This is a genomic window from Haloechinothrix halophila YIM 93223 (assembly GCF_000504245.1).
GTDB lineage: Bacteria > Actinomycetota > Actinomycetes > Mycobacteriales > Pseudonocardiaceae > Haloechinothrix_A > Haloechinothrix_A halophila.
Window position 1 is genome coordinate 1,739,276 of the sequence record NZ_KI632509.1, and the last position, 56,384, is coordinate 1,795,659.

General features: G+C 65.6%; 56 protein-coding genes and 2 tRNA genes (2 of these 58 running past the window's edge). 35 read left to right on the forward strand and 23 right to left on the reverse strand.

The window, feature by feature from the left end; genetic code table 11:
• From AMYHA_RS07995 to AMYHA_RS08035, 10 genes are all read left to right on the forward strand, one after another.
• Window positions 1–1,232 carry the 3' portion of a bifunctional homocysteine S-methyltransferase/methylenetetrahydrofolate reductase gene (locus AMYHA_RS07995; protein ID WP_034269557.1) on the forward strand. It extends 631 nt beyond the left edge of the window, so the window shows 1,232 of its 1,863 coding nt (coding positions 632–1,863); the start codon falls outside the window, past its left edge; its stop codon occupies window positions 1,230–1,232.
• A 193-nt stretch (window positions 1,233–1,425) separates the two neighbouring features.
• Window positions 1,426–2,346 carry a formyltetrahydrofolate deformylase gene (gene purU / locus AMYHA_RS08000; protein WP_330759511.1) on the forward strand — a complete coding sequence of 307 codons (921 nt, stop codon included), beginning with the start codon at window positions 1,426–1,428 and terminating at the stop codon, window positions 2,344–2,346.
• A 105-nt stretch (window positions 2,347–2,451) separates the two neighbouring features.
• Window positions 2,452–3,699 (forward strand): methionine adenosyltransferase, encoded by a 1,248-nt coding sequence (gene metK, locus AMYHA_RS08005; RefSeq protein WP_034269560.1) that lies wholly within the window; start codon window positions 2,452–2,454, stop codon window positions 3,697–3,699.
• Window positions 3,700–3,829: 130 nt separating this feature from the next.
• A complete protein-coding gene (locus AMYHA_RS28360; RefSeq protein ID WP_407919904.1) occupies window positions 3,830–4,264 on the forward strand; it encodes a methylenetetrahydrofolate reductase C-terminal domain-containing protein in 435 nt (144 codons plus the stop codon).
• Window positions 4,264–5,226, forward strand: coding sequence for a methylenetetrahydrofolate reductase (locus AMYHA_RS08010; RefSeq protein WP_196776861.1), 963 nt, complete (start codon window positions 4,264–4,266; stop codon window positions 5,224–5,226). Before AMYHA_RS28360 ends, AMYHA_RS08010 begins: the two co-directional genes overlap by 1 nt.
• Window positions 5,216–6,676 (forward strand): hypothetical protein, encoded by a 1,461-nt coding sequence (locus tag AMYHA_RS08015; RefSeq protein WP_157361930.1) that lies wholly within the window; start codon window positions 5,216–5,218, stop codon window positions 6,674–6,676. The genes AMYHA_RS08010 and AMYHA_RS08015 overlap by 11 nt, the downstream gene beginning before the upstream one ends.
• 1 nt (window position 6,677) lies before the next feature.
• A complete protein-coding gene (locus AMYHA_RS08020; RefSeq protein WP_034269564.1) occupies window positions 6,678–7,793 on the forward strand; it encodes a uroporphyrinogen decarboxylase/cobalamine-independent methonine synthase family protein in 1,116 nt (371 codons plus the stop codon).
• Window positions 7,790–8,788, forward strand: a complete 999-nt coding sequence (locus AMYHA_RS08025; RefSeq protein ID WP_034269567.1) for a carbohydrate kinase family protein — start codon at window positions 7,790–7,792, stop codon at window positions 8,786–8,788. The genes AMYHA_RS08020 and AMYHA_RS08025 overlap by 4 nt, the downstream gene beginning before the upstream one ends.
• A gap of 22 nt (window positions 8,789–8,810) precedes the next feature.
• Window positions 8,811–10,244 (forward strand): adenosylhomocysteinase, encoded by a 1,434-nt coding sequence (gene ahcY / locus AMYHA_RS08030; protein ID WP_034269570.1) that lies wholly within the window; start codon window positions 8,811–8,813, stop codon window positions 10,242–10,244.
• A gap of 37 nt (window positions 10,245–10,281) precedes the next feature.
• Complete coding sequence (locus AMYHA_RS08035; protein WP_034269573.1) at window positions 10,282–10,596, forward strand: hypothetical protein; 315 nt, start codon at window positions 10,282–10,284, stop codon at window positions 10,594–10,596.
• Window positions 10,597–10,663: 67 nt separating this feature from the next.
• Here AMYHA_RS08035 and AMYHA_RS08040 read toward each other — a convergent pair whose 3' ends face one another.
• Window positions 10,664–11,620 (reverse strand): LLM class flavin-dependent oxidoreductase, encoded by a 957-nt coding sequence (locus tag AMYHA_RS08040; protein WP_231104656.1) that lies wholly within the window; start codon window positions 11,618–11,620, stop codon window positions 10,664–10,666.
• A 295-nt stretch (window positions 11,621–11,915) separates the two neighbouring features.
• Between AMYHA_RS08040 and AMYHA_RS08045 the strand changes: the two genes are divergently transcribed.
• The 3 genes from AMYHA_RS08045 (at window position 11,916) to AMYHA_RS08055 (ending at window position 17,063) form a co-directional block, all read left to right on the forward strand.
• Window positions 11,916–13,076, forward strand: coding sequence for a cobalamin-independent methionine synthase II family protein (locus AMYHA_RS08045; protein ID WP_034269577.1), 1,161 nt, complete (start codon window positions 11,916–11,918; stop codon window positions 13,074–13,076).
• Between the two features lie 193 nt (window positions 13,077–13,269).
• Window positions 13,270–14,631, forward strand: coding sequence for an L-serine ammonia-lyase (locus tag AMYHA_RS08050; protein WP_034269579.1), 1,362 nt, complete (start codon window positions 13,270–13,272; stop codon window positions 14,629–14,631).
• Window positions 14,625–17,063 (forward strand): bifunctional FO biosynthesis protein CofGH, encoded by a 2,439-nt coding sequence (locus tag AMYHA_RS08055; protein WP_269189739.1) that lies wholly within the window; start codon window positions 14,625–14,627, stop codon window positions 17,061–17,063. Before AMYHA_RS08050 ends, AMYHA_RS08055 begins: the two co-directional genes overlap by 7 nt.
• A 170-nt stretch (window positions 17,064–17,233) precedes the next feature.
• Here AMYHA_RS08055 and AMYHA_RS08060 read toward each other — a convergent pair whose 3' ends face one another.
• Genes AMYHA_RS08060 through AMYHA_RS08070 form a run of 3 tightly spaced genes read right to left on the reverse strand, consistent with a single transcriptional unit; the run spans window position 17,234 to window position 20,855 of the window.
• Window positions 17,234–18,112 carry an FAD binding domain-containing protein gene (locus tag AMYHA_RS08060; protein WP_034269582.1) on the reverse strand — a complete coding sequence of 293 codons (879 nt, stop codon included), beginning with the start codon at window positions 18,110–18,112 and terminating at the stop codon, window positions 17,234–17,236.
• Window positions 18,113–18,138: 26 nt separating this feature from the next.
• On the reverse strand, window positions 18,139–19,248 hold the full coding sequence (locus AMYHA_RS08065) for a DUF917 domain-containing protein (protein ID WP_034269585.1): 1,110 nt from the start codon (window positions 19,246–19,248) through the stop codon (window positions 18,139–18,141).
• A 53-nt stretch (window positions 19,249–19,301) separates the two neighbouring features.
• Window positions 19,302–20,855 carry a hydantoinase/oxoprolinase family protein gene (locus AMYHA_RS08070; protein ID WP_034269588.1) on the reverse strand — a complete coding sequence of 518 codons (1,554 nt, stop codon included), beginning with the start codon at window positions 20,853–20,855 and terminating at the stop codon, window positions 19,302–19,304.
• Between the two features lie 547 nt (window positions 20,856–21,402).
• Here AMYHA_RS08070 and fgd point away from each other — a divergent pair.
• Both fgd and cofC read left to right on the forward strand, forming a co-directional pair.
• Window positions 21,403–22,407, forward strand: a complete 1,005-nt coding sequence (gene fgd / locus AMYHA_RS08075; protein WP_034276356.1) for a glucose-6-phosphate dehydrogenase (coenzyme-F420) — start codon at window positions 21,403–21,405, stop codon at window positions 22,405–22,407.
• 20 nt (window positions 22,408–22,427) lie between these two features.
• The gene (gene cofC, locus AMYHA_RS26910; RefSeq protein ID WP_169732908.1) at window positions 22,428–23,174 is read left to right on the forward strand and encodes a 2-phospho-L-lactate guanylyltransferase; all 747 of its coding nucleotides are present in this window, start codon (window positions 22,428–22,430) and stop codon (window positions 23,172–23,174) included.
• 34 nt (window positions 23,175–23,208) lie between these two features.
• Here the strand turns inward: cofC and AMYHA_RS08080 are convergent, their stop codons facing one another.
• Together AMYHA_RS08080 and AMYHA_RS08085 are read right to left on the reverse strand one after the other, a co-directional pair.
• Window positions 23,209–24,177, reverse strand: a complete 969-nt coding sequence (locus AMYHA_RS08080; protein WP_051399668.1) for an adenylate/guanylate cyclase domain-containing protein — start codon at window positions 24,175–24,177, stop codon at window positions 23,209–23,211.
• Window positions 24,174–25,055, reverse strand: coding sequence for a DeoR/GlpR family DNA-binding transcription regulator (locus AMYHA_RS08085; protein ID WP_231104657.1), 882 nt, complete (start codon window positions 25,053–25,055; stop codon window positions 24,174–24,176). Before AMYHA_RS08085 ends, AMYHA_RS08080 begins: the two co-directional genes overlap by 4 nt.
• An 87-nt stretch (window positions 25,056–25,142) precedes the next feature.
• On the opposite strand from AMYHA_RS08085, the gene tal reads away from it, so the two are divergent.
• From tal to tkt, 3 genes are all read left to right on the forward strand, one after another.
• A complete protein-coding gene (gene tal, locus AMYHA_RS08090; RefSeq protein WP_034269590.1) occupies window positions 25,143–26,252 on the forward strand; it encodes a transaldolase in 1,110 nt (369 codons plus the stop codon).
• A 1-nt stretch (window position 26,253) separates the two neighbouring features.
• The gene (gene gnd, locus AMYHA_RS08095) at window positions 26,254–27,273 is read left to right on the forward strand and encodes a phosphogluconate dehydrogenase (NAD(+)-dependent, decarboxylating) (protein WP_034269592.1); all 1,020 of its coding nucleotides are present in this window, start codon (window positions 26,254–26,256) and stop codon (window positions 27,271–27,273) included.
• 82 nt (window positions 27,274–27,355) lie between these two features.
• Entirely contained in the window at window positions 27,356–29,464 is a 2,109-nt protein-coding gene (gene tkt / locus AMYHA_RS08100; protein ID WP_034269595.1) for a transketolase, read from the forward strand.
• Between the two features lie 20 nt (window positions 29,465–29,484).
• On the opposite strand, the gene AMYHA_RS08105 is transcribed toward tkt, so the two are convergent.
• The 4 genes from AMYHA_RS08105 to AMYHA_RS08125 form a co-directional block, all read right to left on the reverse strand.
• Window positions 29,485–30,450 (reverse strand): lysylphosphatidylglycerol synthase transmembrane domain-containing protein, encoded by a 966-nt coding sequence (locus tag AMYHA_RS08105; protein ID WP_169732909.1) that lies wholly within the window; start codon window positions 30,448–30,450, stop codon window positions 29,485–29,487.
• Between the two features lie 1,477 nt (window positions 30,451–31,927).
• Window positions 31,928–32,326: a hypothetical protein gene (locus tag AMYHA_RS08115; protein ID WP_157361934.1), complete on the reverse strand. Its 399-nt coding sequence runs from the start codon at window positions 32,324–32,326 to the stop codon at window positions 31,928–31,930.
• Between the two features lie 5 nt (window positions 32,327–32,331).
• Window positions 32,332–32,598 carry a hypothetical protein gene (locus tag AMYHA_RS08120; RefSeq protein WP_034269603.1) on the reverse strand — a complete coding sequence of 89 codons (267 nt, stop codon included), beginning with the start codon at window positions 32,596–32,598 and terminating at the stop codon, window positions 32,332–32,334.
• 361 nt (window positions 32,599–32,959) lie between these two features.
• Window positions 32,960–33,032: transfer RNA gene (locus AMYHA_RS08125), tRNA-Arg, on the reverse strand.
• A 188-nt stretch (window positions 33,033–33,220) separates the two neighbouring features.
• Here AMYHA_RS08125 and AMYHA_RS08130 point away from each other — a divergent pair.
• The 6 genes from AMYHA_RS08130 (at window position 33,221) to AMYHA_RS08155 (ending at window position 38,768) form a co-directional block, all read left to right on the forward strand.
• On the forward strand, window positions 33,221–33,559 hold the full coding sequence (locus AMYHA_RS08130; RefSeq protein WP_157361936.1) for a hypothetical protein: 339 nt from the start codon (window positions 33,221–33,223) through the stop codon (window positions 33,557–33,559).
• A gap of 166 nt (window positions 33,560–33,725) precedes the next feature.
• Window positions 33,726–34,379, forward strand: a complete 654-nt coding sequence (locus tag AMYHA_RS08135; RefSeq protein ID WP_034269610.1) for a response regulator — start codon at window positions 33,726–33,728, stop codon at window positions 34,377–34,379.
• Window positions 34,376–34,981, forward strand: a complete 606-nt coding sequence (locus tag AMYHA_RS08140) for a trimeric intracellular cation channel family protein (protein WP_034269613.1) — start codon at window positions 34,376–34,378, stop codon at window positions 34,979–34,981. The genes AMYHA_RS08135 and AMYHA_RS08140 overlap by 4 nt, the downstream gene beginning before the upstream one ends.
• Before the next feature lie 46 nt (window positions 34,982–35,027).
• Window positions 35,028–35,717 carry a response regulator transcription factor gene (locus AMYHA_RS08145; RefSeq protein ID WP_034269615.1) on the forward strand — a complete coding sequence of 230 codons (690 nt, stop codon included), beginning with the start codon at window positions 35,028–35,030 and terminating at the stop codon, window positions 35,715–35,717.
• Entirely contained in the window at window positions 35,718–37,109 is a 1,392-nt protein-coding gene (locus AMYHA_RS08150) for a sensor histidine kinase (RefSeq protein WP_034269618.1), read from the forward strand.
• 120 nt (window positions 37,110–37,229) lie between these two features.
• A complete protein-coding gene (locus tag AMYHA_RS08155) occupies window positions 37,230–38,768 on the forward strand; it encodes a trypsin-like peptidase domain-containing protein (RefSeq protein ID WP_034269621.1) in 1,539 nt (512 codons plus the stop codon).
• A gap of 166 nt (window positions 38,769–38,934) precedes the next feature.
• Here the strand turns inward: AMYHA_RS08155 and AMYHA_RS08160 are convergent, their stop codons facing one another.
• Window positions 38,935–39,774: a TIGR04282 family arsenosugar biosynthesis glycosyltransferase gene (locus AMYHA_RS08160; RefSeq protein WP_034269623.1), complete on the reverse strand. Its 840-nt coding sequence runs from the start codon at window positions 39,772–39,774 to the stop codon at window positions 38,935–38,937.
• Between the two features lie 38 nt (window positions 39,775–39,812).
• A complete protein-coding gene (locus tag AMYHA_RS08165; protein ID WP_034269625.1) occupies window positions 39,813–40,490 on the reverse strand; it encodes a glycosyltransferase family 2 protein in 678 nt (225 codons plus the stop codon).
• Window positions 40,491–40,585: 95 nt separating this feature from the next.
• Here AMYHA_RS08165 and AMYHA_RS08170 point away from each other — a divergent pair, with 95 nt between their 5' ends.
• Genes AMYHA_RS08170 through AMYHA_RS08180 form a run of 3 tightly spaced genes read left to right on the forward strand, consistent with a single transcriptional unit; the run spans window position 40,586 to window position 43,731 of the window.
• Window positions 40,586–41,971: a hypothetical protein gene (locus tag AMYHA_RS08170; RefSeq protein WP_034269628.1), complete on the forward strand. Its 1,386-nt coding sequence runs from the start codon at window positions 40,586–40,588 to the stop codon at window positions 41,969–41,971.
• A gap of 12 nt (window positions 41,972–41,983) precedes the next feature.
• On the forward strand, window positions 41,984–42,688 hold the full coding sequence (locus AMYHA_RS08175; RefSeq protein ID WP_034269631.1) for a response regulator transcription factor: 705 nt from the start codon (window positions 41,984–41,986) through the stop codon (window positions 42,686–42,688).
• Entirely contained in the window at window positions 42,685–43,731 is a 1,047-nt protein-coding gene (locus tag AMYHA_RS08180; RefSeq protein ID WP_034269634.1) for a sensor histidine kinase, read from the forward strand. Before AMYHA_RS08175 ends, AMYHA_RS08180 begins: the two co-directional genes overlap by 4 nt.
• A 72-nt stretch (window positions 43,732–43,803) precedes the next feature.
• Here the strand turns inward: AMYHA_RS08180 and AMYHA_RS08185 are convergent, their stop codons facing one another.
• Window positions 43,804–44,874 carry an NAD-dependent epimerase/dehydratase family protein gene (locus AMYHA_RS08185; protein WP_034269636.1) on the reverse strand — a complete coding sequence of 357 codons (1,071 nt, stop codon included), beginning with the start codon at window positions 44,872–44,874 and terminating at the stop codon, window positions 43,804–43,806.
• A gap of 212 nt (window positions 44,875–45,086) precedes the next feature.
• On the opposite strand from AMYHA_RS08185, the gene AMYHA_RS08190 reads away from it, so the two are divergent.
• Entirely contained in the window at window positions 45,087–45,593 is a 507-nt protein-coding gene (locus AMYHA_RS08190; RefSeq protein ID WP_034269639.1) for a MogA/MoaB family molybdenum cofactor biosynthesis protein, read from the forward strand.
• 122 nt (window positions 45,594–45,715) lie between these two features.
• On the opposite strand, the gene AMYHA_RS08195 is transcribed toward AMYHA_RS08190, so the two are convergent.
• The gene (locus tag AMYHA_RS08195; protein ID WP_034269642.1) at window positions 45,716–45,988 is read right to left on the reverse strand and encodes an Rv0909 family putative TA system antitoxin; all 273 of its coding nucleotides are present in this window, start codon (window positions 45,986–45,988) and stop codon (window positions 45,716–45,718) included.
• Window positions 45,989–46,115: 127 nt separating this feature from the next.
• On the opposite strand from AMYHA_RS08195, the gene AMYHA_RS26915 reads away from it, so the two are divergent.
• Complete coding sequence (locus tag AMYHA_RS26915) at window positions 46,116–46,334, forward strand: hypothetical protein (RefSeq protein ID WP_034276364.1); 219 nt, start codon at window positions 46,116–46,118, stop codon at window positions 46,332–46,334.
• Window positions 46,335–46,344: 10 nt separating this feature from the next.
• Here the strand turns inward: AMYHA_RS26915 and mscL are convergent, their stop codons facing one another.
• The 4 genes from mscL to AMYHA_RS08215 all read right to left on the reverse strand — a co-directional run bounded on the left by mscL (window position 46,345) and on the right by AMYHA_RS08215 (window position 48,840).
• The gene (gene mscL, locus AMYHA_RS08205; RefSeq protein ID WP_034269645.1) at window positions 46,345–46,752 is read right to left on the reverse strand and encodes a large-conductance mechanosensitive channel protein MscL; all 408 of its coding nucleotides are present in this window, start codon (window positions 46,750–46,752) and stop codon (window positions 46,345–46,347) included.
• An 89-nt stretch (window positions 46,753–46,841) separates the two neighbouring features.
• Window positions 46,842–47,579: an SAF domain-containing protein gene (locus tag AMYHA_RS08210; protein WP_051399670.1), complete on the reverse strand. Its 738-nt coding sequence runs from the start codon at window positions 47,577–47,579 to the stop codon at window positions 46,842–46,844.
• Window positions 47,580–47,669: 90 nt separating this feature from the next.
• Window positions 47,670–48,038: an FmdB family zinc ribbon protein gene (locus AMYHA_RS26315; protein ID WP_084036949.1), complete on the reverse strand. Its 369-nt coding sequence runs from the start codon at window positions 48,036–48,038 to the stop codon at window positions 47,670–47,672.
• A 154-nt stretch (window positions 48,039–48,192) separates the two neighbouring features.
• Window positions 48,193–48,840, reverse strand: coding sequence for a 5-formyltetrahydrofolate cyclo-ligase (locus AMYHA_RS08215; protein WP_034269648.1), 648 nt, complete (start codon window positions 48,838–48,840; stop codon window positions 48,193–48,195).
• Between the two features lie 103 nt (window positions 48,841–48,943).
• Between AMYHA_RS08215 and AMYHA_RS08220 the strand changes: the two genes are divergently transcribed.
• From AMYHA_RS08220 to AMYHA_RS08240, 5 genes are all read left to right on the forward strand, one after another.
• A complete protein-coding gene (locus AMYHA_RS08220; RefSeq protein ID WP_034269650.1) occupies window positions 48,944–49,843 on the forward strand; it encodes a UTP--glucose-1-phosphate uridylyltransferase in 900 nt (299 codons plus the stop codon).
• 3 nt (window positions 49,844–49,846) lie between these two features.
• A complete protein-coding gene (gene glp, locus AMYHA_RS08225; protein WP_084036951.1) occupies window positions 49,847–51,175 on the forward strand; it encodes a molybdotransferase-like divisome protein Glp in 1,329 nt (442 codons plus the stop codon).
• Window positions 51,176–51,188: 13 nt separating this feature from the next.
• Window positions 51,189–51,866 (forward strand): GNAT family N-acetyltransferase, encoded by a 678-nt coding sequence (locus tag AMYHA_RS08230; protein ID WP_034269652.1) that lies wholly within the window; start codon window positions 51,189–51,191, stop codon window positions 51,864–51,866.
• A 163-nt stretch (window positions 51,867–52,029) separates the two neighbouring features.
• Window positions 52,030–53,004, forward strand: coding sequence for a divisome protein SepX/GlpR (sepX, locus tag AMYHA_RS08235; protein WP_034269655.1), 975 nt, complete (start codon window positions 52,030–52,032; stop codon window positions 53,002–53,004).
• A 64-nt stretch (window positions 53,005–53,068) separates the two neighbouring features.
• A tRNA-Ala gene (locus tag AMYHA_RS08240) sits at window positions 53,069–53,141 on the forward strand.
• A gap of 454 nt (window positions 53,142–53,595) precedes the next feature.
• On the opposite strand, the gene AMYHA_RS08245 is transcribed toward AMYHA_RS08240, so the two are convergent.
• The 5 genes from AMYHA_RS08245 to AMYHA_RS26320 all read right to left on the reverse strand — a co-directional run bounded on the left by AMYHA_RS08245 (window position 53,596) and on the right by AMYHA_RS26320 (window position 55,863).
• Entirely contained in the window at window positions 53,596–54,186 is a 591-nt protein-coding gene (locus tag AMYHA_RS08245) for a chromate transporter (protein WP_034269658.1), read from the reverse strand.
• Between the two features lie 90 nt (window positions 54,187–54,276).
• Window positions 54,277–54,600: a chromate resistance protein ChrB domain-containing protein gene (locus AMYHA_RS08250; protein WP_196776987.1), complete on the reverse strand. Its 324-nt coding sequence runs from the start codon at window positions 54,598–54,600 to the stop codon at window positions 54,277–54,279.
• Window positions 54,597–55,070: a Chromate resistance protein ChrB gene (locus AMYHA_RS08255; RefSeq protein WP_196776862.1), complete on the reverse strand. Its 474-nt coding sequence runs from the start codon at window positions 55,068–55,070 to the stop codon at window positions 54,597–54,599. Before AMYHA_RS08255 ends, AMYHA_RS08250 begins: the two co-directional genes overlap by 4 nt.
• A gap of 184 nt (window positions 55,071–55,254) precedes the next feature.
• On the reverse strand, window positions 55,255–55,470 hold the full coding sequence (locus tag AMYHA_RS08260; RefSeq protein WP_034269661.1) for a DUF378 domain-containing protein: 216 nt from the start codon (window positions 55,468–55,470) through the stop codon (window positions 55,255–55,257).
• A gap of 75 nt (window positions 55,471–55,545) precedes the next feature.
• A complete protein-coding gene (locus AMYHA_RS26320; RefSeq protein ID WP_196776863.1) occupies window positions 55,546–55,863 on the reverse strand; it encodes a DUF1259 domain-containing protein in 318 nt (105 codons plus the stop codon).
• Between the two features lie 130 nt (window positions 55,864–55,993).
• Between AMYHA_RS26320 and AMYHA_RS08270 the strand changes: the two genes are divergently transcribed.
• Window positions 55,994–56,384 carry the 5' portion of a response regulator transcription factor gene (locus AMYHA_RS08270; RefSeq protein ID WP_034269666.1) on the forward strand. The gene runs 308 nt beyond the window's last position, so only the first 391 of its 699 coding nucleotides appear in the window; the start codon lies at window positions 55,994–55,996; the stop codon falls past the right edge of the window.

Below are 56,384 nucleotides of genomic sequence, written 5' to 3' on the forward strand. Positions count from 1 at the left end.
CGGTCGTGGGAAGTAACTGCACGCTCGGCCCGCAGGCCGCACTCTCCGTGGTGCGGAATATGCGTGAGCACACCACGCTCCCGCTCGCGGTGCAGCCGAACGCGGGCCTGCCGTACGTCGGCAGGGACCGTACGCTTAGGTATGCCCACGACAGTGCCTACTTCGGACGATACGTCCGCCGGTATCTCGACGAGGGCGTGAGAATTGTCGGCGGATGTTGTGGCACGACCCCGGATCATATCCGTGCGGCGGCAGCCGCGGTCGCCGCTGCTCGCCGTTCTGAACTGACTGTCGCCGCGTACCGGCGCGAATCCTCGCTTGGTGAGTTCGTGTCGCACAGCATTGATCGCGAGAGCAGTACTTGGTCCGCCAAGCAGCGACTTGGCGCTGAGCTGCGAGTGGCTCCCCGAAGTGCCATCGAGACGGTGGTCGCACAAGCGACGGCACTCGTCGAGGCTGGTGCGCAGCTGGTGGTGGTAGGTGGTGCCGACGCGAGGCAAGGCCACGGTACCCCGATCTTACTCGGCAGCCAGCTTGGCCAGCGGCTACCGACCGAGGTCGCGGTCACGATCACGACCTGGAACAGGTCGATCATGACGCTGCAAGCGGACCTGCTCGGCACCCACGCGTCGGGGGTGAGCACCATCCTGTGCGAGACGGGAAATCCACCGCTCGACGGCGACTACCCCGATCCGTATGGAGCGCAGGAAGTCGATGCACTCGGATTGATCCGGCTGCTCGACGGCTTGAACCAAGGTGTGGACAGCAACGGCATCGAACTGCAGCAGGCTACGTCGTTTCGCATAGGAGCGAGGTGCAATCCCGGTGCCGGGGATCTCGATGCGGAGATCGCACGCACGCGACAGAAAGTTGACGCGGGTGCGCACTTCCTGTTGACCAGAGCCATATATGAACCTGCCGCGTTACGGACAATGTTGACCGAGTTGGCGGATCTGCGTGTCCCTGTCTTCGTGACCATCGACCCGCTCCCAAGCTATGCCGAGGCAGAGTACCTGCGTGGCGAGGTACCGGATATCGTGATTCCCGACGAGACCATGGAGCGACTCCGGACGGCTCACCCCGATGACGGCCCGCGTATCGGAATGGAGCTTGCCGAAGATCTCGCCGGCGAACTGCAGCATTTAGTGCACGGCATTGTCGTTGTCGCCCGAAATGGTGATCCAGAGGCGTTGCTGCGCCTGCGCACGGTATTAATCGACGCTCCCCGGTGAACATGCCGATCCGGTGATACGGGAACTTGTCGTTGCCCACAAGACCCTCGCGACGAATCCTGTGAGCGAACCTATCGTCATCGCTCCGTGAAATGCGGATACTAGATGTAGCAAAGACAGGAAAGCAGCCCGTACGTATATTCCGCCACGGCGACATCGCCCAGTTCAGCGGGTGGAGTGAAGGTGATCCACGATGATTATGACTGCCGAGTCCGGTGTCGTGGAGTGTGCGCGGGGCGGAAACATCTCCGGCGAACTCGACGATACCGCTCGTCTCATCGTTTCAGGTGCGGATCGGCCACGTATCGTATCGACGCTGACCGGGTGTCTGGCTCAATTCGGGGGGAACATCGTTGATTCTCAGCAGTTCAGTACTGGAACAGATGAAGGCATGTTCTTCCTCCGTATCGAGTTCCAGCTACCTGGCTTGCGGCGTGTTCTTCCCGAGCTAGAGCTCGCTCTTGAGCATTACGCCAAATCATATGGGTTGCGCTGGAGGGTCATTCCAGCGGCCGACGTCAAGCGGATGGCCATTATGGTGTCGCGGGAGGACCACGCTCTGAATGAACTGCTCTGGAGATGGCAATCTGGGGATTTTCTGGCCGATGTGTCGATGGTTATCTCGAACCATCCACACCACCAAGCAACCGTGGAGGGGCTTGGTATTCCTTATCACTATATACCAGTGACACCGGATACTAAGGTCGCTGCGGAGGACAAGCAACTCGATCTCCTGTCGGGAAATGTCGATTTCGTGGTGCTCGCCCGCTATATGCAGGTGCTTTCACCGCGGTTTGTCGAGTACTTTCCGAATCGGATCATCAATATTCACCACGGCCTCCTGCCTGCCTTCGCTGGCGCGAATCCGTATCGTGCGGCGAAGGAACGTGGGGTCAAGATTATCGGTGCCACAGCGCACTACGTGACGTCGGAGTTGGATGCGGGTCCGATTATCGACCAGGACGTGATCCGCATCGACCACCGTCAAAGCGTGGCGGAGTTGCGACGCCGAGGGCGCCATTTGGAACGATCCGTACTCGCTACAGCGGTGTCATGGCACGTGCAAGACCGCGTGATAGTCCACGGCAATAGCACCGTCACCTTCACCGATTGACCGGGGTCCTCGCCGATCGGCGTCATCCGAAACAGGTCGAAATAGCTGCGGGCTCGATGCCGGTTCGCAGTAACAGCACAGCGAAATGCAGTTTGGACGGATAGAATGACTAGTAACCAATACCCTACCGACGAGTTTCTGTTCACATCGGAGTCGGTGACCGAGGGCCATCCAGACAAGATGGCCGATCAGATTTCCGATGCCATTCTCGATGCCGCACTCGAGCAGGATCCGACATCGAGGGTGGCGTGCGAGACGTTGGTGACGACCGGTCTGGTGATGTTGGCTGGTGAGATCACCACCGACGCGTCATTGGACTTCGAAGAACGAGTACGCGAGACCATCAGGTCCATCGGCTACGACCGGGAAGAACTTGGTTTCGATGCCGACTCGTGCCGGGTGATCGTTGAGCTGGACAAGCAATCAACGGACATCGCTCAAGGCGTCGACACCGGTCAAGAAGTGCGTGAACAGCAGGTCCCGACGGATCCTTATGACAGCGCGGGGGCCGGTGACCAGGGAATGATGTTCGGTTACGCCACCCGGGAGACCGATGAGTTGATGCCGATGCCGATCGCGCTGGCACACCGGCTCTCTCGCAGGCTGGCCGCGGTCCGGAAGCTGGGCATTCTCGACTACCTGCGCCCGGACGGTAAGACGCAGGTCACCGTGCGGTATCGCGACGGAGTGCCGGTGAACGTGGAGAAGGTACTCGTGTCAACGCAACATGATCCTGGGGCCGAAGAGTCGCTTCGGGAGGACCTGTGGCGTCATGTCGTTGTGCCGGTTCTTCCTGCCGAGCTGTATGAACCGAACGAGTTGAGTGAGAACTTCTTCGTCAATCCGACCGGTCGCTTTGTCATCGGTGGCCCGGTTGGCGATGCCGGGCTGACCGGGCGGAAGATCATCGTGGATACCTACGGCGGCTTCGCGCGGCACGGCGGCGGCGCGTTCTCCGGAAAGGACGCGTCCAAAGTAGACCGTTCTGCCGCCTACGCCGCGCGCTACATCGCCAAGAATGTGGTTGCCGCTGGGCTCGCTGACCGCGTCGAGATCCAGGTGGCATACGCCATCGGAGTCGCCCGCCCACTCTCGCTGCTGATCGATACGTTCGGTACGGAGAAGGTGGAGCGGTCGGTCATTCGTGAACTCGTCGACAAGTACTTCGACTTGCGGCCTGCCGCGTTCCGAGAGTATCTCGAGCTCCATAAGCCTGGATTCGTCGAGACAGCGGCCTACGGCCATTTCGGTCGCGATGATCTCGACGTGGCCTGGGAGCGCACCGACAAGGCTGAACTTCTGCGGAAGGAAGCGGGTCTCGATTCTCCGCTTGAAGCGGCAGCGCCGAACTGAACCACCACCTTGGATGTGAGGAGTTGCCGTGCGTCAACGCAAACGCCCCGTGCCGACCAGCCCATCGCTGTCCGCGCGCGTGCTATATCGGCTACATCGATTCCTTGAGCCCAACCCAGTCTATCGGTGGGTGGCTCGGCGCCTTGAACGATCCCAGACACTGTATACCGGATTCGCGCGCGCCGAGGAGTCGGTGAAAGAGCGGTCGTTTGGGTGTCAGATGTGCGGTCAGTGCGCACTACCCGCGACCGGGTACGCATGTCCGATGAGCTGCCCTAAACAACTGCGCAATGGCCCGTGCGGTGGTGTGTCGTCGTCCGGTGCGTGTGAGGTGTATCCGGATCAGCGTTGCGTTTGGGTGACCGCCGTCGAGCGAGCCCAATCGGCGGATCGGCTGGACGATGTCTGTCAACTGCAACGTCCGATCGACCACCGCCGCTGGGGCGAGAGCTCGTGGGTGAATTACTGGCAAGGCAGGGATGACGCTCTCTGGACTGATCATGACGGCTTGACCAGGGAAGCCACCTTGCATCCCCGCACCATCACGGCGACGAGTGGTCGATGATGAGTGGATCGGCGCTGGAAGAGGCGGTGCGATCGGACCGGTTCGTCGTCACAGCGGAAGTCGGTCCGCCTCGTGGCGCCGACCCCGCGGCTCTCAGCGCAGCGGTGCGCACGCTCCGTGGTTGGGTCGATGCCGTCAACATCACAGATAACCAGAGCGCTGTAGTGCGGTTGTCGAGTATGGCAGGCAGCGTGCTCGCATTGGCTCAGGGAGTCGAACCGGTCATGCAAATCTCCGCGCGGGATCGCAACCGGATCGCGATTCAGTCCGACTTGCTTTCGGCGGCCGCCTTGGGAATTCCGAATGTCTTACTTATAACGGGCGACCATCCCAAGTTTGGGGATCATCCGGAGGCAAAGCCGGTATTCGACGTCGACAGCGTGCAGATGCTGTGGGTCGCGCGAACGATGCGTGATCACCAGCGTTTGCACTCCGGACGGCTCCTCGACTCGCCGCCGCGGTTGTTCCTCGGCGGAGTGGAGAATCCGTGTGCTCCTCCTGCTGACTTCCGAGCCCGCCGGCTCGGCAAGAAGGTAGCGGCTGGGGCGCAGTTCGTGCAGACACAGTTCGTCTTCGATGTCGCGTGTTTCGAGCGATGGATGGCCGACGTGCGGGAGCTTGGGCTGCACGAGCGAATCGCGGTCCTCGCGGGTGTCGGGCCCATCGGTAATCCGCGGGCATTGAAGCATATGCGTACCAAAGTACCCGGGCTATCGATTCCAGACGCGGTGGCGGAGCGGCTGAGCCGGGTCGACGAAAGTCATTTCGCTGAGGAAGGCATCCGACTGTGCGTTGAGACGATCCAGCGGTTGCGGGAGATCCCAGGGGTCGCCGGAGTGCACCTGATGGCCTTCGGCAGGGAGCACGTGATTCCCGAGGTCATCGAGCGTGCGGGCATCCGCCCACCTCGGTCGGCGAACGACGGTAGTGATTTCAGGCAAAGGAGCGGTCATGTTGGTTGATGTTCGTCCGACGAGACGGTTGCGGGGATCATCCCCGGTCGACGTCAGCGCTGCGCTCGGCCCCATCGTCGAGGCGCTTGGCCAGGACACCGTGGATCTGTCCCGCTTGCGCGTGGTGTGTGACTGGGTCCAGTACAAGCACAATTTCCGTGATGTCATTGACATCCGTCCGATTATGGGCAACGCGTCGTCCGAAATGGGGCTGGAAGCGGCAGTCGATCTGCGACGCTGCGCGGGAACCGACCTGAGTGCGGCGACGGCTACGGCGCTTCGGGAGTTTCACCATCCAGGTTCTGCCGATCGCACCTATCTCGAACCGTGGACCGCGGGGAAGGACAGCTGCATCTGGGAGTTCAATTCGCTGTACTGGCAGGCGTTGGGTCGCTGGGAGGAAGTGTCAGGAAAAGACTACGAGCAAGCACTTCCGGGTGGTAGCAGCGATGGTCGCAATCAGGACGCTGCGCGCGAATTGATCCTTGAGTTGTTCGACACCTGGGATGAGCTGGCTAGGTTGTCGTCGCTGCCTGAGCAGCTTTATGTGGTGGAACTCGGCGTCGGCAACGGCGGTCAGGCCAAGACCTGGCTGGACGAGTTCCGTGAGCTCGCGCTGATCCGGGGTGTCGATTACTACCAGCGGTTGCACTACATCATGGGTGACTACTCGCCGCATGTTCTGAAGCTCGCCCAAGACGCTGTCGCCGAGCATTCAGGGCAGGTCAGTTCGATCGTTGTCGATGCCACTGATCCCACCGCTTCGTTAGGATTCTTGCGGCACAAAGCATTCCTTGTCTACATATCCAATGTCTATGACAATCTGCCAACGGACGAGGTAGCGTCGATATCGGGGCGTACCTACCGGGTCGAAGTGCGGGCATATGTGCCCCGTGAGGGAACCCTTGCGCTCGCTGAGATGCTGTCCAGTTCGCCCGATCAGGTAGGCGCTGTGGTCGGAAAGCTACTTCGCCTCGGGCCTGAACTGCTCGCCGAGGCGCTTCTCGGTCAGCTCCCTGACGTACCTTCCGCTGTTCGCTTCTGGCAGGAGGCGTGGTCGTGGCTGCGCCTCGAGGAGCGTTACGTTCCGCTGGAAGGGCTTGACCTGTATCAGATTTGTCCGTCGGTGACGGGCGAGGCATTGCGCCCAATTCTCGAGGATCGCGGTGACCTTCGAATGCAGGTGAGCAACGGTGCGGTGGCGAGCTTCGTCGAAACGCTGCGGTTGCTGCATCCGTACGGCCGCCTGCACTGTCATGACCTGTTCGTCACGGACGCACGGCGGTACGACTCCCATTTCTGCGGGCCAGGCAAGTACGACGGCTCGATCGTCAACTGGGTCAATGGCGCACTCGTGCAATACATCGGGAACCGGCGTGGCTTCGAAGTCAACTACTCGCCCTTCCGGCACCGCGAAGGGACCAACATCACCACGCTGACCGCGCATGTGAGGGAGTGACATGACACCGCTGCAGGGCGCGTCGCCGCTACCGCTGCTGCCGACCACGGTGGTCGGTTCCTACTCGGTTCCCGAGTGGCTCGAGGGCGCCAAGACCGACTACTACCAACGCAAGATCAGCAAACACTACCTCGACGATATCCACGAAGTAGTGACCAAAGCAGCACTGAAGGATCAGGAACGGGCGGGTATTGACGTCGTCTCTGGTGGCGAGCTGACCAGGGACAACGACATTGACTATCTGCTGGTGAGGCTTCCTGGAATCGATATCCCGGACACTGGCAAGTCGAACTCGTACGATTACTACGACGCAGTCGTCCGGCAGCAGTTACCAACGAGTTCGCGGTTCCCGCTCAGTCTTACCGCCGACTACCAGTTGGTCCGGGACAACACTGACCATCCCGTGAAGTTCTCCTTCACCGGCCCGTTCTCGCTGTCGCGCAAGCTGCGTAACGAAGCCTACGCGGACTCGGCCGATTTGGTTCGTGCCTTGGCCGAGCTGTTGAATGCTGAAGCCAAACGCCTGGTTGCGGCGGGTGCGACCGTGTTGCAGCTCGACGAACCGCTGCTGTGTGGTTATCGGGACCAGGTGAGCACGGCGATCGACGGCATCAACACCGTGGTTGACGGTGTCGACGCATCATGGGCGCTTCACATCTGCTATGGCAATCGATATGCGCGTCCGAGTTGGGAAGGACATTACGACTTCCTGTTTCCCGCGGTGATGGACGCACAGGTTGACCAGCTCGTGCTCGAATTCGCCCGCCGAGGGTATGAGGATCTTGATCTCCTCGCGCGGTCCGGCTGGGACCGCGGTGTCGGCGTCGGCGTCATCGACGTCAAGAGCGACGAGGTTGAGACTGCGGAAACGGTGGCGCGCCGAATCCGCAGGGCACTACGTGCGGTTTCGCCCGAACGCATGACGATCAACCCCGACTGCGGGCTCAGGCACCTGCCGGGGGACGTCGCCCGCGCCAAGTTGCGCGCGATGGCTGAAGGCACAGCGATCGTTCGCAGCGAACTGTCCGGCGTCACTCCGCCGTCCGACACCACCGCGGTCCGCGAAGAGTCCGCTGTTTCCCCTGAGCCTGTACAGGAAGGAGTCACCCAGTCATGAAGATTGCCCTCACCGGCTCCATCGCCACTGATCATCTCATGACCTTTCCCGGTTCGTTCAGTGATCAGCTGATGGCCGACCATCTCGACCAGATATCGTTGTCGTTCCTCATCGACGAACTCGAGGTTCGGCGGGGTGGCGTCGCCGCCAATATCGCCTTCGGACTCGGTCAGCTCGGTCTGCGACCCAGGCTTGTCGGGGCCGCCGGTGAGGACTTCGCCGAGTACGCGGCGTGGCTCGATCGCTGGGGTGTGGACACCAGTGATGTCCTGATCTCCTCGACGAGTCACACGGCCCGATTCGTATGTACGACCGACAATGCACAGAATCAGATCGCCTCCTTCTATCCAGGTGCTATGACCGAGGCCCGCGAGATCGATCTGTCATACATCGCGGATAGGGCTGGCGGCCTCGATCTGGTCGTGATCAGCCCCAACGACCCCGATGCGATGGTGCGGCATACCCAGCAGTGCCGAGACATGGGTATTCCCTTCATCGCTGACCCGTCGCAGCAACTCGCTCGCGCCGATGGCGCGATGGTCCGGGAGCTCGTCAACGGAGCGACCTATCTGTTCACCAACGAGTACGAGTCGATGCTGCTCAAACAGAAGTCCGGTTGGACAATCAGTGAGGTACTGGCACGGGTGGGCGCGTGGGTGATCACGCACGGCGAAGACGGCGCCACGATATCGCGCAGCGAACAGCCTGCCGTTTTCGGGCCTGCCGTACCACCCAGGACGCTCGCCGAGCCGACAGGCGCAGGCGATGCCTTCCGGGCTGGGTTCATCGCCGGTATCGCCTGGGAGTTCGACGATGACGTCTCCGCCCAGCTCGGCGCCACCATGGCGACCCTCGCGCTCGAAGTCGTCGGGACACAGGAGTACAGCGCTGAGACCGCCGACATGCTTGACCGGTTGCACGTCACGTTTGGTGCTGAATCCGCGGAGCTCGTCAAGCAGCGCCTTGTCGAACGCTCCGTCCTGACCTGCCCATAATCGCCGAGGAGAGTGTATTGCGATGACATTTGATTATGAGATTGCCGATATCGGGCTCGCTGACTTCGGTCGTAAGGAGATCCGGCTCGCCGAGCACGAGATGCCGGGACTGATGGCTACTCGGAGGGACTACGCGCCACTGCAGCCATTGCGCGGTGCGCGGATCACCGGTTCACTGCACATGACGATCCAGACCGCCGTACTCATCGAGACGTTGGTGGCGTTGGGCGCCGAGGTCCGATGGGCGAGCTGCAACATCTTCTCCACCCAGGACCATGCGGCGGCAGCGGTCGTCGTCGGTCCGGACGGCACGGCGGACGAACCGCGCGGTGTTCCGGTGTTCGCCTGGAAAGGCGAGACGCTCGAAGAGTACTGGGCATGCACCGAGAAGGCACTGTGCTGGCCGGACGGCGGGCCGAACATGATTCTCGACGACGGCGGCGACGCGACCATGCTGGTGCATAAGGGTGTTGAGCACGAAAAGGCCGGTACGATACCGAATCCCGCCGAGGCGGAGAACGAGGAGCACCGGGTGGTCCTCGGCCTTCTCGAGCGTTCGTTGCGTCACGATGGCGAGCGTTGGACCACCATCGCCAACGACATTCGCGGTGTAACGGAAGAGACCACAACCGGCGTGCACAGGCTCTATGAGATGTACACAGCCGGTTCGTTGCTATTCCCCGCTATCAACGTCAATGATTCCGTGACGAAATCGAAGTTCGACAACAAGTACGGTTGTCGGCACTCGGTCGTCGATGGCCTCAATAGGGCTACGGACGTGCTGATCGGGGGCAAGGTCGCCGTCGTATGTGGCTACGGTGACGTGGGTAAGGGGTGTGCGGACGCGCTGCGAGGCCAAGGTGCGCGGGTCATCGTGACAGAGATCGACCCGATTTGTGCGCTGCAGGCCGCCATGGATGGTTATCAAGTGGACACCATGGACAACGTGGTCGATGCCGCTGACATCTTCGTCACGACGACGGGGAACTTTGACGTGATCACCGCGGATCACATGAGTCGCATGAAGCATCAGGCGATCGTGTGCAACATCGGACACTTCGACAACGAGATCGACACCGCGGGCCTCAGTGCGGTTCCCGGCATCGTGCGGGAGAACATCAAGCCACAGGTGGACGAGTGGACCTTCCCTGACGGGCACTCAGTCATCATGCTCGCCGAAGGCAGGCTGATGAACCTGGGCTGCGCGACGGGGCATCCGAGCTTTGTGATGTCCAACAGCTTCACCAACCAGACGATCGCGCAGATCGAACTGTTCACAAAGTCGAGCGATTACCCAGTTGGCGTGTACATGTTGCCCAAGCATCTCGACGAGAAGGTCGCCCGACTGCACCTGGACGCCCTCGGCGTCAGGCTGACGACGTTGACGGAAGAACAAGCCAGCTATATCGGCGTCGCCGTCGACGGCCCGTACAAGCCAGATCATTACCGCTACTGAGAATCAGGCGTTAAGCGAACTTGGAGGTTGAGCTGCGATGACGACACACGTATTTTTCCTTAATAAACTACGGCAGGACTGCGATCGTGACGAGTACGAGCGGTGGCTCCGCGAGGTGGATTACCCGACAGCGCGCTCGTTGAGCTCGATCGAAGACTATCGTGTGGTTCGGCTGGAGGGAATGCTCTCCGAGTCGGAGCTGCCCTGTGACTATGTGGAGATTGTCGAAATCTCTGACCTGGATGCCTACGCGAAAGACATCGGGGATTTTCCCGGGCGTGAGCGCTTTCTCGAGCAGTTGGCGTCCTTCGTCGACGACGCGATCATCACGCACGGTACGGTGATCGAGTAGATCGTTCGTGAGATGAGTGGGCCCGGCACCGTGTGGTGCCGGGCCCTATTCTCGTCAACGGTGGTCGTTAGGAAAGTCGTGGTAGGACTTTGTCGGCGACGAGCTTGAGCTCATCGGTAGCGCCACCGGGGTTGACTGGTGCGAGCACGACGCTGGTCGCACCGGCATCGAGCAGGTTGCGAACCTTGTCAGTGACCTCGTCCGGGTTGCCAGCGATCGCCATCTCTTCCACCCATTCGTCGGGCATGTTCTTGGCAAGCTCGTCAACGCCGCCCTCGATCAGCTCCTTGAGCTTGTCGTTCCACCCGAGCGCACCGCTCAGGGGGTTGTGCGGACCAAGCGCCGTTAGGTACATCGCCAGCGCGGGGCGAACAGCCTCTCGTGCTGCCGCGCCATCCTCTGCCACGCTGGACAGCGCGAAGACCGGAACCTGATGCTCGGTTCGGTTCGCGGCACGCATGCCCTTCCGGATGTGCTCCAGTGCTGCTCTGACGTAGGTAGGGCCAGCGAGAACACTGACGATCGTTCCTTCGGCGATCTTGCCGGAGAGCTCGAGTGACTTCGGCCCCACAACGCCGGTCAACAGCGGAATGTCATCGGGAGCGGGGTGGGCCAATGCTACTGAGCGGAACGTGAACTGCTTACCTTCGTCGTCGAGAGTCTCCCCGCGCAGCAGCTTCCTGATTCCGCTGACGCACTCGTCGAGCGCGCTCAGCGGTGACCGCGCGGTGATGCCCATCTGGTCGGTCCAGACGGGAACCCCGTGGCCGATCCCAGGTACGAAGCGTCCGGGGTAGGTGCGAGCGAGGCTGGCGATCTCCATCGCGGACACGGCTGGGTGCCGAGCTACCGCGGCGATCAGGCCGAGATTCACCGAGATTCGATGTGTCGCCTGCAACGCCGCAGCGGAGGCCGCGAAGCCGCCGTACATGAAGTAGTCCTCCGCGACCCAGAGTTCACCGAAGCCCAGCTCCTCGACCAGGGCCGCGGTGGGTCCGACTTCCTCCGGAGGCGTTGTGGTCATGACAAGTACGCCCAAGGGGGTGGTGTTCATCAGGTGTGCTCCAGACGGAGTTCGACCGGCGCGCCGCCGGAATCGGATACTTTGAGGACGATTGTCCTCTCGGTGTGAGCCTTCGAGTATTGCCAGATATGGCAAGAAACCGGGTTGTTCCCTGTGCGATGGGTCAATTGTTCAGGTTGGTGCACGGGGATAGTTTGACCAAAAGGGTATAACGCAGCACGTAGGTTCGTATTTGTATCGACGGCTCACCTCTGCTGCGGCGCCGTCGCTGTCTGTGAAAGGATTTTCTTCAGTCATGAAACGCAGCGTTGACCGAGTATTGACGACTCACACCGGGAGTTTCGAACGTCCAGAGGACCTCAACGAGCTGCTCCTGAACCAGGTGCTCGGTAAAGGTGTGGACCAGGAGCTCTTCGAGAAGCGAGCCCGCGAGGCGACAGCCGACATCGTGGCGCAGCAGGTCGAGTGCGGACTCGACGTCGTATCCGACGGCGAGGCAGCGAAGCCGGGATACCTGGAGTACGCCGGTAGCCGGATTGAGGGCTTCGGAGAGGAGATCGACGCCTCCGAGGTGTTCCAATTTGGGGATATGGCCGACTTTCCTGAGATCGCATACCGGATCTACAAGGACACGGTAGTCAAGATTCCGGTGTGTACCGGCCCACTGCGGTACACTGGCTTCGAGCACGTCAACCGGGACATCGCGAACCTCACCGCGGCGCTGGAACGGACGCCGGCAACCGAGGCATTCATTCCAGCCGTCTCGCCGGGTCTGCTGGCCATGAGCGCGCCAAATCGCTATTACAAGAACTACGACGAGTATGTCCTCGCGGTAGGCGAGGCGTTGAACGCGGAGTACCGCGCCATCGTTGATGCCGGGTTCCTGTTGCAGATCGACTCTCCCGATCTCGCGCTGGGATTCGACATGCACACCTGGATGCGTGACCAGGTGGAGTCCCGTGGCTTCCGCACCGTTCAGGATCTGCACGTCGATGCCCTGAATGTCGCGCTGCAAGGCATCTCGTCTGAAAGCGTCCGCATGCATCTGTGCTGGGCGAACTACAACGGACCGCACCGGAACGATATCCCGCTCCAGGATGCTCTTGAGCCCGCGTTCCGGGCCAACGTGTGTGGTATCAACTTCGAGGCCGCCAACCCTGCCCACGCACACGAGTGGGAGGTGTTCACCGACATGAAACTGCCGGACGGCAAGGTGATCATCCCGGGCCTTGTCGACTCGAAGACTGAGATCGTCGAGCGCCCAGAACTGATCGCGCAGCGCGTCAAGCAGTTCGCGAACCTCGTCGGGCAGGAGAACATGATCGCCGGAGTCGACTGCGGGTTCGGCACTTTCGTCAATGTGCTGATGGTGAATCCGCGGATCGCGTGGATGAAACTCCGCGCGCTGGTCGAGGGAGCCGAGCGGGCAAGCGAGGACTTGGCGAAGGGCAAGTAGGCCAAGTGGTCGATTGGCCTCGTGCCCGGGAGTGATAGGGACCGCCATGGTTCCGAACGGCACACCGGCCCCCATGCCCGTACGGCGCATGCGGGGCCGGTGTTGCCCATGGCGATGATTCAGGAACTGGGTGACGGGCCTCTGGCGGCTCTGTCCAGTGATGGCGCCCGGCTCGACCAGAGGAGATCTTGTCTTGTCGCTCAGCGTGTTCGACCTGTTCAGCATCGGGATCGGCCCGTCCAGCTCGCATACCGTTGGGCCCATGCGGGCGGCCCTGCGTTTCGTGGTCGAACTGCGCGAGCGAGGGCAGCTGACCGATACCGCGCGGATACGTGTGTGTCTATACGGGTCACTCGGCGCGACCGGCAGCGGACACGGTAGCGATACAGCGGTTCTGCTCGGTTTGTGTGGTGAGCAGCCGGAGACCGTGGACGTAGAGTCCATTCCAGCTCGTGTTGCCGGTATCAGGTCTCTGGAGCGACTGCTGCTCGATGGTGTGCATGAGGTGCGCTTCACCGAGAAGTCCGATCTACGGCTCAGCGCGAATGAGTCACTGCCGCTGCATCCGAACGGTATGCGCTTTACCGCGTTCGATGGCGACGAATTCGTCGTCCTTGAGCGGATCTACTACTCCGTGGGCGGCGGCTTCATCGTCGATGACACGGTGCGGGACTCGTCGTCGTCTCAGCCTGTACCGTATCCGTTCGATTCAGCGGCCGAACTCCTCGCTCTCGCGTCGAAGAACGACCGTCCGATCAGCGCCATCGTGCTTGGTAACGAGCAAGCCTGGCGCGCGCTGCCCGCGATCAGAACCGGTTTGGATGAGATCTGGTACGCCATGAGTGACTGCGTGCGCGCGGGAATGGCCACCGAAGGAGTGCTTCCTGAGGGTCTGAGAGTTCGCCGCCGTGCTGCCGCCCTGTACGAACAGCTGTCGTCGACCGCCGCCGCCGATGATGGGCTGCGTTGGATGGACTGGGTGATGCTTTACGCTCTCGAGGTCAACGAGGAGAACGCCGCGGGTGGCAGGGTGGTCACCGCGCCGACGAACGGCGCGGCGGGAATCGTGCCCGCTGTGCTGCATTACTACCGCCGCTTCGTGGCCGGCGCAGATGAGGAGGGAGTGCGTCGCTTCCTCCTTACCGCGGGCGCCGTGGCCATGCTGTTCAAGTCGGGCGCCTCTATTTCCGGTGCGGAAGCCGGTTGTCAGGCAGAGGTCGGGTCCGCATGTGCGATGGCGGCGGCAGGGCTGACCGAGGTGCTCGGCGGCTCCCCTGAGCAGGTGGAGAACGCGGCGGAGATCGCTGTGGAGCACAACCTCGGGCTTACCTGTGATCCGGTCGGCGGTCTGGTGCAGATTCCCTGTATCGAACGCAACGCCGTGGCAGCCGTGAAGGCCATCACCGCGGCTCGGATGGCGATGCACGCCGATGGCCGTCACCGGGTATCCCTTGATCAGGCCATCGCGACGGTCCCCGAAACCGGGGCGGACATGAACGACAAGTACAAGGAGACCGCGCTCGGCGGTTTAGCGGTGAACGTGACGGTGTGCTGACAGCGTGCGTCGTCGTTTTACCGGGTGGGCTTCGACGAAGGGAAGGCGCCGCGATGGATCGGCACAAGTGCGAAGAGAACCGGCTCGCCGACGGACCGCTTGAGGAGCTGCTTTCGGCCGCGCGCGCGACACGGGACGCACGGTTCGGGACGAGGGTGACCTACTCGCCGAAGGTGTTCATACCGCTGACGATGTTGTGCCGCGATCGGTGTGGATACTGCACCTTCGCGAAGTCACCCGCGCGTACGGACGCCCCCTACCTGACCCCCGATGAGGTGCTGTCGATCGCGATGCGAGGCGCAGAGGCAGGATGCCACGAGGCGCTGTTCACGTTGGGTGAGTACCCGGAGGATCGCTACCCGGTAGCGCGGGAGTGGCTAACCAAGCATGGATATAGCTCCACAGTGGACTACCTAGCCGCGATGTGCGAGCTGGTCCGTGACGAAACCGGGTTGCTCCCGCACGCGAACGCGGGTGCGCTGAGCAAGGACGAGCTCGCGCGGCTGCGAGAGGTGTCGGCCAGCCAAGGAATGATGGTGGAATCTCTCAATCGGGATCTGGCAGCTCATCGCGGTGCTCCTGACAAGTGGCCGGAGCGGCGATTGGCGACGCTGGAAGCAGCTGGCGAGCTCGCTATCCCGTTCACCACCGGAATCCTTGTCGGAATCGGAGAGTCCCGCGGCGACCGACTGCATGCGATCCGCGCGATCGCGGAATCGCACCGGCGCCATGGCCACGTCCAAGAAGTCATCGTGCAGAACTTCGTGCCAAAACCGGACACCGCGATGCGTAACGCGGCGCCGTGCGAGCCGGAAGAGTTTCTCCGTGCGATCGCGATGGCACGCGTGGTCCTCCCTCCCGATGTTCACCTGCAGGCTCCGCCGAATCTGGTCGACGACTTCGGATCCCTGTTGGACGCGGGCATCGATGACTGGGGTGGTGTATCCCCGGTTACGCGTGACCATGTCAATCCGGAATGCGAGTGGCCGGAGCTGGAACGGCTCCGGACGGTGACGGAACGGCGAGGCAAGGTGCTCGCGCCTCGGTTGACGGTCTATCCGGAGTTCGCGGAAGCCGCTCCGTACTGGCTGGCCGATGGCATGCGGTTCCCGGTGCTTGATCGTTCGGACGCGGCGTACCTCGGCAGGGACGATCCCGGTGCGTTGTTCCCTGAGCGGCACAAGGACGCACACAATGTGGGCACGGGAGCCGAGGTGAAGCTGACCGGCAGGAGCTCGACCGCATGGTATTCGGGAGCGGTCGGCACGCCTCCGGCCCTTGTTCCCGGACGCGCTGATGCGAGCGTGACGGGAGCGGTTCGGGAGACCCTACGGTCGGCTCTGGCCGGCGAGGAGCTGGGTGAGGCCGAGATCGTCACCTTGCTCTCCGCGCGTGGCCCTGAAGTCGCGGCTGTGGCCGAGGTAGCTGACGAACTTCGCGCCACCGCCGTGGGCGACGCTGTGACGTACGTGCGCAACCGCAATATCAACTACACCAATGTGTGCACGTTCAAATGCCGGTTCTGCGGATTCGCCAAGGGACCGTTGTCGTTGAACTTGCGTGGCAAACCGTACCTGCTTGACATGGCGGAGATAGCCGAACGCGCTCAGGAGGCGTGGGAGCTCGGTTGCACCGAGGTTTGCCTGCAGGGCGGGATCCATCCCAGCTTCGATGGTGAGCACTACATCGAGGTGTGCCGCGCGGTGAAGCGAGTGGTCCCCGAGATTCATGTTCATGGCTTCACCGCACTCGAGGTGACCGAGGGAGCGCGCAGGCTCGACGAACCACTGGAGAGTTACCTGAAGCGGTTGAAGGATGCCGGACTACGCTCGTTGCCTGGTACGGCTGCCGAGATCCTCGACGACGATATCCGGGCGATACTGTGTCCGGACAAACTCAGCACAGAGGAATGGCTTGAGTGCCACCGTGTCGCTCATAACGTGGGATTGCGTTCCAACATCACGATGATGTTCGGCTCGGTTGAGCAGCCGGTGCATTGGGCGCGGCACATGCTGCGAACTCGTGAGCTGCAGCGAGAGACGGGCGGTTTCACCGAGTTCGTCGGTTTGCCATTCGTGCACATGGCGGCGCCCATCTATCTCAAACGCCAGGCCCGCCGTGGTCCTACCTGGCGCGAGGTCGTCCTCGTGCACGCGGTCGCTCGCATCGTCTACCACGGGCTCATCGACCACATTCAGGCGTCCTGGGTCAAGATCGGCCTGTCCGGCGTCAGCCAGCTCCTGCGGGCCGGTGTCGATGACGTCGGGGGCACTCTGATGGACGAGAACATCAGCCGCGCGGCGGGAGCGAGTCATGGCCAGCAGATCGACGAAGCTCGACTCGCCGACATGGTGTCTGGCCTCGGACGTCGACTCGCACGCCGAGACACCCTCTACCAGCTTGTAGAACCGACGGCAGCCAGACTCCGATGAGCACGGAGTGCATGGATGTTGGCGCCGCCCGCCGGGAGCATCGTACCCCGATGCTCCCGGCGGCGGGCCCGTTGATCAGGAACTTCGGCGCTCGAACTGGTGAATGCGGAGAAACGTCGGCTCCCGGGCACGTCGCGTACCCGGGAGCCGGAGAATACTAGCGAGTTCGGCTATGTTGATGCGGCCGATGTGCGTTCGACGCGCTTCAGCGCACGGCGGATCAGCGTGGGCAGCACCTCAAGGCGGTACCATCCCGGTGCGTCCAAACCATCGCGTGCGGTGCATTCGGCGGCAGCCGCGGCGCCCGCTCGGTCGATCACCGTGTCGTGGAGCGACTGGCCGGTGAGTTCAGCCGCGGCGGCTTCGCACAGCCGTGCCACCGGCTCGACGCTACCCGCCGCGATTCGCGCACCTCCCACGGTGCCATCCTCGTCGAGGTCTATCGAGACACCGACATTCGCGATGGCGTACTCACCTGCCGCGCGAACCGTGATTCGCTCGAATGCCGAGTGCCGAGTGGACGGTGCTCGCACAGTCACCCGGGTGATGAGCTCACCCGTCGGCCGGTTGCCGCGGGACGCGAGGTAGGACTGGATGTCGAGGCGACTGAACCCTGTCGGGGTGCACAGCTCGAGCTCGGCGTCGGCCGCGAGCAGAGCTGGTACAAGGTCGGCTTCGGCAAAAGCTGTGGTCGCGATGTTTCCACTGAGGGTCGCGGTGTTTCGCACCTGGGGAAAGGCGGACACGCCTGCGGCCTCCGCGACGCACGAGAACGCCGTGCCGCCGTTGATCGCCGCGATGTCGGAATGAGTGAGCATCGCACCGAGGGTGACGTCCTTACCGGTGCCCACCTCTCGCAGTCCGGTGAGATGGTGGAGTGATACGTAGTTCGATCGTTGCTGCTCTCTGCGCAAGTGTGCTCGCAGGATCCACGTGCCACCTGCCAGTACCTCGCTGTCCGTGCCGAGTTCGGCAAGGAGACGAGCGGCGTCTCTGGGTGAGGTTGGCCAGTGCACGATGGGGCGCGTGTTGTTGAGGATCGTCGACATCGGGCTGCCCTCCTTGTCGGTGCCGGTTACAGTACGGTGGCCTTCGTCCGCTGCTCGAACGGGACGAACTCCTCGTCGAGGCCGAACGCGCTCGGGCCGATGACATTGAGCGCCTCGGGCGTGCGCATCATTTGTGGTGTGGCTATCGCGAAGACGCGGACACGTTGCCCGTAACGCAGCGCTTCGGCGGTGATCGGTTCACCGGTTTCCAGGTGGAGGACGGTGATCAAGTCGGGTACCACGACTCGCGTGTTTCCGTCGACCCTGGCAACGAGAAACTCGTTCTGGAAGTCGATGGTGCAGGTCGAGTCGGTGTCGAATCCGGTGATCGTGGCGGTCCCCCTGGTGAAACCTTCGACGGTTCGACGTTCAACGTCGACGATCTTTCCGGTGAAGATGGATTCGCCATGTCCGTACAGTGTGTCGGTGAGGGCGTCGCTGAGGGCTTCTGCGGGATCACGGTGGTTCTCCCTGGCTTCACGCAACGTGCGGCCGAGTCGCAATGCGAGTGACAGTGTCCCTGGTATCGCCGTCCTGCGAGCCTCGGCGCCGTTCATCGAGTATTCAGCGATGTAGCTGACTCCGCCGACCTTGATCGCCAGAACTCGCGCCCATCCTTCGAGGCTCTTGTTGTCGTCACCGGTGTCGAGTATCGCGGTGTGCCCGTGCTCGTCGGAGATCGCCAATGGCGATCCGGTGACGCCGTAGATCGCGAAGGTCTCCATTTGGAGTTCGGGGAAGGCCCGCCCCATCCCGTCCGCATCGACGACCGGAATTCCGAGTTGTGAAGCGACGAACAGCGGGATGGTTGAGTTGATACCGCCGCATTCGATGGGCATCGTCGCGGTGGCCTTACATCCCAGGTGGCGTTCCAATGCTTGTAGCGCACTGACCGGTTCAGTGCCGCGTGGTAGTCGCTCTACAAGTACGCTCGGTGCTCCGATGAGCGCGGTGGGGATGATGAGACTGTCGTCGCTGAGTTCGTCGGGACTGATGACTGTGACCGGGCCGTTTCTGCGCAACGCCTCGGACACCAGCGTGCGGCCGATCGTCGGATCTCCGCCGCCGCCGGTACCGAGCAGCGCGGCACCGCGTGCGAGGTCACCGAGGTCGTCAGGGGTGATTTCGAAGGCCATGTTGTGTCCTTCCGGACGGGTTCGGCAAGAAGATGGTCAGCGAAAGTGGGTCATTACGAGTTGTCGAGGATCAGGTTTCCTACGGCGCGCACCCTGACTCTGGTCGCGTTGCCAGGCAGGTAGGCGATCGGAACTTCCTCGACGTCGACGATCTCGACCGATGTGGGGTCGGCGCCCGCCGCGACGGCCTTGTCCACAGCCTCGTGCTTCGCCGTGTCGAGAACCTCATCTCGCTGTCCCGGGGCGATGGGAAAGATCCGATCAACTTCGCCACCGATCTGAGCGATAGCCGCGCCGACCGCGTTGGCTACGGAGTAGTGGTCCGGACGCACCACCTTGGCGGCGCCGGCGAGTTCGTCGGGTAGCAAGATGCTCCCGCCGCCGACCAGTGCCACCGGCACCGGGTTCGAGCTGGTTCGCATCCGGTCGACGGTGGTCGCCACCTGTTCGGCGATCGCGTCGAGCCCGGCCCGGACGAACGCGGAGTCGATGTGGCCAACCAAGCTCGGATCACCGATGGCGGCTTTGCCCGCCGCCACCGCGAGATCGGTCGCCGTCATGGTCTGCCCGCCAAACACCATGGCTTCGTCACGCAACCGGTAGCCGACACTGTCCGGACCGACCGTCACGGTCGCGTTCTCTTCCCGTACGCGGCTGCCGCCGCCTATTCCGACGGACAAGACGTCGGGCATGCGGAAGTTGGTGCGTACCCCACCGACACTTACCTCTGCGGTCGCCTCCCGAGGGAACCCGGACCGCAAGATCCCGACATCGCTCGTGGTTCCACCGACATCGACTACGGCACAATCTTCGAGTCCGGACAGAAACGCGGCACCGCGCATCGAGTTCGTAGGGCCGGAAGCGAACGTGGCAACCGGGTACTCCCGCGCGTAGCCTACGTCCATCAGAGTCCCGTCATTCTGGCTCAGGTAAAGTGGGGCGTGAATACCAGCGTGCGCAAGTGTGGTTGCAAGGCCGGTACATACCTGGTCGGCCAGTTCGCGCAACGCCGCATTGATGACGGTGGCGCTCTCGCGCTCGAGTAGGCCGATTCTGCCGATCTCGTGAGAGGTGCTGATATGCACGCTGGGCAGCTTCTCCCGCAAGAGCGCGGCCACTTCGGCTTCCATCTCGGCGTTCACCGGGCTGAACACCGATGAGATCGCCACGGAGCGAATGCCATGTTCGCCGAGATCAGCCGCGACTCGGTTGATCTCGGAGTAGTCGAGCGCGGAGATCGTTGTACCGTCGAACTCATGGCCGCCGTGGCAGAGATATCCTCGCGCGCTTATCGCCCTCAGGAGGTTGTCGGGCCAGCCCACAAGTGGGGGCAGTGCCTCAGTGACCGGTAGCCCGAGTCGGACGACGGCCGTAGGGCAGAGACGGTCAGCCTCGACGATGGCATTGATGAAGTGCGTGGTGCCAATCATGACCGCTTGGATCGATGCCGGTTCGAATGAATGCTTCCGTCGCAGCTCGTTAAGCGCGTCACTTATGCCGCTGGTGACGTCAGCGCTCGTTGCCGATTTGGTCTCCGCGAGAATTGTGTTTCCGCTGAGGAGAACGGCGTCGGTGTTGGTTCCGCCGACATCAATTCCAATACGCATTAACGTAACCCCACGTTTTGTTCGGGTTGTACGGATGATCAATTGTCATCGGGTTCTCTATCGAGGCAGGAGCCTCGTGTCGCCGTGGTTGTTGTGCCTCCGGTAATGGGGAACGCGGCGCTTAGGTCACTGACGTAGTAGAGGCCCATGCAGTACTTACACCAACAGGCTAGTGCTCAGCCGTACGCCGCGTCCCTAGCTGAGCTGTAGAAAGTCAATCACTCAATTAGTGCAGAGCGCTGGCGTTTACCACGTGGCCACCGCGAGGAACGCCACTCCATGTCGCTGTTTGGTCACAGGCACAGTCTGCCCGGCGGAAATTTGTGGAGAAATAGTAAATCACGGTCTTCTAATGGTTTCTCGTATTCGGTACTGTCTTTTCAGGTCAATTGACGATGCACTCGCAACGCGTGCGACGTGCAGATGAGCGGCGAGCTATTACGCGAAATGCATCAGGTGTTACATATGCGGCGATGTAGAGCGCGCTGTTCCGGGTTGTTCTCGGACCGTAATAGCGACAACGTGACGAGTGCTGGTGGTGAGCCGGATGGTATTGAAAATTGGCTACAAGGCTTCGGCCGAGCAGTTCGGTCCGCGTGACCTTGTGGAGTTCGCCGTCCTCGCGGAACAAGTTGGGCTGGATAGCGTCATGGTGAGCGATCACTACCAGCCATGGCGGCAGAACGGCGGTCACGCACCATTCTCCCTCGCGTGGCTAGCCGCCGTCGGTGAGCGGACGTCACGTGTCGTTCTCGGCACGAGCGTGTTGACTGCGACGTTTCGGTACAACCCTGCCGTGTTGGCGCAGGCGTTCGGCACGCTCGGTTGCCTGTATCCCGGCAGGATTGTGCTCGGCGTCGGCAGTGGGGAGGCGCTGAACGAGGTCGCCGTCGCGCGCGTGAAGTGGCCGGGATTCAAGGAACGGCTTGCGCGGCTGCGGGAAGCCGTTGACCTGATGCGGATGCTGTGGCGTCGCGAGCGGGTGACGTTCGACGGCGAGTATTTCCAGACTCTCGATGCGACAGTGTACGACCGGCCCGATGAGGGAATACCGATCTACATAGCCGCGGGTGGGCCAGTGATGGCGCAGTACGTGGGCGAGCAGGCGGACGGGTTCATCTGCACCAGCGGTAAGGGGATGGAGCTCTATACCGAGAAGCTGTTGCCAGCTGTCGCCGAGGGTGCCAGAAACAGTGGCCGCGAGTTGCGGGATCTCGACCGCATGATCGAGATCAAGCTGTCTTTCGACCCTGATGCGGACAAGGCCATGGAGAACACGCGCTTCTGGGCGCCACTGTCGTTGACTCCGGAGCAGAAGGCGGGCATCGAAGATCCAGCCGAGATGGAGAAGGCGGCCGACGAGCTACCGATCGAGCAGGTCGCTCGCCGCTGGATCGTCACATCGGATCCTGAGGAGGCGCTTGCGCAGATCAAGACTTACGTTGATGCGGGCTTTGATCATCTTGTCTTCCACGGTCCTGGCCACGATCAAGAACGGTTTCTGCGGAGCTTCGCTGAGCAAGTTCTTCCCGGGTTGCGGGCGTTGAGTTGATGGTGCGGAGGGAAGACGCTGTGAACGACTGGAGCATCATCCTGCCGGTGAAATCGTGGACGTCGGCCAAGAGCAGAATGCTACTAGATCTGGGTTTCGCCGAACGAGTCACCTTGGTACAGGCACTCGCGAAAGACACGCTGCGCACGATCTGCGACATGCCAGAGGTAGGCAAGTGCTTTGTGGTGGCCCCGCCGGAGGTCCTGGCGGATCTCGCACGGACAGTTGGTTCGAGACGGTTTCGCGCGGTGGAGGACCACACGGGTGGTGAAGGACCGGATCCGTTGAACTCCGCATTCCGGCAGGGGCGTGCGGCTGCTGTGCAGGAAGGTTATCGACAGGTCGCTTTGCTGGTCGCTGACCTGCCTGGGTTGACCGCGCAGGGACTACGCGATTTCCTGCGATCCGTTCCGCGGCGGTCACCGGCGATGGTGCGAGATAGTGCCGGGACTGGCACCACTGTTCTCGCCAGTCGTAGCGCTGAGTGGCTGCGTCCTGAGTTCGGATCGGGGTCGGCTGAGCGGCATGTTGGTGCGGGCGCTGTTGACGTGACGTCCCAGTGTGATCCGTGGCTGTCGCACGATGTGGATACGCTGTGGGATCTGTGGGCGACACGGGTAACGCCTGGGTCCTTTCTGGAGCACTGGTTCAGCAGATGGAGTGCGCTGCCGGTCGGCTCAGGCGAATCGTCTCTTCGAGTGCCCACCCAGTTCCGCGGCTCGTCATCGGATCAGCATGCCTATCCGCCCAGCAGCGGCATGGGGTGATGACCCACTGTTGGCCCTGAGCTACCACGCTCAACTACCTGTGTTGCTTCGTTAGCCGCATGACGCGTGTCGGGCCGATACCACGCAGCGTGTGCGTTCCGGCCGGGTGTAGTGCGTACTCGGCCTTGGTACTGAGTTCGGTCGCCAGCTGCTGCGTCGTGAGGATGGTGGCGGGTTCGGCCAGACGTGTGAGTCGGCTGGCGAGATTCACGGTTGGGCCGAATACGTCGCCGAGATGACAGATGATCGGGCCGTAGGTGAGACCGATACGCACGGCGGGTATGTCGCGGTCATTGTCAAAGGTGGCGATGAGTTCGGTAGCGATCTCAGCGAGAGTGTCAGTGTCGGCGGCGGCGAAAAGAATTTCGTCACCGAGAAGCTTGATAATAGTGCCGCCGTGTGCGGTGATGGTGTCAGCACCGCGTCCTTCGAATCGTTCGATGATGTGCGTGAGCTCGGTTTCGGACGTGCGGTTGCTGAGCTCGGTGAATCCGACCATGTCGGCGAATCCCACACCGAGGGTCGTCGGGCTGGTTCCGTCGTGATGCGCGTTGAGACGGTTTAGCGCGGCGCGCAGATGGCGTCGCCAGGCGTAGCCGAAGAGCCATTCGAGATCGTGGCTCACGCGGGTGGTGTGCTGTCGTGCCTCCGCGGACTTGTCGTGATCAGGGTTGTCGCGTTGGTCGGATGGTTCGTAGTGGAGTTCGACATGGGATGCGGCCAGTCGGGACATTGCCCGTCCAAGCAGCCTGGTGAAGTGGACCACCTGTGGCTCACTGACCGTGTCATCTGCGACCAGGCTTGTCAGAATGCGAAGAGCATTGATGTCTGAGGCGGTGAACTCCACCTCAGACTCATCGACGTTGGCGAAGCCGAGAGCGCGCCAGAATCTTCGGGCGCGGTGGATCTGTACGTCTGTGGCCGCGGCGACATCACGGCTCGTGTAGTTCCGTGGTTCGCCGAGTATGTCGTCGGCCAGCGATCTGTCGATGGAATGGGTCACTGGCTTTGGCCCTCGTGGTTGTCCCCGATGTGGGTGCCTGTCGGAGCAGGAACAACTGTGTGATGTGTTGGCGGCACTCGAAGTACGCGGTTTCCGTAGCTGCTGATGTCGTTGAGCCCGGTGTCGGTGATGATGAGGTCGGTTTCGTCGATGCTGGCGACTCTGGCCAGTGCGCGCTGGCCGAATTTCGTGCTGTCTGTGACGACGACGACCTCTTCACCTGCTGCGATCATGGCGCGTTTGATGGGCACCTCGAGGGTGTTGGTGTTGGTGATGCCTGCGATGGGATCGATGGCATCGGCGCCGAGGAAGGTCCATTGGGCGGTGTAGTCGCTGAGGAAATCCACGGCTCGTTCGCCGATGAGTGTGAAAACAGAGCCGAGGAGTTCGCCCCCGGTGACGAGTAGTCGCACGTCACTCAGGCTGGCTACGAACTTCGCGATGCGCAGATCGTTGGTTATCACGGTGAGTCCGTTGCGGTCGCGGAGTGCGGCGGCCACCTCGTAGGTGGTGGATCCGCTATCAAGGATGACCGTGTCGCCGTCGCGGACGCGGCTGGCCGCGCTGAGGGCTATGGCGGCCTTCTCGGTGAGGCGCTGTGCTTGTTTTGTGGTGTAGGGAATATCGGTCGCGTTCCCCGGAAGCGGGCGAGCCCCGCCGTGTGTGCGTTGGACCTTGCCAGCCCTGGCTAATGCGTCGAGGTCGCGCCGGATCGTGGACGCATCGACACCGAGCCCCGCGGCCAAGTCTTTGCCTTCGACGTACCCCTCGGCGAGCAGCCGGTGCAGGATTTCGCGCCGACGCGTGCTCGTGGCCATCAGACCCTCCTTGCTCGTGTGCTGCGCGCTCCAGCGTAGCCCGGGGGTGCCATGCGTCATTGACTCTGTATAGATCATACTGCATGATATCGTGCAGAATGTCGCGCGAAAACATGCACGCGCTGATGAAAGCGTGAGGAGTGGGTGATGGCTGACGCGCTGGAGCGCCTGACAGGCGCCGGTGTAGCGGTGTGGCTGGATGATTTGAGCCGGGAACGGCTGGAGTCGGGAAGCCTCGCGGAACTGGTGGCGCATCGGCACGTCACTGGGGTGACGACGAATCCGACGATCTTTCAGCAGTCGATTGCTTCCGGGGCGACCTATCAGCGGCAGTTGGCCGACCTGGCCGCGCTGGATACTCCGGTGGGTGAGGCGGTGCGGTTGGTTACGGCGCATGACGTGCGAGCGGCGTGTGATGTGCTGTGGCCGGTATTCGCTTCTACGTCTGGCGCGGATGGCGTGGTGTCGATCGAAGTGGACCCCGGATTCGCGTACGACGCGGAGCGGACGGTGGCTGAGGCGCGCTTGCTGTCGTGGCTGGTGGATCGGCCGAATGTGTTGATCAAGATTCCGGCCACAGTGGAGTGTCTGCCCGCGATATCGGCCTGTCTTGCCGAAGGGATCAGCGTGAATGTCACCTTGATCTTCTCGTTGGAGCGCTATCGGGCGGTGACCGAGGCGTTTCTGGATGGTTTGGAGCGGGCGCATGCGGCGGGTCGCCCACTGGACGCGATCAACTCGGTCGCCTCGTTCTTCGTTAGCCGGGTTGACACCGAGGTGGACGTCCGGTTGGACACGTTAGGAACTCGGCAGGCACACGCATTGCGTGGGCATGCCGCGATCGCCAACGCCAGGCTTGCCTACGAACACCATGAGCGAGTCGTCGCCACCGAGCGATGGCGACGGTTGGCCGAGCACGGGGCGCGCCCACAACGTCCACTGTGGGCGTCAACGGGTGTGAAAGATCCAGCCTATGACGACACCCGTTACGTGGTGGACCTCGTCGCGCCGGACACGGTCAACACGATGCCCGAAGCCACCCTCGACGCCGTAGCCGACCACGGGCAGGTGCGTGGTGACCGGGTCAGGGCGCACTACGACGAGGCTCGGCACGTGTTCAAGAGTCTGGCTGCGGTAGGAGTCGACATCGATGACGTCGTAACCCAGCTCGAAAAAGAGGGTGTGGCCAAGTTTCAGAAGTCGTGGACGGCGCTGCGTAGCGATATCGCGGCCGCGATGGCGATGAAGGGAGACTGACGTGCAAGTTGGCATGATCGGTGCCGGTCGGATGGGCACGAACCTCGTTCGGCGGTTGCTGCGGGAGCGGCACGAGTGCGTTGTCTACGATGCCGACTCGGAAGCGGTTTCCCAGGTGGAAACCTACGGCGCACTCGGTGCGACCTCGATTCCGGACTTGGTCAGCAAGCTGCAGCCACCCCGAGTGGTGTGGGTGATGGTGCCCGCCGCACTGACCGGTGCGGTAGTGGATGAACTCGCCACCGAGCTCACCGCCGGTGACGTTGTCATTGACGGTGGCAACTCGTACTACCGAGACGACGTAACCCGGGCCGACGCGCTAGCGGAGCACGGCATCGATTATGTCGATGTCGGCACCAGTGGCGGAGTGTTTGGATTGGATCGCGGCTTCTGCTTGATGATCGGCGGCAAGGCCGATGTCGTGGCCCGGCTCGACCCGGTGTTCCGCGCGCTGGCACCTGGTGTGGACGTGGCAGCAAGGACACCCGGCCGAGTCGACGAGCCGTCGACGGAGGAGCGTGGCTACCTGCACTGTGGTCCGGCGGGCGCGGGACATTTTGTGAAGATGGTGCACAACGGAATCGAATACGGCCAAATGGCTGCGTTGGCCGAGGGGCTGGCGATCCTACGGAAGGCGAACATCGGAATGGCCGACCGTGAGAGCAGCGCCGAAGCCGCTCCTCTTGGCGACGCCGAGTTCTACCGCTATGACTTCGACATCGCCGCGATCGCGGAGATGTGGCGGCGAGGCAGTGTCATCAGCTCGTGGCTTGTGGACCTCACTGCCGCCGCGCTGCGTGACGACCCCGAACTGGCGGAGTTCACCGGACAGGTCGCGGACTCCGGTGAAGGCCGCTGGACCGTGCAGGCCGCGGTCGACGAGGGTGTACCCGCCTATGTGCTCACGGCCGCGCTGTACGAACGCTTCAGTTCCCGAAACGAGGGCGACTACGCGGACAAGGCGCTGTCGGCAATGCGTAAGGCCTTCGGCGGGCATATGGAGGTGGGGTCGAACAGATGATTCCACGTGAGGTCGTGCCGGTAGTGTTCGCCTAGGTCGAACTGCTCAAGAGCCAAGATTCGGGTAAGGAAGACGGGATCCCGTGATCGAGAACGCTGCAACACGTGCGAACAACCCGCTGGTTCGACGGAACGTGCCCGCGGACTGGACTGAGCTGGACACCCGTGCGGTGGACACGATTCGTGTGTTGGCCGCTGATGCGGTCGAGCGTTGCGGTAGTGGGCATCCGGGTACTGCGATGAGTTTGGCGCCGGTGGCCTACAGCTTGTTCCAGCGCGTGATGCACCATGATCCGGCTGATCCGTCCTGGCAGGGCAGGGACCGGTTCGTGCTCTCGGCTGGGCATTCTAGTTTGACGCTCTACATCCAGTTGTTCCTCGCGGGCTACGGCCTGGAGCTGGACGATTTGAAGGCGCTGCGCAAGTGGGGTTCGCGCACGCCCGGTCACCCGGAGTACGGCCACACCCCTGGGGTCGAGACGACGACGGGCCCGTTGGGTCAGGGGTTGGCGAACGCGGTGGGGATGGCGATGGCCGCCCGCCGGGAGCGTGGCTTGTTCGACCCGGACGCCCCTGCTGGCACGAGCGTGTTCGACCACCACATCTATGTGATCGCCTCCGATGGTGACATTGAGGAGGGTGTGACGTCGGAGGCGTCGTCGATCGCGGGCCGCCAGGAGCTGGGCAATCTGGTGGTGATCTACGACGACAATCAGATTTCGATCGAGGACGACACCGCGATCGCACTGTCCGAGGACACCGCGGCCCGGTATGAGGCGTATGGCTGGCATGTGCAGACCGTCGCCGGTGGTGAGGACGTCGTCGCGATCGAGGCGGCCCTCGAGGCGGCGAAGGCGGACACGACGCGGCCGTCCATGATTCTGTTGCGCACCCTGATCGGGTATCCGGCTCCGACGCTGGGCGGCACCGGTGCCGCCCACGGTGCCGCGCTGGGGGCGGAGGAGGTCGCCGACGTCAAGCGCATCCTCGGCTTCGATCCGGATCAGCATTTCGCCGTCGACGAGGATGTGCTCACCCACACCCGCGGCGCGACCGAGCGCGGCAAGCGCGCGCATGCCGCGTGGAACGAGCGCTACGACACCTGGGCGGCGGCCCATCCGGAGGCGAAGGCGCTCGCGGACCGGCTCGCCACCCGTGCGCTGCCCGAAGGCTGGACTGAGGCGCTACCTGTGTGGGCGCCGGACGCGAAGGGGGTGGCGACGCGGAAGGCCTCCGGTGAGGTGCTCAACGCGGTGGCCGACGTGTTGCCGGAGTTGTGGGGTGGCTCGGCCGATCTGGCTGGCTCGAACAACACGTTGATCAAGAGTTCGGACTCGTTCGGCCCCGTCTCGTCGAGCACCAGCCAGTTCACCGCCCGGCCATACGGGCGGAACCTGCACTTCGGGGTGCGGGAGCACGCGATGGGCTCGATCCTCAACGGTATCGCGCTGCATGGCGGCACCCGCCCCTACGGCGGCACGTTCCTCATCTTTAGCGACTACATGCGCCCCGCTGTGCGGCTCGCCGCGCTGATGCAGGCCCCGGTGACCTATGTGTGGACCCACGACTCCATCGGGCTCGGCGAGGACGGGCCCACGCACCAGCCGGTCGAGCAGCTCGCGTCGCTGCGCGCCATCCCGGGCTTGAACGTGGTCCGCCCGGCTGATGCCAACGAGACCGCCGCCGCCTGGCGGCGTGCCCTCGAGATCACCGACGCTCCCACCGGGCTGTGCCTCACGCGGCAGAACGTCCCCGTGCTCGACGGCACCCGGGAACTGGCCGCTGAGGGCGTCGCGAAGGGCGGTTACGTGCTCGCCGACGCCGACGGCGGCCCACCGCGGGTGGTGCTCATCGGTACCGGCTCCGAGGTCCAACTCGCGCTCGCCGCCCGCGAGGCGTTGCAGGCCGACGGCGTGCCCACCAGGGTGGTCTCCATGCCGTGTGTCGAATGGTTCGACGCCCAGGACGCCGCCTACCGCGAGAGTGTGCTGCCGCCGTCGGTGACCGCGCGCGTGGCCGTCGAGGCGGGCATCGCCCAGCCGTGGCACCGGTTCGTCGGCGACACCGGCGAGATCGTCTCCCTCGAACACTTCGGCGCCTCGGCGGACTACACCACCCTCTACCGCGAATTCGGCATCACCACCGAAGCCGTCACCACCGCCGCACACCGCTCACTCGCCAACGCAGGGTAGGCGCACACCAACGACTGCGGTTATGTGGGTAGGTGCGTGTTCGGGGAGGTGCGTGTGCGTTTGCGCAGGTAGAGCCAGCTCAGTAGTCCGATGTTGATTACTAGCCAGCACGATAGGAGTCGGTAGACGAGTACGGTTGCGGCTGCTGTGGTAGCGGGTGTTCCCGCGGAGATGAGGCCGGTGATTAGGCTGGCTTCGATGAGGCCGATTCCGCCTGGGGTGAGTGGGATCTGGCGGGCGAGTTGGGCGCCAAGGAACATCGCGGCTAGTGGGATGATGCCGATTTCCAGCCCGAGGGCTCGTGTCACGAAGAGCAGGCACAGCAGTTCGGTGGACCAGTTCGCCAGCGCGGCGGTGAGGGCCGGCATCCAGTATCGGCTGGTGACTGAGCGGGCAGCGAGTTTGATGACGATGGTGGCGATCACGAGGAGCACGCCGGCGGAAGCGGTGGCTGTCGTGGTTACCTGCGGTGGGAGCATGCGGTCCAGGGGCAGGTTTAGCAGGGCGGCCGCGATGACGCCGGCTGCGTAGATCATGGCGAGTGCAGTGGCCAGTAGGACGCCGGAGAGCGTTAGCACCATTGCCGCTGCTCGACGGTCGGCGCCGTGGGCGTGGAACTGCCGGTAGGCGTAGGTTGCTGAGACGACGGAGCCCGCGGGCAGGCTGTAGGCCATCGCTGCTCGGCTGTAGGCGAGAGCGAGTGCGTGCCGGTGGGGAAGGGTGACGCCGATGCCGGCGAGCAGGGTGCGTTGGTGGCGGGCGAACATGTCGAGGGAGATCAGTATGGCGAGACTCGCCGCGATCAGCCATGTCGTATCAGCTGCCCGTAGCACGGCGATGACGTCGCTGGGTTGGGGGAGTTGATCGCGCAGGTGGTAGGCCGCAGTCGTGCCGAGTACCGCGACAACCACATAGCCGCCAGCACGACGCACTCCCAGCATGATCGGGCGCACCGACGTCGGCCGGTTGCCACATCCCACTGTCACGCGTGCTCCTCGTGTCGAATGGCTCCATGGACATTGGCGTATCGGCCGCCTCGCCAAAGAAGGAACCATCGTTCTCTAATAAGACCGTTCTCTACTGAGACGCCGTCTTGACCGAGGTCTCGTGCCGGACAGTGTTGACAGGACTTCGCTTGGCCAGTTGATCTAACAGCGCATTCAGTCTGCGTTCGGATCGAGCGACACCAGCTGCGTCGTTCATGTCGCGGGCATGTTTCAGGTCCAGTAAGGCCTGCTCGATCAGTCGGTGGAGCTCTGTAGTGGATACGGGGAGATGACGGCCAGTGCTGATGGGACACATGGGGATGCCTTCGCGGTGCGACGGTTGGTGACCGGGCCTGCCGGGTGGCAGCCGAACTCGCCCGGCAGGCCCGGAGAGGAGGTCAACCGCGATGTGCGGTTGTGTGCATGCCCCGAGTGTTACGGATTCGGGTGGCAGGCGAACCCGGAGAAGTACCCAAATGTCTACCTGGTTCGGAAACCAAGCTGCTGCGAATGCTCGAGTCGCACAACCAACGAATGCTCAGATCTCTACGGCGTCAGCTCGTCTTCGCTCTACCTGGCAGCGCTGGTGTATAGGCCCGCGCGAGCAACTCGCGGGCTTCACAGTCCACGCTGCTCGTGCCGACGGGACGGCGGATGTACCAGCGTCCGTGAAGGGCGTTCGCGGCTGGTGGCTAACGGGAGTCCGGCTTCGGGTTGTGTCCGGCTTCGGGGTGTGGGTGTCCAAAGGCTGGGATCGTTCGGTCCGACTCCGCGGGATTAGTGGTCGGTTTCGGATCGATAATTAACGACTCCGGTCGTCATGGTCATATCGGGCCAACGCCACGGTGATGCACTCAGCGCTGACCGGGTCTGTGATGCGGCTATGTGCGGCCCGTAGCAGTTCCGCCACGAGGTGACCAGCAGTAGTTTGACCAGCCTCCTCTCGAACATGATCGATCACGCGAATGATGCCGTCATCATCTAGTCGGTCGACGGCAGCGCGTAGTTCTGCGAACTTGGCGTTGAGATACGCGTCGGTGGGCAACTTGCCTACATCGTCCATAACCTCTCGCAGTCTGGCCTACCGATGTTGGACATGCGAGCGTGGACAGCCCGTCGGAGTAGCGATCCGGTCAGGGCACCTAGACGACATGTTCAATTCTGGCCGAACTGACCAAACCGAGCTTCGCCCCGCTAAGCGCTCGCTCTCGCAGCCATGGAACGGATTCTACGACGATCTGCATCACAACTGGCGTCACGCGACACGATCAAGCTGCGAGCGCCTCAGCGTTTCCCCTGGTCACACTGTGCGCCCCCGGCAGGATTCGAACCTGCGACACCTGCTTTAGGAGGGTGGCCTACAGCGACGTCCAGAGCCTCTACCAGGCACTATGACCACGCGAGTGATCTCTACAGGCATCAGAAACCACACGATTCCCCCGGTTTCGTGCCACGGGCCCTGCCATGCCCGGGATAGCTATGCGGAGCGTTTGGTCTTGTCCGGTGCCGTGGCGCGTTTGCGCGTCGGTGTTTTCTTTGTTGTGGCGCGTGATGTGGTTTTCTGTGGTGTCGTGACGGCCTTGAGGAGGGTGTCTAGTTTGTGGTTTATCTGCTGCAGGTCGTCGGCATCCCCGGCGCTGTCATGGACTCGTTGCTCAAGGATGTCGCGGATGTAGGCGGTGTGGCGTTTGCCTTCACGCCGCGCGTTCTCTTTGAGTTGCTCGAACACCTCGCGCGGCAGGCGGAGCGAGGTGGTCACCATTGGCTCGACCCATTTGCCGGTCTCCATCTCGTCGGCGGTGTCGTGCTCGTCGTAGTAGCTGGCCAACGCCTCCAGCTCTTCGGCCGGGCGGGGTAGCTTCTGTGTATTGCTCATCGTCTTCACCTCGCTTTCCGTTTGAAGGTGCGCTTCTCACGATCGGTCATGTCTCGGGCTGTGACGATGAACGCCTCACCGTCATCGTCGACGGCCACCACGAGCAGATGCCGTCCCGCGCGGGTGCGCCCATAGATCAGCGTCGAATCATTCTTGCCAGAGGCCATCCAGTACGGGCGATACAAGATCGCGTCGCGGACTTCCTCCATCGTCACGTCGTGACGGGCGATGTGGTTGGCGGACCACTCGCTGTCTTTGACGTCTCGCCACACTTGTCCAGTGTATTGCGAACGCAATGCAAACGCAATGGTGGTGAGTCAGAGTGCGGAGCTCGCCGCAGCGTCCGCGCTTATCAGCGCGCTTGCCCGGCAGGTCGTAGTGCACGGCGGGCGGCCAGTACGTCGGAGCAGCGATGTTCGGTGATCTGACTACCGCTTACCCGGAGCGTGCGTCGGTGTTGACTGGGACTTCTGCAGCCACTACAGCCTCAGAAGGAGGGTCACTAAAATCACGGGATCGCGGCGCGTCAGGGCCACGTCGTCGGGTCAATGTGGGGCGAGTCTGCGTCACGGATCGTGCCACAACGGTAGAACACGTTCTATCGAGAACGGCATTGTCGCAGGCCACACTGTGCGCCCCCGGCAGGATTCGAACCTGCGACACCCGCTTTAGGAGAGCGGTGCTCTATCCCCTGAGCTACGAGGGCTTGGGCTCCCAGCGTAGCGGGTCCATCCGACGCCGTGGTCGCGGGACTCCCCAGCACGTCGCGACCGGCCGTTACGCCGGTGCGGCCTACTTCCTGCCTCGCCCATCGGTAACCCCGGGACGTCGTGCACGGAACTACGAGAAATCAGCCCTCGAGAAGAGGACTGTCTTCTCAGAAGGGTTCACGTCATGAAACGGACAATAGTGGCAGCGGCGGTGGCCGCCCTGACGTTCTCGATGCTCTCCGTAGGGACCGGTGTGTCGCAGGAACTGCCCGAGCACGGACACCTGCTCCTGACCGGGCTCGAGTTCAATGATCAGGGCGAGCCGGTCGGCTACAAGAAGTGCCGGGAACTCGCCAACGGGCAAGCGCTGCGCCTCAATGCCCACCATGAGCACCTGCATTTCGGGCGAGCGGGCGAAGCGCTGTGGAACAACGCGAACAACGCGGTCGTGCCGCTGGCACCGTTCCCCGGCGTCCCCTGGACGAACTGCGAGGAGTTCGCTGCGATCGTCCTCGGCGAGTAGGAAATGGCGGCGCGTCTGGCCGGGCCGACATGGCGATTCGACAGCGGTCGGCGTGCCGACCGCTACTGAATGCTCCTCCAGCCGTAATTCCGGGCCGTCTGCGACGTCTCTCTAGGTAGCCTCATCACACTATCGAGGGGCCCGTATGACGAGTCGGAGGAGTGCAATGATCAGGGTGATGTTCGCGGACGATGAGGAACTCGTTCGCGCGAGTCTGCGCACGATGTTGTCGGGCGCCGACGGCATCGAGGTCGTTGCCGAGGCCGCGGACGGCGGTGCGGCGGCCGAGGCGGCGCGACTGCATCACCCCGACGTCGTGCTGCTCGACATCAAGATGAGCGCGGCGGACGACGGCCTCCAGGCGCTACGCACGATCATGGCACTGCCGCACCCGCCCGCCGCCGCGATGCTGACGACGTTCGACATCGACGCCTACGTCTCCCGCGCGCTGAGCATGGGCGCGCAGGGATTCCTGATCAAGGACATCCGCCCCGCGCCGCTGGTGCAGGCCGTGCGAGATCTGGCACGCGGTGGCGCGGTGCTCGACCCAGGTGTCGCCGCGCGGATGGTCCGTGCGCACCGGGACGAGCAGCGTGCCGCAGAGCCCGCGCGCGAACTGCTCGACTCGCTGTCCGAACGCGAGCGCGAGGTCGTCACCCTGATCGCGCAGGGACTGTCCAACTCGGAGATCGGGACGACGTTGTTCCTGTCCGAGGCCACCGTGAAGGGGTATGTTTCCTCCGTGCTCACCAAGATCGGCGCCGCGAACCGGGTGCAGGCCGCGCTGCTGGCCTACCGAGGCGGGTTACTCGAACGCTGATGCTGGTCGCGCTGGAGATCCTGGGCCTCGTCGCGTTCGCCGCATCGGGTGCGCTCGCCGCGGTGCGCGCGCGGCTCGACGTCTTCGGCGTCATCGTCCTCGGCCTCACCACCGCGCTCGGCGGCGGCATCATCCGCGACGTCCTGCTCGGCGTCCACCCGCCGACCACGCTGCGTACGTGGCCATACCTGACGGCGGGCGCGCTGACCGCCATCCTGGTGTTCGCCTTTCACCCGCAGGTGGCGCGACTGCGGCGTCCGATGCTGGTCGCCGACGCCATCGGGCTGGGGCTGTTCGCCACATCGGGTACTGGCGTCGCCCTCGCCCTCGACGTCCCGGTCTACACCGCGTGCCTGATCGGCATGACCACCGGCATCGGTGGCGGAGCGATCCGGGACCTGCTTGTCGGCGAGATCCCGCTGGTGCTGCGCCGCGAGATCTACGCCCTGGCCGCGTTGTTCGGCGCGGTGCTCGTCGGTGCCGGGCACCTGGCCGGCCTGCCCGCGACGCCGGTGCTCGCCGGTGCCGCCGCCGTCGTGGTCGCGGTGCGGCTGCTCGCGCTGTGGCGGCAGTGGCACGCCCCGGTGGCGCGCGAAGCGTGACCGGCCCTCTCAGGCGCAGCTCAGCCAGCCAGGTAACACTGGGTGCATGCGCATCCTGGTAGTGGACGACGACCGGGCGGTTAGAGAATCATTGCGTCGCTCGCTCGAGTTCAACGGTTACACCGTCGACCTGGCCAGCGACGGTCAGCAAGCTCTCGCCGCCGTCGCCAACGACCGGCCGGACGCGATAGTGCTCGACGTCATGATGCCCCGGCTGGATGGCCTCGAGGTAGCGCGCAGGTTGCGTAGCGGCGGCGACGACCTGCCGATCCTGGTGCTCACCGCGCGGGACACGGTCTCCGACCGGGTCTCCGGTCTCGACGCTGGCGCCGACGATTACCTGCCCAAGCCGTTCGCCCTCGAGGAACTGCTCGCCAGACTCCGTGCGTTGCTGCGCCGCTCCGCCGCCGAGACCGGCGCCGCCCAGGACGTCAAACCGCTCAGCTACGCCGACCTCACTCTCGATCCCGTCACCCGCGAGGTGCGCAGAGGCGACCGCGAGATCAGCCTCACCCGCACCGAGTTCACGCTGCTTGAGCTGCTGCTTACCTATCCGAAGCACGTCCTGACCCGCAGCAGGATCCTCGAAGAGGTCTGGGGCTACGACTTCCCGACGTCGGGCAATGCGCTTGAGGTCTATGTCGGCTACCTGCGCCGCAAAACCGAGGCGGACGGCGAGCCGCGCCTGATCCACACCGTGCGCGGTGTCGGCTACGTGCTCAGGGAGACGCCGTAAGTGACTGCCGCGGCTCCTCAGGTCAGGCGGCGGTTCTCGCTGCGGGCCCGCGTCACGCTGCTCGCCGCGGCCTGCGTCGCTGGCGCGGTCGCGCTGGTCTCGCTCGGCGCGTACCTGACCATGCAGGATAACCTCTACGAGCAGGTCGACCAGCGGCTGGTGCAGCGTGCGCAGGACGCCGTGCGCACCCCGCCGGTGCGCAACCGGCTGGTGCAGATCCCTGGCGCGTTCCTGACCAGCGCGGATATTCATATCGGGGTCCTCAACGCGAACGGTGACCTCGCTCATCCTCGTGACGGTCAACCGCCGCCCATCGGGCAAGCCGAGCTCGACGTCGCGCGGGGAGACGCCGAGTCCTCGCTGCGCACCGACACCGCGACCGGCATGCGCATCGTGGCGCTGTCGTCTGGGCCTGGTCAGGCGATGGTGCTCGCCCAATCGCTCGCACCGACCGACGAGGCGCTGCGCAAACTCGCCGTGGTGTTGTTCGTGGTCAGCGGCGCGGGTGTGGTGGTAGCCGCGCTGGCTGGCACCGCGGTCGCGCGGGGTGGACTGCGACCGGTGCAGCAGCTCACGGCAGCGACCGAACGGGTGGCTCGCACCGGCGATCTGCGCCCGATCCCGGTGTCCGGGGATGACGAGCTCGCCCGGCTCACCTACAGCTTCAACACCATGCTGGCCACCGTCGCCGCCGCGCAGGAACAGCAACGCCAGCTCGTCGCGGACGCGGGACACGAGCTGCGCACCCCGCTGACGTCGTTGCGCACCAACCTCGAGCTGCTGCTCGCGGCGGAGAAGGCGGACGCGCCAACCTTGTCCGAGGAGGACAGGACCGAGATCGAGTCGGATATCAAGGCACAGCTCGACGAGGTCACCCAGCTGATCGGGGACCTCGTGCTGCTGGCGCGAGCCGACCAGCCGCGTGCGGAACTGGAGCGGGTCGACCTGGTCGAGGTCGTCGAGCGCGCGCTGGACCGAGCGCGCAGGCGCGCCACCGGTGTCGAGTTCGACGTCTCCCTACAGCCGTGGCAGCTTGTGGGCGACTCGAACGCATTGGAACGCGCGGTGCTGAACCTGCTGGACAACGCGGTGAAGTTCTCGCCACCCGGCGGCTCGGTGCGGCTGGTGCTGCGCCCGCTCGGCGACGGCACGGCGGTGGTCGAGGTGTCCGACCAGGGGCCGGGCATCGCCGAGGAGGATCTGCCGAAGGTGTTCGATCGCTTCTACCGCTCGATACAGGCCCGCACGCTGCCCGGGTCGGGGCTCGGCCTCGCCATCGTGAAGCAGGCGGTGGATCGCCACGGCGGCGCGGTGTATGCGGGTAGCGCGACAGAAGGCGGGGCGTTGTTCACGATCCGACTACCCGGCCAATCGACGGAACCCGGTGAGTAACCTAGCTACGTTGGCCACGGCCGCCGCCGACAGTGCCACACTGAGCGTGTGGGCCGATTCACGGCTTAGGCCACAGATTCGTTTCAGGCGACTCTCAGGACCATGCCGCATGGTGGAGACATGACAGACAACGACCAAGGCACGCCGAACCCGTGGTCAAGGGATGACAGCTCCGAACCCCATGGCGAGCAGCCCGCACAGGGCCCAGAGCCGGGCTCGCCGGAGCAGGGCTCGCTAGAGCAGCCCGCGCCGTTCAGGCCTCCCGAGCCGTCTGACCAGCCGGACCAGCCCGCGCCTCCCGAACAGACCGGGCACGGCGCCGAGGGCTACCAGCCGACCGCTGAGTACCCCAGGCCCGAGTACGGCGCCGGTTACCAGACCGCACCCGAGTACCCGGCCGCATACGGTGACTACGGGACGTCGTCGGCGGGCGCGCAGTCGTACGGAACAACGCAGTACGGCACAGCGCAGTACGGCACGGCGCAGTACGGGATGCCGCCGTATGGCGCTGGTCCGCGGAGCACCACGCCGTCGAGCGTGTATCCGCAGCCGCCGCATCGCCCCGGTCGCCGGTCCAATGCCGGCAAGGCCGTGATTCTCGCGGCTGTCGTGGCGCTGCTCGCTGGTGGTGCGGCCGGTGGCATCGGCGGGTATCTCGTCGCGTCGGAGCAGAGTGCGCTGTCGGGGGCGACGGAGAACTCGCTCGACCAGCCGCGTCCCGCGCGCCAGACCGGCAATGCCCCGGACGGCAGCGTCGAGTCGGTCGCGCAGAAGGTGACGCCGAGTGTCGTGCAGATCGAAGTCGCGAGCGCCGACGGCGCTGGTGAGGGATCCGGATTCGTACTCACCGACAACGGCTACATCCTGACGAACAACCACGTCGTCGAGCCGGCGGCGGACGGCAATGGTGCCATCCGCGTCGCGTTCGAGGACGGTCGGCGGGTCGAGGCATCGGTTGTCGGCCGCGATCCGACGACCGACATCGCCGTCGTCAAGGCCGACGGCGTGTCCGGGTTGCAGCCGGTGGAGCTCGGCCGGTCGGACGACCTCGACGTGGGTGAGCAGGTCGTGGCCATCGGGTCGCCGTTCCAGCTGTCCGGCACCGTGACGTCGGGCATCGTGAGTGCGCTGCACCGGCCGGTGCGCGCCGGTGGCAGCAGTGGTGACCTCGCCTCCGTCATGGACGCGATCCAGACAGATGCCGCGATCAACCCGGGCAACTCGGGTGGTCCGCTTGTCGACATGTCGGGCAGGGTCATCGGGATCAACTCCGCGATCTACAGTCCCGGTGGCGGTCTCAGCGGGTCGCGAGCGGGCAACGTCGGTATCGGCTTCGCGATCCCGATCGACCAGGCCCGCCGGACGGCGGACGAGATCATCAAGACCGGTAAGGCCACGCAGACCTACATCGGCGCGCTGGTTAGCGACGCGCGTGACCGTGGCGCGACCATCCGCGAGGTCGAGCCGGACGGTCCGGCCGCGAAGTCTGGTCTGAAGAAGGGCGACGTCGTGATCAAGGTCGGTGACCGGATCATCGCCGACGCCGACGAACTCGTCGCGTCGATCCGTACCAGGGCGCCCGGCGAGGAGGTCACCTTCACCTTGAAGAACAACGAGACCATCACGGTGACCCTCGGCGCGAAGTCCGTCGGCGGCTGACGCCACCGCGTCGTGTCCGACGCTCAGGACGTCGTGTCCGACATTCCTGACGTCGTGTCCGACGTTCTGGACACGGCGCGTCGGCTGACTGGGAGTGAGCTGTAGACGAAGTGGTTGCTATAGCAGCCACGGTGTCTCAAGATCCACTCGCAGCTCGGACTGCTGATCACGCGCGCAGGCCCATGCGCTCTGGCGCTCCTCGCACCGCGAGGACGTCGCCGAGCGCCTGGGCGAAGCGGCTCTTCGGCGCGTCCGGCGCGACCCGTACGGCGTCCGCCATGGTGTCGACATCGGACAGCACAGGCAGATCGGCGATCCGCAGTCCGCGCGCATGCAGCGCGTCGCGGGTGCGATCGCCAGTCTCCGATGTGGACATCGGCACTCCGGTGAGGGCGGCGGCATGTGCGGGGTCGCGGAGGCCGAGCGCCCACCAGCCGCCGTCGGTCGCGGCGCCAAGGACGGCGTCGACCCGGCTATCGCCGTCGGCGTGACACACGGCGCCCTGGGCGGGGAACACGACGTCGTGAGTGGGGGACACGACGTCGGGGGCGCGTGCCTCCAGCAGTGCCAGGGCAGCCGCGAGTCCGTGCGTGGTCACCTGCGGGGTGTCCATGCCAATCTGGAGTACTGGAGCTCCGGGGTGCAGCCGTGCGGCGTCGGCGTGTGCGTTGGCCAGCCGTTCGCCCAGACCGATGCCGTGCTGCGGGATAACGTCCACCCGCCGGAGGGCCTGCCGTACGTCGGCGGCTAAGTCGCCATCCGCTGGCATGTCCCCGTCCGCGATCGGCACCCGATCGGACGCCATGCCGCCATCAGAGAGCACCCCATCCGTCGCCATGATCCGATCAGCATTTCCCGCCAGCGCGACGACCACCGGCGCCCCCGTCGCCCGGGCCGCATCGAGGGTGTCCAGCAGACATGCCGCCGCGAGCAGCGCCGCCTGTGTCGGCGTCGCCGGTGGGCACAGTCGGGTCTTCGCGAAGCCCGGGATCGGGGCCTTCGCCATGACCAGCAGAAACGGCGTCCTCGCTGGCAAGGGTGCGCTCACTGCCGCAACACCCGCGTCATGTCGCGTACCGCGCGTGCCGTGCCGCGCACTGATCCCGACACTTTGGACTCCGTGCCCTTCGCGCGTTCGGCGTAGCGAACGTCGTGTTCCACCACCCGCCAGCCCGCCCGCTGCGCCTTGACCAGCAGCTCAAGCGGGTACCCGAACGCCCGATCGGCCACGCCTAGCGCGAGCAACAACACCCGGTTCGCGGCCCGCGCTGGGGCGATGTCGGTGACGTCGAGCCCGTGTCGCCGCAATAGTCGCGCCAGCAAGAGGTTGCCCGCCCGCGCGTGCCACGGCCAGACACCCCGCGCTACCGGCACCCGCCTGCCGACCGCCAGGTCCGCGGTCCCTGCCAACACAGGCGCGGCCAGCGTGGGCAACTCCGCCGGATCGAGGGAACCATCGGCGTCCAGGAAGCACACGACGTCGGTGGTGGCCGCTTCGAGTCCGGTGTGGACCGCCGCGCCGTAGCCCGCGCGCGGCTCGTGCACGACCGTCGCACCCAGCCGCGCGGCGATCTCAGGGGAGCCATCCGTGGAGCCGTTGTCGACCACCAGCGCGCGATAGCCGTCCGGCAACGCGCCGAGCACGCCGGGCAACGCGGCGGCCTCGTTCAGGCACGGCAGCACGACGTCGATCTTGTCCACGCCCTCGAAGCTAGCCAGCATCAGCCGCGTTGGGTAACCCCTGAGCGGATTACCGAATCCTGACGTCCGCCCGGTTCGGTTACCGTCGCGTGCCTGGTCGGGCTACCGTTCGGGCAATGGCAGTGCCTCCCGCCGCGCCGGACGTCGACTCCGGTGCCGACGCCGACGCGCGCACCTCACATCACGGAGGTGCGCGCCGTGACCTGCTCGCCGTCGCGGTCACGGCCGGGCTCGTCGCCACCGCCATCGCGGTTGGTGCCTACCTGAACCGAGCGGGCTCCGACGTCGTGCTGTGGGCACCCGCCGCTCCGCTCTACGGCCGCTGGGAACCTCGCTTCGGCCTCGCCGCGGTGCTCGCCGCACTGCTCGCGATCGCCGTCATCGCCTGGGGCCCCGGCCTGGCCGAACGACTTCGCTGGCGGCCCGCGCTCGCGCTCAGCTACGTCACCGCCGTCGGCTGGACGCTCTCGCTCGCCCTGATCGACGGTTGGCAGCGCGGCCTCGCCGGCCGGCTCGACAACCGCTGGGAGTACCTGGACGAGGTCCCAGGCATCACCGACATCCCCGCGATGCTCACCGGCTTCACCGACCGCATCCTGCTTGGCCAGCCGGACACCTGGGCGGTACACGTCGCGGGTCACCCGCCAGGCGCGCTGCTGGTGTTCGTGTGGCTGGACCGCGTCGGCCTCTCGGGCGGCGGCATAGCGTCGCTGGCGTGTGTGCTGGTCGGGGGGCTGATCGCCATCGCCGTCCCGGTCACGCTGCGCACCCTTGGCGCGCCCGATGCCGCCCGGCGGATGCTGCCGTTCGCGGCCCTGTTTCCCGGCGCGGTGTGGATCGGCGCGTCGGCAGATGGCCTGTTCGCCGGGTACATGGCGGTGGCCGTCGCGGTGCTCGCGTTCGCGGTCGCGGCGACCGGCCCGCGCCGCGACGTCCTCGCGCTGCTCGCCGGGGTGCTGCTCGGGTTCGGAGTCTTCCTGTCCTACGGCTTCGTGCTGTTCGGCCCGCTCGCGCTCGCCGTGGTCGCCTACCGGCGCGCATGGCGCGTGCTCCTGGTCGCTGTCACCGGCGCGCTCGCCGTCGTCGCGGCGTTCGCGCTGGCCGGGTTCTGGTGGCTTGACGGCTACACCACCGTCGTCGAACGCTATTACCAGAACCTCGGCGCGGTGCGGCCGTACGAGTACTGGGTGTGGGCGAACCTCGCCGCGCTCGCGATCATGGTCGGGTTCGCGGTGGTTGCCGGGCTCCGCCGCGCCCTTGCCGACCTGCTGCGACGTCGTTGGCATCCGGTGGTGCTCGTTGTCGCGGCGGCGCTGGTCGCGATCATCGCCGCCGACATCTCCGGGCTGTCGAAGGCCGAGACCGAACGCATCTGGCTGCCGTTCGCGGTGTGGCTGCTGCCCGCCGTCGCGCTGTTGCCGCGCACCGCGCATCGCTGGTGGCTCGCGGCGCAGGCAGCACTGGCTGTCACGGTGAACCTGCTGGTCGGAACGCCATGGTGAAGGGTGACGTCGATGGGTGAACAACAAGGCAGGGTGCTGGTCGTTGACGACGATGACACGGTGCGCGACGTCGTGCGTCGTTACCTGGAACGCGCGGGCTTCGACGTCGTCCTCGCCGGTGACGGCGACGAGGCGCTGCGGCAGTTCGCCGCGCGACCGCCCGACCTCGTCGTACTGGACGTCATGATGCCGGGCAAGAGCGGCCTCGACGTCTGCCGCGAGCTGCGCAAGACCAGCGACGTGCCGATCGTGATGCTGACGGCGCTCGGCGAGGAAGAGAATCGGATCGCGGGGCTGCAACTCGGCGCGGACGACTACGTCACCAAGCCGTTCAGCCCACGCGAGCTGGCGCTGCGGGTGGCGTCGGTGCTGCGCAGGGCGCGGTGGATGGCACCGGAACCAGCGCAGCGGGAGCTGTCCGACGGCGATCTGCGGCTCGACCTCGCCGCGCGCAAAGCCACCCTCGCGGGTGCCGACCTCGCGCTGACCACGCGGGAGTTCGACCTGCTGGCGTTCTTCCTCAGCCACGCAGGCACCGCGTTCTCCCGCACCGACCTGCTGGCGAAGGTGTGGGGCTGGGACTTCGGCGACCAGTCCACGGTGACGGTGCACGTGCGGCGGCTGCGGGAGAAGATCGAGCCCGATCCGGCCGCGCCGACGCGGGTGGCGACGGTGTGGGGCGTCGGATACCGCTATGACCCGGTTGAGCAGCCATGACACTCGCGGCGGAGACGTTCGCCGAGCAACTCGGCCACATCTGGGACATCCTCCCGTACGCGGTGGGGTTCACGCTGCCGGTCGCACTGCTCGGCGCCTGGCTGCTGCACCACATGCGCAGCAGGTCGATCGCGGCGGCGATGACGGTGCTCGCGCTGCTCCCCGTGGTAGCGACGCTGGTGGGGATGCTCGGCGTCAGCGGGTTCATGTTCACCCCGACACTGGCGATCTGGCTCCTCGTCGGACTGCTGGTCGCCGCCGTGACGATTCCGGCCGCGGTGCTATCCGGGCGCTATCTCGCGCGCCGCAGTGTGTGGGAACGCGAGGCCCGCGACCGGGAACGCGCGGCCGAGGCGGCACGCCGCGAACTGGTCGCCTGGATCAGCCACGATCTGCGCAGCCCGCTCGCCGGTATCCGCGCGATGGCCGAGGCGCTCGCCGACGGTGTCGTCTCCCAGCCAGCTGACGTCGCCGACTACGCACAGCGCATCAGCGGCGAAGCTGCCCGGCTGTCCGGGATGGTGGATGACCTGTTCGAGCTGTCCCGGATCACCGCCGGCGGGCTGCGGCTGACGATGTCTGCGATCCCGCTCGCGGACGTCGTTGGCGACGCGCTGGAGTCGCAGACCGCTGTTGCCCAGCGCAAACGGGTTCGGGTGGAGGCGAAGGACTCCGCGGAGCCGGTGGTGCTCGGCAGTGACCCTGAGCTGACCCGCGTGGTCCGCAACCTGGTGTCCAATGCGATCCGGCACACCCCGCCGGACGGCACCGTCGCGGTGTCGATCGGCGTGGACGACGGATCCGCGCTGCTGTACGTCGACGACGCCTGCGGCGGCATTCCCGACGAGGAACTGGAGCGGGTGTTCGACGTCGCGTTCCGTGGCAGCGCCGCGCGGACTCCGGAACGGTCGGGAGAGGCTGGTGGCGGGCTGGGGCTGGCGATCGCCAAGGGGCTGGTCGAGGCGCACCACGGCCGCATCGGCGTCCGCAATCACGGCCCAGGGTGCCGGTTCGAGGTCAGGCTGCCGTTGGCGACGTCGTGAGCCTCCGCTGCTGGACGTGATGCCCTGGCGGATCGATTCCCGCCCGCGACGTCGTGCCGCCGGGCGGCCGGGTCATCGGGTGACGGTCCGTACCGGGGTGCGCAGTTCGGCCGTGGCGAACTCCGCGATGCCCTCGGCGAAGCCGGTCCGCGCGGTGAAGCCGAGGATGTCGCGGGCGCGGGCGGGGCTGGCGACGATGTGCCGGACGTCGGCGGGCCGTGCGCCGCCTACGATGTCCGGCGCTGGCCCGCCGCAAGCCCGCGCCAGCTCCTCGGCCAGCTCGCCCACGGTGTGCGGAGTGCCCGAGCACACGTTCAGCGGCACCAGCTCGCCGGGCGGCGCGTCGTCGAGCAGTGCGAGCAGGTTCGCTCGCGCCACGTCGCGGACGTGGACGAAGTCCCTGCGCTGGCGGCCGTCCTCGAACACCCGCGGGGGCTCACCCCTGCGCAGCGCCGAGCGGAACAGCGACGCTACCCCCGCGTACGGGGTGTCCTGCGGCATCCGGGGGCCGTAGACGTTGTGGTAGCGCAGCGCGTGCACCGTGCCGCTCGTCTGCCGCGCCCACGCTGCGGCCAGGTGCTCGGTCGCGAGTTTCGTCGCGGCGTAGGTGCTGCGCGGCAGCAGCGGAGCTGACTCGTCCACCAGCCAGGGTGTGAGGACGTCGTCGCAACTGGGGCAGCGCGGGTCGAAGAGCCCGGCGTCGATGTCGGCCGCGCGGCGCGGTGCGGGCTGGGTGGGGCCATGCGCCGCGCAGGAGTACGCGCCTTCGCCGTAGACCACCATCGACGAGGCCAGCACAAGCCGAGACACCCGCGCCCTGTGCATGGCGGCGAGCAGCACCGCCGTGCCGTAGTCGTTGTGCCAGGCGTACGTCGGCGCGTCGGCCGGGTCGAGCCCGTGCCCGACGATCGCTGCCTGGTGGCACACCGCGTCGACGTCGCTGAGCAGGTCAGCCAGCAGACCGGCGTCGGTCACCTCGCCGCGCACGAACCGGTGCCGGGAGACGTAGCCGGGCGGCTCGCCGCCGTCGTGCGCGGTCGGTACGAGGGCGTCGAGCAGCACAGGGTCGTGCCCGTGCTCGGCAAGCAGGTCAGCCACGTGGGAGCCGATGAACCCGGCCCCGCCGGTCACAAGTACACGCACGGTGTCTGACGCTAGCGTCGCGACGCCGGGTGCGCGCCGTGCGCGGCGGGATGTCAGGAAATCGTCATCCCTTGTCGCGCGGGCTCGGGGTGCGCTCGCGGGGTGGCGTGGCCTCGGCATGCGGTCGGACTCCCGTCCGCCGCGTGTCGGCGTGGCGAACGCCTCGGGATGGCGCTGTGTCCGATGTGGCGGGACCGACTACCGTTGTCGACATGGAACGCAGCGCGCAACGGCTTGGCAGGGCTCTCGTCGTGGTCGTCGACGACAGGATCGCCAATGGGGAGCATGAGGATACCTCGGGACCGCTGGTCACCGAGCTGCTGGAAGAGGCAGGATTCATCGTGGACGGAACCGTGACGGTGCACTCGGACACCGTCGCGATCCGCAATGCCCTGAACACAGCCGTCATCGGCGGCGCGGACGTCGTCATCACCGTCGGCGGGACAGGCGTGTCCCCGCGCGACGTCACCCCGGACGCCACGCAGGGCGTGCTTGACCAGACCATTCCCGGGATCGCCGAGGCGCTGCGGTCGTCGGGGCTCGCGGCGGGCGCGGTCGACGCTGGTGTCTCGCGCGGGCTGGTCGGTGTCTCCGGCAGCACGCTCGTAGTCAACCTCGCCGGGTCTCGCAGCGCGGTGCGCGACGGCATGGCCACGCTGTCCTCACTGGTCCCGCACGTGATCGGCGAGTTGTCCGGCGGGCTCGCCGCCGAGGCGTGAGCTGACGCGGGGCTGCTCGACCGACGCTGCCCCTCGGGGACGAGTGGGCACGCGGTCGCCCCGCCACGACAACGCCGGGCGCCCTGTGGTCGGCGCCCGGCGTCCGGCAGTGAGCCCGTTAGCTACTTCTGCTCTGGCGGCTTGGTGTCCTTGTGCAGGACACCCTCCATCTTGTCGGCGGCGGTGGTGATCTTCTCCTCGTACCGGCCGCCGGTGACCTTGTTCGCGGCACCGGCCGCTGCTTCGACACCGCGCGAGGCTGCCTCGCCCGCCTTCTCGGCGAGTGGGCCGACGCGCTCGGTCAATGGGCCGACCCGTTCGGCGAGGTCGCCCGCGACTTCGGTCGCCTTCTCCGTCGCTTTGGACGCCATCTCTTTCGCCTTGTCGAGTTTCATTGTCTGGCCACCTTGTCGATTTCGTGGTTGGGCATTTCTATCCTCGCACCAGTCCTGGGTGTCCGCGAGCCAGGATCAGCCCCCGACCAGGCGAAGCGCGTTCGTCTGGCGTGCGAGAATGGAAACCGTGCCGAGTTCCGATGACCCCACGCCGCCGCGACGGACATCGTCCAGTGCGCCCGCGTCGCGACGGACGTCGCCGCGCCGCGAGAATGCCTCGCGTCTCGACGAGGTGTTCGGTCAGATTCTTCCGGAAACCACCTCCGACGAGCGGGAGCCGTCCTCGCACGAGGCGAGCGGTTCGAGCGACGACTGGTACCTGGAGAACCGGCCGCCGCACCACTGAGGCCGAGAGCTCAGGGTTTGCCAGCTTGCTGGCGCAGCAGGTCGCGGATTTCGGTCAGCAGTTCCGCCTCGGTTGGCGCTACCGGCTCCTCGCCCGCCTGCTTAGCGCGTTCTCGCCGCTCCTGCATGTGCTTGACCGGCACCACGATCAGGAAGTAGACGACCGCCGCGATGACCGCGAAGTTGATCGCGGCATTGATGACGTTGCCGATGTTGATGAACGTCGCCGGGTTGTCGGAGAGCACGTGGAAGCCGAGGCCCTGGGTGGCGTCCGATCCGCCGATCGCGTTGATCAACGGCTGGATGATGCTCTCGGTGAACGCCGTGACGATCGCGACGAACGCGGTGCCGATGACGACCGCGACCGCGAGGTCGACGACGTTGCCGCGCAGCAGGAATTCCTTGAAACCCTTCAGCACGGTCTCCTCCTCGCAATGGGATGACGCCGTCGCGCGGCGTCCGGGGATGGGGCAGGCACACTCCGCACTGTCCGGAGTGGAGCGAAACGCTATCGCAGCGTAACCGTCACCGGCTGGCGGAGTGAGGCGGCGGCGACTCGCGTCGCGGTATCCGCTGGCAGTGAGATCAGCACGAGGCGCCCGTCCGGGGTTGATGTTCGGTTCGTGTCGTCTGGCGCGGTCACTGTCACCACGGTCGCGTCGCTGGCGAGGACGCGGCCCTCGTCGCTGGTGTCGTCCGCGGTGATCACGTCGACATGCGTTCCCGGCCGCAGGAGCCCGGTGATCGCTGCGTCGGACAGCCGGATGGGCACGGTGGCGGTCTCGTCCCGCGCCGCATCGTCGGGTTGGGCGCCACCAGCGGTATCGGCGTCCGCGGTGCCTGCCCCGCCGCCGGACCCGGTCAGCGATATCGCTGCGCCGTTGACGATGCGGGCGTCGGTCAGTGGCTCGCCCGCGCGGGCGGATCCGGCCAGTGTCACGCCGACAGCGGCGTCCGGGTCGGTCAGCGCGCCCGCGGGAACGGCGGTGGGTGGCAGCCGCGCCAGGGTGATATCAGCGGCGCGCAGCGTCGTGCCGGTGGCGACGTCGCGCGCCGTGACCACGACCGGCGATGCGCGCGACGCATCGGACCCGCCCGGCGCGAACGCGAGCAGCGCGGCGGTGGCCAGCAGGGCAGCCGCGAGTGCCTTCCGCGCTGTCGCACTGTGCCGTGATAGCGCGATGGGTCTGCGACGCAGCCAATCGCGGGGCCGGCGGAGGACCGTGAACCATGACGTGCCGATCATGCCGACGACGCTAGAAGCTCCAGGAACGGCGCTTCAAGCCCGGTCATCAGCGTGTGGACAACCGGGCTTCGGTGGATAACTCGGTGAGGCTCAGGAAGCCTTCGTCGCCGACGCGCCCGCGCTCGACGTGCTTGAGCTGCTGGAAGAGCTGGACGAGCTCCCGGAGTCCGAGGACGTCGACGAACCGCTGGACGAACTCGACGAGTCGCTGGAGCTGGACGAGCTCCCCGATGTGGATGACCCGTTTGCCCCGCCACTGGAACCATTCGCCTTGCCGTTCGAGGCGCGGGAGTCGTTGCGGTAGAAGCCGCTGCCCTTGAAGATCACGCCGACCGAACCGAACAGTTTGCGCAGCCGACCGGTGCACTCAGGGCAGTCGGTCAAGCTGTCGTCGGTGAACGACTGGACGGCCTCGAACTGGTGGTCGCATTCCTTGCAGGCGTACTGGTAAGTGGGCACCTTAAGCTCCCTCGTCAGCTAGCACTCAACCTATGAGAGTGCTAGCTCCATAATGCGTGATGCCATCCACCGAGCGCAATCCGGGGTTCGTCACACCGCACGCGACGAGTTCCTGAGCCGCCATGCTGCCCACGCGACGCCGCTGGAACCTTCGTCACATCGGCAACGACACCAGCCCGCGTTCCGGCAGCAGCGCCCCCGTCAGCCGCACGTCGTGCGGTTCCGCGGGCAGTTCCGGTACCAGTTCGGCGTCCCGGACTACCGCGATCAGCCGGGCGGACGGCGCGGCGAGCGGCAGCGAACGGTCGTAGTATCCGGCGCCCCTGCCGAGCCGCACGCCGCGATAGTCGATCGCCAACGCTGGCACGAACACCAGCGACGCCCGCCCCAGCGCCGCAGGGCCGATCCGCTGACCAGCCGGTTCGAGCAGCCCCGGCAGCGTGCCAGTGCGCAGTGTGTCCGGACCGTCGTAGCGCGCCCAGTTCAGCGGCCCCGGCGCGTCGGGCACGATCGGCAGCAGCACCTCCGCCCCCGAACCGTGCAACGCGTCCACCATGGCCAGTGAGCCCGGTTCGGAGCCGAACGGGACATAGCAGCACACCGTGGCAGCATCCGCCGACTGGCCGGGGGCGGTTTTCACCAGGTCCGCCACTGCGTTGGCCATCGCACGGGCCAGCGCCTCGGCGTCGGCCCCCGCGTCCTCAGCGGAGACCGCGTCACGCTCGGCGAGCAAACGTGCACGCCATGCCGCCTTCGTCGTGGTGTCGGGGCCGGACCCGACGGTCTTGTCAGATTCCGTCACGCCGCCAGGCTACGAGGTCACGCGGTCGCCGCGGTGAACCCACCGGCATGTGATGCGTGGCTGCTGCCACGCTGAGGGCGGCTGAACGGTTAGGCTTCGCAGCATGACGGGCCCACGCGCTAACGAGAAGACGATACGTACCGCCATCGTGCCAGCCGCGGGACTTGGCACGAGATTTCTGCCCACGACCAAGGCGGTCCCCAAGGAGCTGCTTCCTGTCGTCGACACGCCCGGCATCGAACTCGTCGCAGAGGAAGCCGCTGGTGCGGGGGCCGAACGGCTGGTGATCGTGACCTCGCCAGGCAAGCAGGCCGTCGCCGACTACTTCGAACTCGCACCCGCGCTGGAGGACACGCTCGCGCGCAAGGGCAAGGACGCGCTGCTCGCGAAGGTGCGCCACGCGCCGGGCCTGCTGGACGTCGAGGTCGCCATCCAGCACGAAGCGCTCGGCCTCGGTCACGCGGTCGCCTGCGCACTGCCGAACCTCACCGAGGACGACGATGCCGTCGCCGTGCTGCTGCCGGACGATCTCATCCTTCCGACCGGCGTGCTGGAGCGGATGGCCAAGGTGCGTGCGGAACACGGCGGCAGCGTGCTGTGCGCGTTCGACGTCGGAGACGGCGATGTCTCCGCGTACGGCGTCTTCGACGTCTCCGACACATCGGACGTCGACGTCAAGCGGGTGCACGGGATGGTCGAGAAGCCCGCGCCGGAGGATGCGCCGTCCACCTTCGCGGCGGCGGGGCGATATCTGCTCGATCGGGCGATCTTCGACGCGCTTGACCGGATCACTCCTGGTGCCGGTGGGGAGCTGCAATTGACCGATGCCGTCGGCCTGCTCATCGATGAGGGGCATCCGGTTCATGTTGTGGTGCATCGTGGTGGCAGGCACGATCTCGGCAACCCCGGCGGTTTCCTGCGCGCCTCGATCGACTTCGCGCTGGAGCACCCGGAGTACGGTCCTTCCCTACGCACCTGGCTGGCTGAACGAATCGGAAGCTAAGCGATGACAACACCCGACCAGCAGGAACGCGGTACCGAGGTCAACGACGTCGCACAGCGGGCGCATGGCCTCGGCACCTCGCCCGAGCCCGAACCCGACGTGGAGTTCCGCTCCGTCGACGACCAGTTGGCGATGGTGCTCGATGCCGCGGTGCGGCCGAGGCCGGTCAGGGTGGCCATTTCGGAATCGCAAGGACTGTTGTGCGCGGAGGAGGTCGTCGCGGAGCACGCGCTGCCCGGGTTCGACCAGGCCGCCGTCGACGGTTACGCGGTGCGCAGTGTCGACGTCCGCGATGCCGACGCGGAGAACCCGATGGAACTTCCTGTCGTCGGGGAGATCCACGCGGGATCGCGGCAGCCTCGCCGGTTGCAGCCAGGTCAGGCGGTGCGGGTAGCGACCGGCGCGCCGCTGCCGACGCTGGCCGACGCCGTGGTGCCGACCGAGTACACCAACGACCACCCCGCCGTGGTGTCGGTGACGCGGTCGGTGCCGTCAGCGGCGTACGTGCGCCGGACCGGTGAGGACGTCCAGATCGGTGACGTCGCCGTCCGGCAGGGCGACATCATCGGCGCGGCGCAGGTCGGTCTGCTCGCGGCGGTCGGCAGGTCCAAGGTGCTGGTCTACCCCCGGCCGAGGGTGTCGATCGTTTCGATCGGGGACGAGCTGGTCGACGTCGACCGCACGCCTGGCATCGGGCAGGTCTACGACGTCAACTCCTACGCGATCGCGGCTGCCGCGCGTGACGCGGGCGCCGAGGTCAACCGAGTCGGCATCGCGCCGAGCGGTGGGCACCGGCTCAAGGAGGTCGTCGAGGGCAGGCTGCTGATGTCCGAGGTAGTCGTCGTCGCGGGCGGCACCAGCGGCAGCGCGGGCGACGACGTCGTGTCCACGCTGCGTGACCTCGGCCAGATCGACGTCACCAGGGTGGCGATGCACCCCGGCTCGCTGCAGGGGTTCGGCAAGCTGGGCCCGGACGCGGTGCCGACGTTCCTGGTGCCAGGCAATCCGATGAGCGCGCTGGTGGCGTTCGAGGTATTCATCCGGCCGCTGATTCGGTCGGCGCGTGGCACCCGCAACCCGCACCGCCGGGTGATCAGCGCGCGGTTGCTCTCGCCGATCACGTCGACGCGGGGGCGTAAGGGCTACCTGCGCGGACAGCTGTTGCGGGACGAGAGCAACGGCGAATACCTGGTGCAGCCGCTCGGCACGTCCGGCACGCATCTGCTCGCCTCGCTCGCCGAGGCGAACTGCCTGATCACGGTCGGGGAGATGCAGACCGAGATCACCGTGGGGGAACAGGTGCGGGTCGCGTTCCTCGCCCAGCGCGGCTAGCGTAGCGGCGATTATGTCGCGACCCCTCTACCCGGAAGCTGGACCGGGAGCCGACGAGCGCAGAAGCCCAGGCTGGCCAGCACGTCTCGGGGCGCTGAAGGTGCCCGCGGGGGAAGTGCGGTTGCGGCCGCTGCTCTACCGAGACGGCAGGGCGTGGCGCAAACTCCGGCTGCGGGATCGCGAGTATCTGCGGCGCTGGGAGCCGAACGCGCCGGGAACGTGGGAGGAACGCCACGGGGTGATGTCCTGGCCGACGCAGTGGTTCGGGCTGCGCACACTCGGCAGGCGGGGGCTGTGCCTGCCGTTCGCGCTCACCATTGACGGTGAGTTCGCTGGTCAGCTCACCATCGGCAACATCATCAGGGCGTCGCTGCGGTCGGCGTGGGTCGGTTATTGGGTCGACTCGGCGCGTGCCTCCGGCGGGGCGGCGACGGCAGCGGTCGCGCTGGCCGCCGACCACGCCTTCGCACACGCCGGCTTGCACCGGTTGGAGGCGACGGTGCGCCCGGACAACGTGGCCAGTGTGCGGGTGCTGACGAAGCTCGGCTTCCGCAAGGAGGGGTTGTTCGAGCGCTACCTCGACGTCGATGGCGCGTGGCGGGACCATCTCTGCTTCGCCATGACGGCGGAAGAGACCGGGAGCGGTCTCGCCGCGCGGCTTGTCGACGCGGGCAAGGCGGAGTACATCTAACCAGCGCACGGCGTTGTTTCCAGTATGCCCGACTTGGGTGACACTATTCACCCGTTCTGGTGATGCCATTCTGTGATCTTGCGGCGTGGCTCCGCCCGATCTGTGACTCCTGTGGCTAGCGTGGCGTCACGGGAAGCAGTTGTGCAGTCGGGGAGCAAGAAAGATGCCAAGCTCGTTGATCATCGTCGCGCTTGCTGCGGCATGGCTCATCGTGCTCGTGCCGATGGTCGCGCGGAAGCGGCAGGAGGTCGGGCACACGGCAGACGATGCTCTGGCATCACGCATCGTGCGGCGGGGGAGCCCGCGCGGCGATAAGCGGGAGGAGCACCTGATGTCCGAATCCGCAGCACACGACGACCGCGCCGATGAGGTTCAGCTGGACGAGCCGGTCATGTCCGACGAAGATGACGTCGATGTCGCCGAGGCCCATGATGTGACCGAGCGTGACGACATCGACGATGTCGATGGCGTCCACCCGGACGACTACGACCGGGACGACTACGCCGACGTCGGCGACCGGGGCTACGACTACGAGGAGCCGCCGCGACAGCGGACTTCCGCGCGCCGGGTGGGCTACCGACCTGGCAGGGGCGGGTTCGATCCGGAAGCGGCCGAGATCGCCGCGCGGGCGAAGTACGCGTTCCGGCAGCGGGTCGTGCTCGCGTTGCTGGCGACTGTGGTGATCAGCGCGATCGTCGCCGGCGTCGTGCTGCCGATGCTGTGGTGGGTCACCGGCGCCGCGGGCACCGTGCTGGCGGGGTATCTGGTGTACCTGCGCAGGCAGGTGCGGATCGAAACGGAGATCAGGCAGCGCAGGCTCAACCGGCTGAACGCGGCCCGCGGACAGTGGCACGAGGACGACCTCGACTACGACCCGCGCTACGACGGCCACTACGACGAGCGCGCCGAGCACGAGGCGGAGTACGACGACGCCGAGTACGAGGACTACGACGCGGGCTACCGCGCGCGGCCGTCGATGAGCGAGCGCCCGATTCCCGGTGTGGAGCGCAAGCCCCGGCCGCACTCGCGGATGCGGCACCGCAACACCGTCGTCGTCGACATCGACGACGAGGATCCGGCGTTCGAGCAGCTCGAACAGCCGGGTTCGCCGGTGTATCGCAGGGCGGTCGGCGAGTAGCGCACGGACGGGACCCCGGCTCACGAAGCCGATCACCGGCCCTGTTATGCTCGTCGGGCCGCAAGGGGCTGTAGCGCAGTTGGTAGCGCGCCTCGTTCGCATCGAGGAGGTCAGGGGTTCGATTCCCCTCAGCTCCACAGGTGCGATGTCCCGGGACACTGTTGACAGTGTGTCCCGGGACATTGTTGCATTTTCGGGTTGTTTCCTGGGTCTTCTGTCCGCTCGCTCGCTCTCTCGCCGCCGGGCATCGTTCTCGCCGTGGTTAAGGCCCCGTTGCCCCTGCGGGTGGTCTGCGGGTGGCGCGGTGGGCTGGTTGTCGGGAGCGGGGTCGGGAAGTTGCGGGGGTTTTCTTGTGTGGGCCGGGTGGGCGGCCGAGGGGTTGGTAGTCGCGGTCGGGATCGAGGGTGAGTTCGCGGAGCAATTCGCCGGTGTCGGTGTTGATGACGCGGATGTAGCGGTCGGCGGCGAGGATCAGGACGCGTTGGCGGGCGTGTTCACGGCCGAGTCCGATGTGGCGGAGCCGGGACTGGTAGCGCAGGGTGACGACGCCGCCGGTGCCGACGCGGTCGCGGCGGATGCGGTAGTGCGGATTCAGGCGCGGGCCGGTGGGCCGGGCCTTGGGTCGGGCGGCGTAGGCGGCCGCTGGGGTGCGGCGTGCGATCGCGCGGTGTGGGCGAATGGTGTTGTAGTAGCGGCGGAACCGGTCAAGCTGCTGTCCTCGCTGCCGTTTCCGGCGCGCAGTGCGTGGGGTTTGACCTTGGCCAGCAGCCATCCGGCGAGGGCGGCCACGGCGATCACGATGGTAAACGGCACGCCGAACAGGGCCAGGGCGAGGAAGGCGCCGGCGGCCAGCCCGCCGCGGACGCCGTTGAGCAGCCACCCGATGTAGATCGCTAACTGTTGGGCTTCGGGGCCGGGTAGCAGCATGCAGTAGTTCAGGGCGTGCAGGAAGCGGCGTTGCCCGATCCAGCGTTTGTCGTCGACCAGGGTGTGTTGCATGACGGCGATCTGCCCGGCGGGGCCGCCGAAGGTTTGCAGTGAGATCGCGAACCAGGTCCGTATTGCCTGGCCGAAGGGCACGACATCGCCCTCGGGATGCCCGGATGCGGATTCGGGAGTGTCCGGCTGCGTTTCTCCTTCGGCGCCGGTGCTCGGAGTGGACTGGTCAGGATGCTGGGTCATGCACACGTTCCTTTGTGGACGCCGGTTCGCCTCAGGCGGGTTCGCGGCCGAGCAGCGTTGCGCGGCGGTAGTACTCGCTCGTAGAGCCCGTCAAACAGCGGGCGGGTGTGGTCCCAGGACCTGTTCGTCGTCGCAGACCATGGACAGCGCGCGCAGGGCGGCGTCGATGCCGGGAGCTTCGGGGGCGTCGTAGCGGTCGTCGTCGAGGTCGGCTTCGTGGATGATCTCGGCGATGCGCCACAGCACGGGGTCGGTGATGTCGTAGCGGCGCAGGATGGTCTCGAAGCTGCAATCCCCCTGGTGGTGGCCGAGTTCGACGCCGCGCATGTCCAACGGGGGCGCGTCGGCGGGCGCTGCGGCGGGGTCGGCGACGAAGACGAACTCCGCGTCGGCGTCGATGGTGCGGCGGATCAGTCAGGCACAGGCGGCCCGGTCGATGTGGATGTTGTCGCGGGTGGCCCACTTCGTCGGTCAGCTCTCCTGGGCAAGGTCGGTTGCGGTGGGATGCAGCAGCGCCTCGACCGAGCGGCGCGCCCGTTCATGCTCAGGTGGGGGGAGTAGTCGCGGCGCGTGATGCGCCGCAGTTCGGCCCGCAGTCGCCGCGCCGCAGACAGCCGCGCGTTCTCCGTCAGGTCGGCGACGGGGGTGGCTTCCTCGGCGAGGGCACGGTATTCGGCTGCTCGGGCTTCGGCCATCGAGGAGGCCAGTTCCCGCTCCTGCGCGAGGCTGGCTGGCCGGGCGATCCAGATCCCGGCGGTGCCGCCGCCCTCGATGATCTCGTCGGCGAGCCACTCCAGGTACTCGCGGGTGCGTGCGTCCGCTGGCAGGGCGACGACGCCGTCGGCGAGTTGGGCCACGCCGAGGCGTTTGAGCTTGCGCCACACCAGCGATCCGCGGAGTGGAGGGCTCCCGCGGCATCCGGTGCGACAGCAGCACCCATTCGCCCGGCGCGCGGGAACCTCTCTCCTCCAGCGGCATGTAACCGTGGTTACATTGAAACCACGGTTACATCAACTGGCCTTGTCTGGAATAGGGCCACGTCTTTCGCAACGCGGCTCAGCGGCGCCGCTATCGCGAGGGTTTCGGGGGCAGGCCGAGCACGCGGGCCACCCAGTACAGCCCGGCCAGGCCGATGAGTCCGAAGACGATGTCGTCGAGGATGTCGGCGATGGGTTCCAGGGCCGTGTCGAGGACGTTGACGTCGGTGATGAACGCGGCCCAGGCGAACGCGCCGACGAGCAGGAGGACAAAGGCCGCCCAGTCCAGGGCGTTCTGCGGTCGCATCGGTACTCCCTAAGGTTGTTCTTGTCTGGGGTTGGATGCCCTGGATGCCCAGGACGATGGGGTGTGGCTGAGGGATTACTTGGGCGGCTTCACGTTAGTGGCGTCCAATGCCGGGCGCAGGGCGTGGGCGAGTTGGACGGCGTCGCCTTTGGCCCAGAAGTGGGTGTAGAAGCGGCGCGGTTCGTCGTTCAGTCCGTGGTTGTGTAACGAGATCACGGTGATGCCGCCCTGGCGCAGCGCCCGCAGCACGGGTTGCACTTCGTCGGCGTTCATGACGAAGTCGCCAGCCACCTCGCCCAGCGTCGCCTGTTCGACACCACCGCGCACCGCCTGCGTGGCTAGACCCCCAGGCCATCGCCCCGCCGCCGAGCGCGTCCCTGTCCGTGGCTGCACGTCACCTCCTGCTGGCCGGGTCACCTTCCTGCTGCAACCCTGGTTGCAGCACGGACAGTACGAGCAGTCGATGAGAGGACAATGAGAACGCCTTTCCGGCGGCCCGGGATGCAGCGATGGTGAGATCACCATGCGTGTCCTGGTAGTCGAAGACGAAGCCAAGATGGCCGGGCTCCTGTCCCGGGGGCTGCGCGAAGAAGGCCACGTCGCCGACGTCGCCACCGACGGTCACCAAGCCCTGGCCGCGGCGCTGGCTGGCGAGTACGACGTGATCGTGCTGGACGTGATGCTGCCCGGCCCGGACGGGTTCGAGGTGTGCGCGCGGATGCGGGCGCGGAAGCTGTTCACGCCGGTGTTGATGCTCACTGCCCGCGGTGCGGTGCCCGACCGCGTCCGCGGTCTGGACGTCGGCGCCGACGACTACTTGACCAAACCGTTTCACCTCACCGAACTGTTCGCTCGGCTTCGCGCCCTGGACCGCCGCGGCCCGGTGGAGCGCGCACCGATGCTGGACGTCGGCG

Coding starts and splice junctions, on each gene's coding strand:
- AMYHA_RS08260 (WP_034269661.1), bottom strand. CDS start 55,470: ATGCGACCGCAGAACGCCCTGGACTGGGCGGCCTTTGTCCTCCTGCTC.
- AMYHA_RS08035 (WP_034269573.1), top strand. CDS start 10,282: ATGACGACACACGTATTTTTCCTTAATAAACTACGGCAGGACTGCGAT.
- AMYHA_RS08020 (WP_034269564.1), top strand. CDS start 6,678: ATGACACCGCTGCAGGGCGCGTCGCCGCTACCGCTGCTGCCGACCACG.
- AMYHA_RS08070 (WP_034269588.1), bottom strand. CDS start 20,855: ATGCGTATTGGAATTGATGTCGGCGGAACCAACACCGACGCCGTTCTC.
- AMYHA_RS08180 (WP_034269634.1), top strand. CDS start 42,685: ATGACACTCGCGGCGGAGACGTTCGCCGAGCAACTCGGCCACATCTGG.
- AMYHA_RS08130 (WP_157361936.1), top strand. CDS start 33,221: ATGAAACGGACAATAGTGGCAGCGGCGGTGGCCGCCCTGACGTTCTCG.
- AMYHA_RS08085 (WP_231104657.1), bottom strand. CDS start 25,055: ATGACGCATGGCACCCCCGGGCTACGCTGGAGCGCGCAGCACACGAGC.
- AMYHA_RS08190 (WP_034269639.1), top strand. CDS start 45,087: ATGGAACGCAGCGCGCAACGGCTTGGCAGGGCTCTCGTCGTGGTCGTC.
- glp (WP_084036951.1), top strand. CDS start 49,847: ATGACAACACCCGACCAGCAGGAACGCGGTACCGAGGTCAACGACGTC.
- AMYHA_RS08195 (WP_034269642.1), bottom strand. CDS start 45,988: ATGAAACTCGACAAGGCGAAAGAGATGGCGTCCAAAGCGACGGAGAAG.
- AMYHA_RS08165 (WP_034269625.1), bottom strand. CDS start 40,490: ATGCTGGCTAGCTTCGAGGGCGTGGACAAGATCGACGTCGTGCTGCCG.
- purU (WP_330759511.1), top strand. CDS start 1,426: ATGATTATGACTGCCGAGTCCGGTGTCGTGGAGTGTGCGCGGGGCGGA.
- fgd (WP_034276356.1), top strand. CDS start 21,403: ATGGTATTGAAAATTGGCTACAAGGCTTCGGCCGAGCAGTTCGGTCCG.
- AMYHA_RS08230 (WP_034269652.1), top strand. CDS start 51,189: ATGTCGCGACCCCTCTACCCGGAAGCTGGACCGGGAGCCGACGAGCGC.
- AMYHA_RS08175 (WP_034269631.1), top strand. CDS start 41,984: ATGGGTGAACAACAAGGCAGGGTGCTGGTCGTTGACGACGATGACACG.
- ahcY (WP_034269570.1), top strand. CDS start 8,811: ATGACATTTGATTATGAGATTGCCGATATCGGGCTCGCTGACTTCGGT.
- AMYHA_RS08010 (WP_196776861.1), top strand. CDS start 4,264: ATGAGTGGATCGGCGCTGGAAGAGGCGGTGCGATCGGACCGGTTCGTC.
- AMYHA_RS08145 (WP_034269615.1), top strand. CDS start 35,028: ATGCGCATCCTGGTAGTGGACGACGACCGGGCGGTTAGAGAATCATTG.
- AMYHA_RS08065 (WP_034269585.1), bottom strand. CDS start 19,248: ATGGCCTTCGAAATCACCCCTGACGACCTCGGTGACCTCGCACGCGGT.
- AMYHA_RS08015 (WP_157361930.1), top strand. CDS start 5,216: ATGTTGGTTGATGTTCGTCCGACGAGACGGTTGCGGGGATCATCCCCG.
- AMYHA_RS08170 (WP_034269628.1), top strand. CDS start 40,586: ATGGCAGTGCCTCCCGCCGCGCCGGACGTCGACTCCGGTGCCGACGCC.
- AMYHA_RS08040 (WP_231104656.1), bottom strand. CDS start 11,620: ATGACCACAACGCCTCCGGAGGAAGTCGGACCCACCGCGGCCCTGGTC.
- metK (WP_034269560.1), top strand. CDS start 2,452: ATGACTAGTAACCAATACCCTACCGACGAGTTTCTGTTCACATCGGAG.
- AMYHA_RS08160 (WP_034269623.1), bottom strand. CDS start 39,774: ATGGCGAAGGCCCCGATCCCGGGCTTCGCGAAGACCCGACTGTGCCCA.
- AMYHA_RS08115 (WP_157361934.1), bottom strand. CDS start 32,326: ATGAGCAATACACAGAAGCTACCCCGCCCGGCCGAAGAGCTGGAGGCG.
- AMYHA_RS08025 (WP_034269567.1), top strand. CDS start 7,790: ATGAAGATTGCCCTCACCGGCTCCATCGCCACTGATCATCTCATGACC.
- AMYHA_RS08220 (WP_034269650.1), top strand. CDS start 48,944: ATGACGGGCCCACGCGCTAACGAGAAGACGATACGTACCGCCATCGTG.
- AMYHA_RS08045 (WP_034269577.1), top strand. CDS start 11,916: ATGAAACGCAGCGTTGACCGAGTATTGACGACTCACACCGGGAGTTTC.
- AMYHA_RS08245 (WP_034269658.1), bottom strand. CDS start 54,186: ATGACCCAGCATCCTGACCAGTCCACTCCGAGCACCGGCGCCGAAGGA.
- sepX (WP_034269655.1), top strand. CDS start 52,030: ATGCCAAGCTCGTTGATCATCGTCGCGCTTGCTGCGGCATGGCTCATC.
- AMYHA_RS08135 (WP_034269610.1), top strand. CDS start 33,726: ATGATCAGGGTGATGTTCGCGGACGATGAGGAACTCGTTCGCGCGAGT.
- AMYHA_RS08155 (WP_034269621.1), top strand. CDS start 37,230: ATGACAGACAACGACCAAGGCACGCCGAACCCGTGGTCAAGGGATGAC.
- AMYHA_RS08210 (WP_051399670.1), bottom strand. CDS start 47,579: ATGATCGGCACGTCATGGTTCACGGTCCTCCGCCGGCCCCGCGATTGG.
- tal (WP_034269590.1), top strand. CDS start 25,143: ATGGCTGACGCGCTGGAGCGCCTGACAGGCGCCGGTGTAGCGGTGTGG.
- AMYHA_RS08060 (WP_034269582.1), bottom strand. CDS start 18,112: ATGTCGACGATCCTCAACAACACGCGCCCCATCGTGCACTGGCCAACC.